The organism is Geodermatophilus marinus (genome assembly GCF_003428645.1).
Taxonomy (GTDB): domain Bacteria; phylum Actinomycetota; class Actinomycetes; order Mycobacteriales; family Geodermatophilaceae; genus Geodermatophilus.
In genome coordinates this window covers 1-53,923 of the sequence record NZ_QVQH01000024.1, presented here as the reverse complement: position 1 = coordinate 53,923, position 53,923 = coordinate 1, and the positions used below count along the sequence as shown (strand labels likewise).

Genomic DNA, 53,923 nt, shown 5'->3' with positions numbered 1-53,923 from the left:
TGGAGCAGGCGGCCCGGGACACGCTCACCAAGCTGTCGGTGCGCACCCTGAAGTCGGTGCGGCAGCTGGTGTCCAGCCTGTCCGGCGGCCAGCGGCAGACCGTGGCCATCGCCAAGGCGGTGCTCTGGGAGTCGAAGCTGGTCATCCTCGACGAGCCGACGGCCGCGCTCGGTGTCGCCCAGACCCGGCAGGTGCTCGACCTGGTGCGCCGGCTGGCCGACACCGGTCACGCCGTCATCTTCATCTCCCACAACATGGTCGACGTGTTCGAGGTCGCCGACCGGGTCGCCGCCCTGTACCTGGGGCGGATCGCCGCCGACGTCCCCGTCGACCAGGTGGACCGCGCCCAGGTGGTCGAGCTCATCACCGCCGGACGGTCGGGCGACCTGGGGATCGAGCCCACCGTCGCGGAGGCAGGGGTCTGACGATGTCCGGGAACACGATCCAGACCCCCACCAGCGCGCAGGAGCCGGGGGGCGCCTCCTCCGGCTTCGAGGGTGACCGCGCGGCGGACTCCGTCGGCGCGATCGTCCGCGGGTACGTCGACAAGGTGCGCGGCGGCGACCTGGGGGCGCTGCCGGCCGTTCTCGGCATCGTCGTCCTCGGGATCCTGTTCACCGTCCTGCGACCGGACACCTTCCTCACCCCGCTGAACCTGACCAACCTCCTGGTCCAGGCGGTCCCGATCACCCTGCTGGCCATGGGCCTGGTGTTCGTGCTCCTGCTGGGCGAGATCGACCTGTCGGCCGGTGTCGTCAGCGGCGTGTGCGCCGCCGTCCTGGCCCAGCTGCTGGCCGAGTCCGGTTCGCCCTGGTGGGTCGCGGTGCTGGCGGCGGTGGCCACCGGCATGCTGATCGGGGTGTTCACCGGCAGCCTGGTGGGCATCGTCGGCATCCCGTCGTTCGTGGTCACCCTCGCGCTGTTCCTCGGCTGGCAGGGCGTGACGCTGCGCCTCATCGGCCAGGGCGGGACCGTGCCGGTGCGCGACCCGGTCATCAACGGCATCAGCAACGACACCCTGCCGGTGTGGCTGGGGTGGCTGCTGGCGGTGCTGCTGGTGCTGCTCTACGCCGGCCTGCAGCTGGCCCGCTGGCGCAGCCAGCGGGCCAGGAAGCTGGCCTCGGAGCCGCTGGTCATCGTCGTGGCCCGCATCGTGCTCATCGCCGCCGTCGTCCTCGGCGTCACGGCCGTGCTCAGCGTCGACCGAGCGCTCTCGGCGGCGGTCGAGCTCGCCGGCATCCCGTACGCCGTGCCGCTGGTGCTGGTCCTGCTCCTGGCCCTGACCTTCCTGCTCGGCCGCACCGGCTACGGCCGGCACGTCTACGCGGTCGGGGGCAACGCCGAGGCCGCCCGCCGGGCCGGCATCGACGTCACCCGCATCCGGGTGTCGGTGTTCGTGATCGCCGGGACGATGGCCGCGATCAGCGGCATCGCCGCCGCCTCCCGGCTCGGCTCGGTGACACCCGGCTCCGGGGCGGGCAACACGCTCCTCTACGCGGTGGGCGCCGCGGTGATCGGTGGCACCAGCCTCTTCGGGGGGCGTGGCCGGGTCCGGGACGCCGTGCTCGGCGGTCTGGTCATCGCGATCATCGCCAACGGCCTCGGCCTGCTGGGCGTCCAGGCGTACCTGAACTTCATCATCACCGGCGGCGTCCTGCTGCTGGCCGCGAGCGTCGACGCCCTGGCCCGCCGCCGGGCGACCACCGCTCGACGCTGACCCCCGTCCCCCCGGCACAGGGAGCAGTTCCCCCGTCGACGGGCCGTGGACGTGGGAGGAGCTTCCTGTGCAGCGGGCGGGACAGGCTGTGCCGGGGCGGGTCAGGCGGCGGTGACGGCGTCGCTCAGCGCGTCGAGGGTCAGCGCGACCTGCCACTCCCGCGCACCGCCCGCCCGCAGCACGGCGGCGACGGCGTCGGGGTCCCGGACCTCGGGCGGGGCCCACATCAGCCGTCGGACCAGGTCGGGGGAGAGGATGTTCTCGACCGGCACGGCGTGCTGCTCCGACAGCGCGGCCAGCGCGGCCCGGGCCTTCTGCAGGCGGGTGGCCGCGGCCGGGTCCCGGTCGGCCCACCGGTTCACCGGCGGGGGCCCGTCCCCGGGGCGGCTGTGCGGGGGCAGCTCCGCCTCCGGCAGCGCCCGCCCGCGGGCGAGCGCGCCGAACCAGGTGCCCACGAGCCGGCGGTTGGCGCGCCCTCGGAAGACCGGCAGCTCCAGCAGGGCCGCCTCGTCGCGCGGGTCGGCCTGCACGGCCGAGACCATGGCGGCGTCGGGCAGCACCCGGCCGGGGGCCACGTCGCGCCGGCGGGCCAGCTCGTCGCGGGCCTGCCACAGGGCGCGCAGCATGCCGAGCTGGCGGCGGTTGCGCAGCCCGTGCACCCCCGACGTCCGGCGCCAGGGGTCGACCCGCGGGGCCGGCGGGCCGGCGGCGACGACGGCCGCGAACTCCTGGCGCGCCCACTCGGTCTTGCCCTGCTCCTCGAGCAGCGCGGCGAGCGCGTCGCGCAGCTCGACCAGCACCTCCACGTCCAGGGCGGCGTAGACCAGCCACTCCTGGGGCAGCGGGCGGGTGCTCCAGTCGGCCGCGGAGTGCCCCTTCTGCAGCGAGTAGCCCAGCAGCGACTCGACCACGGCCCCGAGGCCCACGCGGGGCAGCCCGGCCAGCCGGGCGGCGAGCTCGGTGTCGAAGATGCGGGTCGGCACCAGCCCGACCTCGGCCAGGCAGGGGAGGTCCTGGTTGGCCGCGTGCAGCACCCACTCGGCGTCGGCGATGGCCGCCTGCAGCACGGAGAGGTCGGGCAGCGGGACGGGGTCGACCAGCCCCGTGCCGGCGCCGGCGCGGCGCAGCTGCACGAGGTAGGCGCGCTGGCCGTAGCGGTAGCCGGAGGCGCGCTCGGCGTCGACGGCCACCGGCCCGGTGCCCGCGCGCAGCGCGTCGGCGTAGTCGACCAGCGCGGTGGAGGTCTCGACGACGGGGGGCAGCCCGTCGCGGGGGGCCAGGAGCGGCACCGCCGGGGCGGTCTCCTGCTCCGGGGCGGTGCTGGGCTCGGTGCTCAGGGTGGTTCCCTTCCCGCAGGTCTGGCGCTCCGGCGCCGCACGCTCCGCGTCGGGCCGCGGGGGGCTGCCGGCAGGGAACGCGCGTCGGCTCCCCCGGTTCCCCCCGATGTTAGAGAGTGCCGTCGTCCCCGCCCTGACCGGGACCCAGCAGCCGCACGCCCGGCGGGGGGAGCCCCGCGGCGTTGCCGAGGACCTGCAGCCAGGCCTCGAGGTGCCGGTCGAGGGCGGCGTCGGCGGCGGTCCAGGAGGCCCGGAGCTCCACGTCCACGCTGTGCTCGGGGCCGGCCAGCTCGCCGAAGCGGGTGGACGCGGTCCGGGTCACCGTGCCCCCGACCGCGTGGTGGGCCGCGCCGGACTCGGCGAGGGCGTCGGTGAGCCAGCTCCAGGCGACCTCGGAGAACATCGCGTCGTCGACCATGTGCTCGTCGGTGCCGGCCGACAGGTAACCGACGCAGCGGGTGGTGCCGGCCCAGGACTCGTGGCCGGCCGGGTCGTGCAGCACGATGAACCGCCCGGTGGCCACCTCGGCGTCGTCCCCGGCGTCGGGGTCGCCGTCGGGGTCGACGACGTGGAGGGCGAGCGCGGCGGCGAAGGGCGCCAGCCGCTGCGGGGCCGGGATGGGCTCGATCCTGACCTCGGGGCGGGGGGTCACGCCGGCCAGCGACTCGAGGGCAGCCCGGAACTCCGCGGGGGGCTGGTCGCCGGCGCGGGCGCCGGGACCGTGCCCGGCACCGGCCGGGCTGGTGGGCTCCACGTTCGCAGGGTAGGTCGCCGGGCGGCCCCGTGGCGCCGACGCGCCGCACCGGTTCTGGGAGGATCGGGCGTCGTGACCCCCGCTGGCAACCCGACGTCCCCGCCCGCCGACTCCGACCTGGTGCGCGCCGCCCGGGGGCTGCCGGTGGCCCGCACCCCCGTGTGGTTCATGCGGCAGGCCGGCCGGTCGCTGCCGGAGTACCGGGCGCTGCGGGCCGGCACGAAGATGCTCGAGGCCTGCCAGGACCCCGACCTGGTCACCGAGATCACCCTGCAGCCGGTCCGCCGGCACGGGGTGGACGCCGCGATCCTGTTCTCCGACATCGTGCTGCCCCTGGTCGTCGCGGGGGTGGACATCGAGATCCAGCCCGGCGTCGGGCCGGTGGTGGCCCGGCCGGTGCGCACCGTCGCCGACGTCGACGCGCTGCCGCCGCTGGAGCCCGAGCGGCTGGCCTTCCTCGAGGTCGCGGTGCGCCGGCTGGTCGCCGAGCTGGGCCCGGTCCCGCTCATCGGCTTCGCCGGGGCGCCGTTCACCCTCGCCACCTACCTCATCGAGGGCGGGCCGTCCAAGGAGCACGCCCGCACCAAGGCGTTCATGTACGCCGAACCGCAGGCCTGGCAGCGGCTCATGGAGCGGCTGGCGGTGTCGGCGACCACCTTCCTGCGCGCCCAGGTCGATGCCGGCGCCTCCGCCGTCCAGCTCTTCGACTCCTGGGCCGGCGTGCTCTCGGCCGCGGACTACGCCGAGCGGGTGCTGCCGCACTCGCGCGCGGTGTTCGACGGGCTGGGGGAGCGCGACGTGCCGCGGATCCACTTCGGCGTCGGCACCGGGGAGCTCCTCGCCCTCGTCGGTGACGCCGGGGCCGACGTGGTCGGTGTCGACTGGCGGGTGCCGCTGGACGAGGCGGCCCGCCGCGTCGGCCCGCAGCGCTCGCTGCAGGGCAACCTGGACCCCGCCGTCCTGCTGGCCGACCGCGCCACCGTCGACCGCGAGGTGCGCCGGGTGGTCGAGCAGGGCCGGGCCGCCCGCGGGCACGTGTTCAACCTCGGGCACGGCGTCCTGCCGGAGACCGACCCCGACGTGCTCACCCACGTCGTCGAGCTCGTGCACGAGCTGTCGGCGCGATGAGGCTGGCCGTCGTCGGCGCCGGCATCACCGGGCTGGCCGCGGCGTTCGAGTGGCACCGCCGGCGGCCGGACGACGAGGTCGTCGTCCTGGAGGCCGGGGACCGGGTGGGCGGCAAGCTGAACCGCGTCGAGCTGGCCGGGCACTGGTACGACACCGGCCCCGAGGCGGTGCTGGCCCGCGTGCCGGAGGCGGTCGGGCTGGTCGAGCGGCTCGGTCTGGGCGACCGGCTGGTGACCCCGGCGACCACCCGGGCGTCCGTCGTCCTCCCGGACGGGCGGCACCCGCTGCCGCCGGGGACGGTGCTCGGCGTGCCGGCCTCCGCCGACGGGCTCGACGGCGTCCTGACCCCGGCCGGCGTGGCGCGGGTCGCCGCCGAGGCCGACCTGCCGCCGCTGCGGTGGGACGGCGACACCGCGGTCGGCGGCCTGCTCCGGGCGCGGCTCGGCGACGAGGTGGTCGACCGGCTGGTCGAGCCGCTGCTCGGCGGCGTCTACGCGGGGCGGGCCGACGAGCTGTCCCTGGCGGCGACCATGCCGCAGCTGGCCGCCGCCCTCCCCGGGGCGCGGTCGGTGCTGGCCGCGGCCGCGGCCGCCCGGGACGCCGGGGCGGGCAGCCGGTTCGACCCGGGCACCCCGGTGTTCGCCACCGTCCGCGACGGGATCGGCGCGCTGCCGGCGGCCCTCGTCGCGGCCTCGCGGGCGCAGGTCCGGCTGCGCACGCCGGCGCACGGGCTGCGGCGGGTCGACGGCGGGTTCGAGCTGTCGGTGGGGGCGGCGGCGGCACCGGGCACCCTGCGGGCCGACGCGGTGCTGGTCACCGCGCCGGCGCCGAAGGCGGCCCGGCTGCTGGCCGACGTGGCGCCCGGCGCGGTCGACCCGCTGGGGGGCATCCCCTACGCGTCGATGGCCGTGGTCGCCATGGCCTTCCCCGCGCAGGACCTCGACGCCGGATCGGGCCTGCTGGTCCCCCCGGTGACCGGCCGGCTGGTCAAGGGGGTCACCGTGTCCTCGGCGAAGTGGCCGCACCTGGCCTCCGGCGAGCACCTGCTGGTGCGCTCGTCGGTGGGCCGGTTCCGCGACGAGGCGGAGCTGCAGCGCGACGACGCGGACCTCGCCGGGGCGGTCGTCGCCGACGTGGCCGACCTGCTCGGCCTGGCCCGGCCCGAGCCGGTGGCCACCCGGGTGGTCCGCTGGGGCGGCGGGCTGCCGCAGTACCTGGTGGGGCACCCGGCGCGGGTGGCGGCGGTCCGGACGGCGGTGGCCGCGGTCCCCGGCCTCGCGGTGGCCGGCGCCGCGTTCGACGGGGTGGGGGTCCCCGCCTGCATCCGGGACGCCCACCGGGCGGTCGACGCCCTGCTGTGAGCGAGGCGCCGGGCGTGCGGCCGGGCCGGGCTCCGGTTGCCGGGGCGCCCGGCGCTGCACACGCTGGCGGCATGCTCGGCTCCCTGGCACGGGGGCTGGCCGCTGGCGCGGCCGGCACCACCGTGCTCACCGCGGTCACCCACCTCGACGTGCTGCTGCGCGGCCGGCCGTCGTCGGACCTGCCGGGCCGGGTGGTCGAGGCCGCGGCGGCGGCCGCCGGCCAGGACCTGCCGGGGCAGGGGAAGCGGGAGCAGCGCCGCGACGCCCTCGGCGCGCTCGCCGGCACCGCCACCGGGCTGGGCGTCGGCGTGCTGGCCAGCGCCGCGCGCTCGGCCGGCGTGCGGCTGCCGGCGCCGCTGGGCGCGGCGGCGGCCGGGGCGGCCGCGATGGCCGCCGCCGACGTGCCCGCGGCCCTGCTCGGGGTCAGCGACCCGCGCGCCTGGAGCCGGGAGGACTGGGTGGCCGACGTCGTCCCGCACCTGGCCTACGGCGCCACGGTGCAGACGGTGCTGGCCGCGGTGCCCACGCGGCGGGAGCGGCGGCGCCCGCTCACCCGTGCCCGGGCGGGGCTGACCGCCCGGGCCGGCCTGCTGGGCGTGGCCGCCGGGATGCGCAGCTCGCTGGGGGTCGCCGGCCCGGTGCTCACCACCCCCGGCCGGGGCGTGCTGGCCCGCGCCGGCGCGCTGGCCGCGGTGGCGGGGGAGGTGGTCGCCGACAAGCAGCCGGAGACCCCGGACCGCACCGTCCCGCAGTCGGCCGCCGCCCGGCTGCTCGCCGGGGGCGTGGGCGCCACCCGCCTGGCCGCGCGGGAGCGGGCCAACGGGGCGCTGCCGCTCGTTGCCGGGGTGGCCGGCGCGGCCGCCGGCACCTGGGGCGGGTCGGCGTGGCGTCGGGCGGCCGGCCGGTGGCTCGACCCGCGGGCCGCCGCGCTGGTCGAGGACGGCGTCGCCCTGCTGCTGGCCGCGGCCGCCTGCCGGCCCGGGCGCCGGCCCCTGGTGGCGCCGCTCATCCCGCTGCCCCGCCCCTGACCGGGCCGGGCGCTCGGGCCGGGCGCTCGGGCCGGGCGCTCGGGCCGGGTACCGCGGTGCCCGGCGCCACCTCCCGGCGGGGCATCTGCGGCACCGGCCCGGGGTTGACACCGGTGTGACCGTCCAGCACCACCCCGTCCACCAGATCCCCGTCCTGTCCGCCCGACCCGCCCGCTGCCTGCGCCACCACGTGTGGATGGCGGCGTGCGACGACTGCCGCGCCGCCCGGCTGCCCCGGTCGCGCGGCGGTCCCACCGACCGCACCCCGACCGCACCCTGACCGGCGCCGGCCGGCCGGCGCCGGGTGTGACCGGCGCCGCGGCCCCGCCCGGTCGAGGCGGGCGACAATGAGGCCATGAGCGAGCAGACCGACCGGCAGGCGCCGGAGCAGCGCAGCACCGGCAAGCGGGCCAACGAGCTCAACGCCACCATCCGCTACACGATGTGGTCGGTGTTCCGGCTGGCCCGGCCGCTCGGCGAGACCTCCCGCACCGCCCTCGCCGAGGAGGTCCAGGGCCTGGTCGACGAGCTCGCCGGCAAGGACGTCGTCGTCCGCGGTGTGTACGACGTGGCCGGGCTGCGGGCCGACGCCGACCTCATGGTGTGGTGGCACGCACCCGCCGCCGAGGCCCTGCAGGAGGCCTACACGCGGCTGCGCCGCACGGCGCTCGGCCGGCACCTGGAGCCGGTGTGGTCCCAGATGGCGCTGCACCGGCCGGCGGAGTTCAACCGCAGCCACATCCCGGCCTTCCTGGCCGAGGAGGAGCCGCGCCGCTGGGTGTGCGTCTACCCGTTCGTGCGCTCCTACGAGTGGTACCTGCTGCCCGACGAGGAGCGCCGGGACATGCTCAAGGAGCACGGCATGCAGGCCCGGCCCTACCCCGACGTCCGGGCGAACACGGTCGCCTCGTTCGGCCTCGGCGACTACGAGTGGCTGCTGGCCTTCGAGGCCGACGAGCTGCACCGCATCGTCGACCTGATGCGCGACCTGCGGGCCAGCCGGGCCCGGCGGCACGTGCGTGAGGAGATCCCCTTCTACACCGGGGTGCGCAAGCCGGTCGCCGAGCTCGTCGCCGACCTGGCGTAGCACCTGGTCGGCCAGACCTGGCGTAGCACCGGGCCGCCCGCGCGATCATGGGGTCCGGGAGACGACGCACCGGTGGGGCCCGGCGTGTCGTCTCCCGGACCTCATGATCGCGAGCCGGCGGGCTCAGGCCCCGGCGGGCTCCAGGCGGATGGAGACGCTGTTGATGCAGTAGCGGTCGCCGGTGGGCGTCTGCGGTGCGTCGTCGAAGACGTGGCCGAGGTGGCTGTGGCAGGTGCCGCAGAGCACCTCGGTGCGGACCATGCCGTGGCTGCGGTCCTCGCGGAGCACGACGTTGTCCCCGGACGTCGGCTCGTAGAACGAGGGCCAGCCGCAGTGCGAGTCGAACTTGGCCTCGGAGCGGAACAGCTCGGCACCGCAGGCGCGGCACGAGTAGACGCCCTGGGCCCTGGTGTCGACGTACTCGCCGGTCCACGGCCGCTCGGTGCCGGCCTGGCGGAGCACCGCGTACTCCTCCGGCGACAGCTGCGCCCGCCACTCGGCGTCGGACTTCTGCACCCTCGGCTGGGGGGAGGAGGTCGTCATGCCCGGAGCAACGGGCGGCCCGGGGGAGCCATTCCCCGCGCTCAGCGGCCCAGCCCGGCCTCCCGGGCCCGCACGATCGCCTGCGCCCGGTCGGTGACCTGCAGCTTCGTCAGCACGTTGGAGACGTTGTTGCGGACCGTCTTCGGGGACAGGTAGAGGCTGGCGGCGATCTGCGCGTTGGACCGCCCCGCGGCGACCAGGTCGAGCACCTCCCGCTCGCGGGCGGTCAGCTGCGGGAAGGCGGTCGCGGGCCCGGCCGGCCCGGCGGCGAAGAACTCGGCGATCCGCCGGGCCAGCGCCGCCCCGAACACCGCCCCGCCGGAGGCGACTGTGGTGATCGCGCGGACCACCTCCTCCTGGTCGGCGCCCTTGAGCAGGTAGCCGCGGGCCCCGGCGCGGACCGCGGCGAACACCGTGCCGTCGTCCTCGCTCATCGTCAGGACGACGACCCCGACGGACGGCGACTCGGCGGTGATCCGCCGGGTGGCCTCGATGCCGTCCAGCACCGGCATCTGCACGTCCATGACCACGACGTCCGGCTGCTCGTCGACGGCCAGCGCGACCGCGGCCGCGCCGTCGGCCGCGGTGCCCACGACCTCCAGCCCCGGGACCGACCCGAGCAGCACCGCCAGCCCGTCGCGGTAGACGGGGTGGTCGTCGACGACGACGATCCGCAGCGGCTCGACGTCCTCGCTCGCCGGGGTCCCGGTCACCGTGCTCCTCCTCCGTCGACGGGCAGGACCGCCCGCACCACCGTCCCGCCCTCCGGCGGGCAGGTCACCGTGCACCGGCCGCCGAGCTCGGCGGCCCGCTCCCGCAGGGACACCAGGCCCACGCCGGCCGCCCGGCCCGGGGCGATGCCCACGCCGTCGTCGGCGACCGCCACGACGAGCGCGCGGTCCGCCCGCCCGAGCGTGACCCGCACCCGGGTCGCGGCGGCGTGCCGGGCGGCGTTGGCCAGCGCCTCCGAGGCGATCCGGTAGGCCGCGACCTCCACGGCCGCGGGCAGGTCGGGCAGCCCGTCCGCCGCGACGGTCACCTCGACCCGCGGGGCCAGCAGCCGCTCGGCCTGCTGGCGGACCGCACCGGCCAGGCCGAGGTCGTCGAGCGCCGGCGGGCGCAGGTCGTGCACCAGCCGGCGGACGTCGGCCAGGGCGGCGGCGACGTCGTCGCGGGCCTGCCGGAGCAGCCGGTCGGCGTCCTCGGGCCGGTGCGCGGCCAGGTTCCGGGCGGTGTCGATGCGCAGCACGACCGCGCCGAGCGACGGGCCGAGCCCGTCGTGCAGGTCGCGGCGCAGCCGGCGGCGCTCCTCCTCGCGGGCGCCGACCAGCAGCTCGCGGCTGGCCTGCAGCTGGGCGGCCAGCGAGCCGGCCCGGGCGGCCGCGGCGGCCTGGCGGACGACGTCGGCCAGCAGCCGCTCGTCCCGGGCCACCAGCTGCGCGCGCACGCCCCGCCCCGGCAGCAGCAGGCGGCCGACCTCCTCGTCCCGGTAGGCGATCGGCAGCGACCGGACCTCGGCCGGCCGGCGCCCGCTCTCGGCGACCAGCTGCGCGCCGTCGGCCGCATCGACCTCGACGCCGACGTAGGGGACGCGGAAGGCCTCGGCCACCCCGGCGGCGACGGCCAGCAGCTGCCCCTCCGGGGTCTCGGACCGCTCCAGCCGCTCGGCCAGCCCGGAGACGACCCGGTACGGGTCCTCCCGCTCGCCGAGCACCCACCGGCGGACCAGCCGCCACAGGGGGTCGCGCAGGGGCACGTAGACGAACGCGACCAGCAGCAGGGTGACCAGCGTGGCGTCCTGCTCACCGAACGCGTCCCCGAGCAGCGCGCCGGCCGCGGCGAGGACGGCGAGGTCGAGGAGCACGACGGCGACGGCCAGCCCACCGTAGACGAGGGTGCCGCCGAGCAGCCGGTCGATGTCGAGCGCCCGGGGCCGGAGGATGCCGACGGTCACCGCCGCGCCCGTGAGCGCCACGGCCACCATGAGGGCGACGGCGCTGGGCTCGCCGGGGAGCAGCAGCGTGGCGAGCATGACGAGCAGGTCGGCGACGGCGGCCCAGAGCAGCCAGCGCATCCGGCGGCGGTCCTCGGGCTCGGCCCGCCGGTAGCGGGCGATCACCGAGGCGGCCGGGACGGCGATCCCCAGCACGGCGAGCGGGAAGCCGATCCGGAGCAGCGGCAGGGCGACCGACGCGGGCAGCGGGAGCGAGGTCAGGTCCAGGTCGAGGTCCCGGTAGGCCGCCGGGACGCCGCCGGCGTCTTCGGTGAAGGCGACCTCCGCCGGGACCGTCAGCAGCACGACCGGCAGCAGCGAGGTGGAGGCGAGGCTGGCCACCGCGAGCCCCCGCCACCGCCCGCGCGGCAGGTGGCCGTCCGGGTAGAGCAGGAGCAGCAGGGGGAGGCCCAGCAGCAGCGCGGACCCGAGGCGCTCGAGCACCCAGAAGGCGAGGCTCGCGCCGGGGAGCTGCGGATCGGAGTGCAGCGCGTAGGTCAGCCACGACTCGGCGAGCCCGTCGACCGCCCAGAAGAGCCCCGTCCCGGCGAGCACCCGGGACACCGCGTTGCGCGGCGCACGCCGCAGCAGGAGGGCGCCGGGGGCGGCGACGGCCAGCCCGGTGAGCGCCGCCACGGACCCCGGCGCGCTGCCGAGGGCGGCCCGGGCGGACGCGGGCGTGAGGACGTCGAGGACGGCCGCGGCCCCGGTCAGGGCGACGGCGAGGAGCAGCACCCCCCAGGCGGCGGCGCGCGCGGGCCACCGCCGGCCGGCCGGGACCGGGGGTGGTGCGGGGGCCCGCTCCGCCGTGGCGTCCGTCCACCCGGGAGCCGGGGCCTGTGCCTGCACGCGCAGATCCTGACCCGCCGGCGTCCCGGACGTCACGAGGCGGGTGTCCCGTGTCCCCCGGGACGGCGAACGGGACCGGATCCGTGGCGCCGGGCCCTGGGTGCCCGGGACGGGCCCCGGCGACGGTACTCCCAGGCGGTGCACAGGGCACCGCACACCGACCTGGGAGCACGAGATGAGCATCAGCACCACCCCCGTCCCGGCCCGCACCGACGCCCCCGCGGCCACCCGGACCCGGCCCACCGCACCGACGTCGCTGGTCCGCCGGGCCGGCCTCGGGGTCACCGCCGGCTCCCTCGCGTGGGCGGTGCCGGTGGCGCTCCTGGGCACCACGCCCCCCGCGGGCAGCTGGCAGGCCCTCGTGGTCAACCTCGGCGCGGTCCTCTTCCAGCTCGGCCTGGTCGGCCTGGTGGCGGTGGTGCTGCGCACCGGCGCGATCGGGACCGGCCGGCTGGCCCGCAACCTGCTCCACCTGGAGCACGCGCTGCTCGGTGTGGCGATGTTCTCGTCGCTGCTGTGGGCCTTCGCCCCGGGCCTCTACGACACCGGGTTCTTCTCCGTGGTGGACCTGTTCTGGCCGATCTCGATGCTGGGCATGGCGGCCATCGGCGTCCGGATCGCCATCGCCGGCCGCTGGACGGGGATCGCCCGGTTCTGGCCGGCGGTCGCCGAGAGCTGGGCGCCGGTCGTCGTCCCGACGTCCTTCCTCCTGCCCGCGGTCACGCAGTACATCGGGGCTGCGCACCTGCTGGTGGGCTACGTGGCCCTCGGGCTGATCCTGGTCCGCCGGCCGGAGCTGACCGGCGCCCGCGACCGCTGAGGCCCCCCGGTGCCCCGCCTCCCTCCCCGGGAGGCGGGGCACCGGCGTGCCCGAGACTGGGCGGGTGGACGCACCCGACCAGCCCCTGCCCGACGTCTGGTTCACCCGCGACCTGCCGGTGCTGCGGGCGATCGCCCGGCTGGTCGACGAGCCGAGGTACGGGGGCGCCCCCTACCTCGGCCAGGTGGTGCCGGCCAGCGGGCTGCCCAGGCCGCAGGTGGTCTCCGCCGCCCGGGCGCTCGTGGCCGCGGGCTACGTGGAGGCGCTGACGAACTACGCCGGCGAGATCGTCCGGTTCACCGGGATCACGGCCGAGGCGCGCCGGCTGGCCGGGCTCTGGCCGACGCCGCAGGGGGAGTGGGACCGGCTGCTCGAGCAGCTGGCCGCGCGGGCCGCGAACGCCCCCAGCGAGGTCGAGCGGGCGCGCTGGCGGGCGATGGCCGAGGCCGCGCGGGCCGTCGGGCCGCAGGACGGCGCCCTGCTGATGTCCGCGCTCATCGGCGGGTACGTGCCCCGGGCCCGCTGAGGGCCGGGGCGCACCTGCCCGGGACGTGCAGCGCCCCCGCCCGGTGGACCCGGACGGGGGCGCTGTCGTGGCTCAGGTGGTCAGAGCGGGTTGACGTTCGCCGCCTGCGGACCCTTCTGGCCCTGCTCGATGTCGAACGAGATCCGCTGTCCCTCGTCGAGCGAGCGGTACCCGCTGGTCTGGATGGACGAGTAGTGGACGAAGACGTCCGGCCCACCACCGTCAGGGGTGGCGAAGCCGAACCCCTTCTCCGCGTTGAACCACTTGACTGTTCCTTCGGGCATTCCGCGCTCCTAGCTGAGGTGGTGCATCGGGGTCCTGCCACTGCACAGGGCCTTCCCGACATCGACGACCCTAGTGGTCCTCGACCCGCTCGTGGCAAGGCGGGTGCACAGCGGTTCTTGCGGCGATGTTGCGACGGCCGCGCGCAGGCCCTGCGGGAGCGGCGCGAGCGTGGTCGGGAGCCGGGGAGCCCGGCCGCCGCAGCCCCCGGAGGAGCCCGCCGTGAGCACCCACCCGATCGCCCTGGTCGACGTCGAGGACCTGGCCGAGGCCGACCTGGAGGACGAGCTCACCGAGCGGCTGGCCGACCTCGCCGCGGCGCTGGCCGCCGCGGACGCGGTCACCGTGGCCGGCGCCGTCCGCGCCGGTGCCGCGGCCGCGCTGCTCGCGCACGACCTCGACCGCCGCGCCGCCTCCCTCGCGCTCGGCTGACCGTCAGCCGGCCGGGTCGGCGCGAGCCGGCCGGGGTCAGAGCAGGCGGCCGGGGTGCGCCGGGAACGGGCGGCTGCCCGTGGGGTAGGCCGCCTCGGGGACGTCGGGGACGGCGTACGCCGAGTGCCCGGCCGGCAGCGCCGGCCGCGGCCGCCAGGAGCGGACGGTGATCGGGCCGGACCCCGGCGCGTCGGGCACCTGCACCCCGTCGTCCACCGCCACCGGGCACCCGTCCCGCCGCGCGCGCCGGCGCCGCAGCCCCACGTCGCCGGCGACCAGGACCGCGCTGACCACGGCCACGGCGAGGCACGCGTCGGTGATCGCGGCGGCCACGTCCAGGGCGGTCAGCCGCGGCCAGCCGACCTGCTCCAGGCGGTACCCGACCAGCTCGACGAGGACGTAGAGCAGGCCGTACACGACGAACGAGACCCGCATGACCACCCTCCCCGGTCGCCGCCGACGCACCCGACGCCCTGCCATCGACCGCGGGTGCCCGGCCCTGGAGGGCGCGCCGCGCGCTCCCCGGGGCGCGTCACCCGGACGGGTGAGCGCGGTGGGTCGGTCAGGAGGGGTGAGGCGGTCCTCCGCGGGTACCGCCTCGCCATGAGCGGGACGGACAAGGTGAAGAACAAGGCCGAGCAGCTCAGCGGGCAGGCCAAGGAGGCCACGGGCCGGGCGACCGGTGACGAGGACCTGCGTGCCGAGGGGAAGGCCGACCAGGCCAGCGGGAACCTCAAGCAGGCGGGCGAGAAGGTGAAGGACGTCTTCAAGTGATCCCACCCAGCGCCGCGGCCCCCGGCCACGGCACCGTCAGCCGACGGCCCCGGGGACGACGGCGAACATCCGCTCGCGCACGGTCTCCCGCACCTGCAGGGTCCGCTCGACCCGGAGGAGCTGCTCCTCGGACGCGGGCAGCTCGAACACGTCGCTGAGGAAGCGGGTCAGGTCCGCGCGGTAGTCGTGCTGCGTCGCGCCGAAGGGCCCCGACGTCTGCGCGTTCTTCATGTCCACGAGGCTCTGGAAGAACGTCGTCAGCGGCCGCCACCGCATGGCCGGCGGGATGCCGCGCGGGCTCCCGCCGGGGACGGGCTCCGGGCGGGGCCGGGTGGGGCCCAGCCAGTCCGGGGGGTACCACAGCAGGTCCGGGCCGAACTTCGTCACCCCGTCGTTGTCGTGGCTGAGCAGCACGAAGCGCGGCGAGCGGCCCCGCCGCCCCACGAGGGCGGTGTACTGGTCGTGGTCGTTGACGACGGCGACGGCGTCGGTGTCGACGTCGAGGCGGTCGCCGCGGGTGACCTGGCGCATCCAGCCGCTCCCGTACGGCGTCCCGATCCACAGGGCGCGGTCGATCCCCATCGCGTCGAGGCCGAGGGTGCCCCAGTGCAGGAACACGTCCTGGCTGGTGTGCGCACCGAGGCTCTCGCCGAACACCACGACGCGCGGACGGCGGCCGGGGCGCTCCCGCAGGCGCTGGAGGACCCGCAGCCACAGCAACCGGTTCTGCTCCCGGGCCGTCTTCACCATCCCGAGGGACAGCGGGGACGGGCGGCGCGAGTACTGCAGGGTCACGGTGGCGACGTCGCCGAGCGCGAGGTACTGCAGCGCGGCGACGGCGACGTAGTTGACGTAGCCGGTGCCGGTGGGCGAGACCAGGACCAGCAGCGACCGGTCGAACGCGCCGGTCCGCTCCAGCTCGGCCATCGCGAGGTCCACCCGTGCCCGCGGCGTCGGTGCGTTGTCCAGCCCGACGTACACCTGGGCCGGGGTGGCCCGGGCGGGCGTGCCCATGACGGTCCCGATCGACAGGTCGGGCACGCCGTCCGGGCGGTCCGGGAGCGGCTCCGGCCGGACCGAGGCCAGGGCGTGCAGCCGGCCGTCGCGCCCCATGCGCTCCCATGCGACGAGGCTGCCGGGGCCACCGCTGACCGTGGGCGGCACCCACCGGTCGCCCTCGTCCGGCTCGAGCACCGGGACGTCGGCCGTCGTCCTCGCCTCGATGCGCCGCATCGCCCGGTGCCAGACCGCGGAGACGCCGAGGCCCAGGCCGGCCAGGGCGCCCGTGTGCCCGGCCAGCCGCCACAGTTCCGGCGACCCGGGCAGGACCGCGGCCACCCTGCGGGCGGCGAGGTCGGTGAGGGCGTGCTCGCCGTACGCGGCGCCGGCGAGGGACCCGACGACCCCCGCCGCGACGCCGAGGGACGACAGCGGCGGCGCGACCCCCACCCCGTCGGTGCGCTCGGCGTGCTCCTCCGCGCGCAGCCGGTCGCGCACGTAGGCGACGGCCAGGCCGACGGGGACCGCCAGCGGGACCGCGGCGAGGCGCCCGTGCAGGCCCAGCCGGTCGTCGAGGGCCTGGGTGGCGATCCGGGCCCCGCCGAGGAGCGCGCTCCCGAACCCCGTGGCCCCGAGCCGCCAGGCCGCCTGGCGCACGGCGCCGCGCAGCGGGTCCTCCGCCCGCGGCGGCAGCGCCCGCAGCGACGCCAGCCCGAGGGGCACCGCCGCGCAGTCGACCGCGATCGGCCCGGCCCGCCGCAGCCACGGGGACGGCGTCCCCCTCGTGAGGGTCTGCGCCGCGGCCTCGAGCAGGTCCTGCGTCCCGGCGGAGAGCAGGTAGTGCAGGCCCGTGGCCAACCCGGTCACCAGGCCCTGGTCCACCGCACTGCGCGCGGTGAGGGACGGGGCGAAGGTGCCGGGCGCCATCGCCGCGGCCACGACCACCCCGACGTCGGGCGCGGTGCTCCGGACGGGGTGCCCCCCGCGGTCCTGCTGTCGTCCTGGCGGTCGCCGTCCGGACCGGTGTCGTGAACGTCCCATGACGCGATGGTGGGCCGGGCACGCGGGCCGCGGTTCATCCTCCCGGTAGGAGTGGGAGCACCGCGGCGGGCTCCTAGCGTCGGTGCTCCGAGGGAGCGGGGCGGTCCGCGGGGAGGCAGCCCCATGGCGGCGGTCGTCCCCCTGACCGCAGGAGGCGGAGGTGGGCAGGGGTGACCAGGTCCGCCTCCCGCCGGGCGCGCTCCCGGGCGGTCTCCGGCGGGGTCGTGGTCGTGCTCGCGGCGATCCACGTGGCCGACCAGGTGCTCCACCCGCCCTGGTGGGTCCGCGCGCTCGAAGGGGCCGGCCTCCTCGCCTGGGCCCGCTGGGAGGGGCTGACCTGGTCGCAGCTCGGGCTGGGCCGGGACCGCCTGGGGGCCGGGGCCCGGTGGGGTCTCGGCACGGTCGCCGTCGTCGCCGGCGTCTACGTGGTGGGCCTGCTCCTGCCGGCCACCCGACCGGCGTTCCAGGACGTGCGCTACGACCTGCCCGTCGCGGCGGCGCTCGAGAAGGCCCTCGTCGTCATCCCCCTGGGCACCGTGGCGCTCGAGGAGCTCGCGTTCCGGTCGGTCCTCTGGGCAGTGCTCGCGCGGCACATGCGGCAGTGGCAGGTCCTGGTCACGACCTCGGTCCTGTTCGGGCTGTGGCACATCCTGCCCTCGCTGGACCTGGGCGAGACCAACCGCGGTGTGTCCGGCGCGGTCGGTGGAGCGGGGGACGCCACCGTCGTCGCGGCGACGGTCGCGTTCACCGCGGTCGGCGGGCTGGTCTTCGGCGAGCTGCGCCGGCGCAGCGGCAGCGTGCTCGCCAGCATCGCCGCGCACTGGGCGACGAACGCCCTCGGCGTGCTGTTCGGTCTGGTGGCCTGGCGCCTGGACCGGCAGGGCTGACGGGCCCGCTCACCCCGGCGGGGTGCCGCTCCCCGACCCGTCGCGGGCCGCCCGCCGCCAGGCCGTGGGGCTCATGCCGAACTGGCGGCGGAACCACCGGGAGAAGGCGCTGGGCGCGCTGAAGCCCAGCAGCTGCGACACCTCGGTCAGCGAGTGGTGGTCGTTGGCCAGGTATCGCTCGGCGAGGCGCGCCCGGGTCGTGTCGAGGACCGAGGAGAAGGTCTCGCCCTGCTCGGCCAGGTGCCGTTGGAGCTCTCCCGGGCGGACATCGAGCAGCCGGCTCGCCCGCGTCATCGACTGGCGCCCGAGCGGCAGCAGGAACTCCACCACGTCCGCCACGTCCGCCGGGCGCAGGTCCGCCGGGGCCGCGGTCGTGGCGGGCACCCCGGAGGCCAGCAACGTGCGGAGGAAGAGCTGGGTGTACGGCCGCAGCGACGGGTCGGCCGTGATCACCCGCGTGTCGAGGTCCGGGGCCGGGAAGGCCAGGCCGGTGTACTGGCGGGCGAAGACCACACCGGGGCCGAAGAGCCGGCGCCAGGGTTCGACCTCGGGGGGAGGGGGACGGGCGAAGGCGGCGGCCTGGGGTCGCCAGTCGCTGCCGACCAGGGTCCGGACGACGCCCACGAGCGCCGCCATGGCCAGGTCGAGCGCCTGGTCGTGCGGTGCCGGGCCACCGAACTCGAGCCAGGCCTCGACCACCGCGAGGTCGCCGTCCTCCCACTGCCGCAGGTGCAGCGCCTCGTTGTAGACGTGCGCGTGCGTGGCCAGGAGGTGCAGGACGCCGCGCAGGTCGGGCTCGTCGCGGACCACGACGCTCACGGGTCCGAGGGTGCCGAGGGAGCGGGCCGCGGCCAGGCGCAGCCCGAAGTCCGGGCAGCCGGACTGCCGCGCGGACAGGTCGAGGAGCCGGGCCGCGGGCGCGGCCGGGATCCAGCGGTCGCGCACGGCGAGGTCGGCGAGATCGAGCCCCACCTGCGCCATCAGGGCCGCCGGGTCGAGCCCGAGCGACCGGGCCAGCTCGGGGTAGCCGGTGAGGGTGGCCGTGCGGATGCGAGGCAGCATCGGGGATCTCCTCCGCGCCGGTCGAAAGGGTAAGGGCTGTGATGCCGCCGGTACAGCCGGGTGGACCCGCTGCCCCTAGCGTGGTGCCACGTCGGTCCTGGACCACGGGCTACGGCGGCCCGGGCCGTGACCGCACGCGCACGAGGCCGCGGAGGTGGGGATGTCCGGCGAGCACCTGTCCCTCCCCGCCGTCCCGCTGCCGGTGCCCCGCCGCCCGGCGCCACCGGCCGTCCGGGGGGACGCCCCCGCCGGTGCGGTCCCCGCGTCGGCGCTGAACCGCCGCGACCTCGAGGTGCTCCGCTGCCTGGTCGAGGGGCGCTCGACCGCCCAGATCGCGGCGAGCCTCTCGGTGTCGACGAACACCGCCCGCACGAGGATCCGGCGGGTACAGGCCAAGCTCGGCGTCGCGGGCCGGGAGGCCGCGGTCCAGGCGGCCCGGGACCTCGGGGTCCTCGCCGTCCCGCCCCGGCGCAGCGCCGCCCGCTGAGCCCCGACCGGCGCCCGGTGGCACACTCGTCTGACCCCCGCCAGGCGGACGACGGAGGGCCCCGCAGGTCCGTGGTGCGGTCGCCTGGCGGGGCACCCCTCCCCGGGTCCGCCGGCGCGCCGGTCCCCGGGTCCCGCGCGGGGTCACCGGGGGCGGTCGCGACGGCGGCCGGGCTCCGCCGCCACGCCGGCGGCGGGCGGGGAGGCCCGGTGCACCACGGCGTGGCGGTACTCGAGCAGCGCGTCCAGGTGCTCCTCGGCCCGCGTCAGGACGTCGAGGTTCCGGCGGTTGCCGGTCCGCGCCGCGGCGGCCCGCGCCGACCGGAGATCGGCGAAGGCCTCCACGATGAGCCGGTCGAGGACGGCGAGACCGTCGAGGGGCGGCGCGGGCGCTGTCATGGTGGTCCCCCCGCTGGTCGTGTCGGGGCCTTCCCGGGCCGAGCGGGCCGCCTCGGCCGTCGCCCGGCGACCCGAGCGTGCCGCCACCGCGGGCACCCGGCATCGTCCCCGGCGGACGACCGGCGCCGCGCCCGTCCGCCGGTCGGCGTGGCACGGTCCACGACTCCCGCGGGCCGCCGGGACCCGAACGGCTCCGGCGGCCTCGCCGTCCGTGCCGCGCGGCAGCCTCCGGCACCGGGAGCGCGGTTCCCTCACCCGGTGCGGATGAGATCTCACCCGGTACGGGTGAGACCGCACGGCAGGGGTGCGGGGGCACCCTCGTACGGCAGCCGGTCCGGGGTCCCGAGGCGCGTCCTCCCGGGGCCCGACCTCCGTGCGGAGGAGTGCCCTCACGGGACACGACTTCGGACCCTGACCGGCGGGACGGCAGGCGCCGAGGGGGGTCGTGCGGACTCTCGGGGGACCCGCCGGCCGTGGCCGGGGCGCCACGGGCGTGGACCACTCGGAAGGCACGGGAGTGACGCATGACGAGACCGTCGACGGCGAGTGCCCCCGCGGCGCTGACGAGGCCCGCCGGTGCGGCCGGCCGGCAGGGCACGGCCCTGCTGGGGTCGAAGCTCGCGCCGCCCGAGCCGGCCCACGCCACCGTGCTCCGCCGGCGCCTGGTCGACCTCCTGGCGGGGCACGTGCAGCGGTCCCCGGTCACCCTCGTCAGCGGTCCCGCGGGGTCGGGCAAGACCGTCCTGGCATCCTCCTGGCGGCAGAGCCAGGGTGCGGGACGGCCGATCGCCTGGCTGAGCCTGGACGAGTACGACGACGACCCGGCCCGGTTCTGGGGCTACGTGGTCGAGGCCCTGACCCGCGTCGGCGTGCAGTGGTCCGAGGTGCCCGCGCTGGCCCCCGGGGAGCCGCCGGGCGCCTCCTTCATCCCGCGCCTGGTGGCGGACGTCGCCTCCTCCGCCCGCCCCGTCGTGCTCGTCCTGGACGAGGCCGACCACCTGACCGACCGGTCCGTCACCGCCGGTCTCGACCTGCTCGTGCGGCAGGCCGGCAACCGGCTCCGGCTGGTGCTGTGCGCCCGGTCCGACCCGCTGCTGCCCCTGCACCGGTACCGGCTCGACGGCTCCTTGTCGGAGATCCGCGGCGACCAGCTCGGCTTCACCGCGGACGAGACCCGCGAGCTGCTGGCCGCGATGGGCGTCCCGGTGACGGCGGAGGTCGCCCGGGCCCTGTGCGCGGAGGCGGAGGGCTGGGCCGTCGGGCTCCGGCTCGCCGCCGCGCCGCTCAAGCGGGGGGTGTCACCCGAGCGGCTGGTCACGTCGCTGGCGCACGACGACGGCAGCGTGGCCCAGTACCTGTTCGCGGAGGTCCTGGAGGGTCAGCCGGCCACCGTCCGCCGCGTCCTGCTCCGCACGAGCGTGACCTCGGAGCTGTGGCCCGACCTGGCGGACCGGCTCTGCGGCCGCCGCAACAGCCGGCGCGTCCTCGTGGGGCTGGCGCACGCCAACGCGTTCGTCGAGGAGTCCCCGGGCGCGCCGGGCGGCCTGCGCGTCCACCCGCTCTTCCGGGAGATGCTGCAGGCGCAGCTGGCCTACGAGCACCCGGGGGAGGTCGCCGGGCTGCACCGGACCTGCGCGGAGTGGTACGCCGCCGCCGGCCGCGCCCAGGACGCGGTCGTGCACGCCGTGGCCGCCGAGGACTGGGGTTTCGTCAGCCGTCTGCTCGTCGACGACCTGCTCGTCCCGCGCCTGCTGGTGCACGGGACGGACACGGCCGTGCGCGGTCTGCAGTCGCTCCCGCCGGGACTCCGCGGTGCCGAGGCCGCGGTCGTCCGGACGGTCGTCGCCCTCGCCGCGGGCAGCTCCCCGGCACCGGCCGACCTGGCGGCATCGGTGCGGGCCCAGGAGGAGGGCGACCGGCTCCCGCTGCGCGTCTCGGCGACCCTCGCCTGCCTGACCGCGAGCGCGGGGACGGACGCCGCACCTGCGGCGCTGCTCCCGCGTCTCGACGCCGCGACCGCGCTCGTCGCCGAGCTCCCGGAGCACGAGCACCAGGCGCGCAGCGAGGCCGTGGCGTTGCTGGGCCACCTCCGCGCGCAGGCGGTCCTCGGGACCAGCGCTCCGCCACGGCAGCTGCTCGCCGCGGTGCGGTCAGCGGCGACCGCGGCGCAGGCGGCGGGCTCCCGCAGGCTCCGGTGCTGGGCGCTCGGCCGGCTCGCGCTCCTCGAGGCGCTCGAGGGGCACCTGACCCGGGCCGTCCAGCTCGCCCTGGACGCCGAGGCGCTCGCCACCGAGGAGGGCAGGGACGAGTCGGCCCGCGACCCCGCCGCCGCGACGGCCCTGGCGTGGGCCCACCTCCGCCGCTACTCGCTGGTCGAGGCGCGGGAGTGGCTCGGGCGGGCCAGGAACCGGGAGCGGTCCGCCGGCCCGGGCGCGATCGGGCCCGGCCCCCTGCAGGCCGTGCTGCAGGGCCAGCACTTCCGCATGCGGCACGAGTACGAGCTCGCGGAGCAGGTGCTGCGCCCCCACCTGGAGGGCCCGTCCCTCCCGCGGTGGGTCGCGGAGCAGGTCGTCACCGAGGTGGTGCGGCTGGCGGTGGCCCGGGGGCACGTGGCCGACGGGCTCGCCATGCTCCGGGACAGGGGCGGCGGCGAGCCGTGGAGCCGGCGCCTGCAGGCGTCGGTCGGCCTCCTCGGCGGCGACGAGGCGGTGGAGGTGCCACCGGACGAGCAGTTCCGGGGATCCCCGGCGCAGATCGTCGAGTCGACGGTCGTCCGGGCCTGCCAGCTGGTCGAGAGCGGCGACCTGTCCGCCGCGGCCGAGGAGCTCGCGGCGGCGCTCGAGCTCGCCCGACCCGAGCTGCTCCGCTGGCCGTTCGTCGACACGCCGCCGCAGGCCCGCCGGCTGCTGCGCACGCACCCCCGGCTGCAGGGCCCGGGTGCGTGGCTCAACCCCTCGAGCGGGGCCCGGCCGACCGGTGCCGGGAACGCCGCGGCGCCCCCGGCGACCGAGGTGGTCCAGGAGCTCAGCGACCGCGAGATGGAGGTCCTCCGCCACCTGGCGGAGATGCTCTCCACCGCCGAGATCGCGGCGACGATGTTCATCTCGGTGAACACCGTGCGGACGCACATCCGGAGCATCCTGCGCAAGCTGTCGGTGAGCCGCCGCAGCCAGGCGGTGCGGAGAGCGCGGGAGCGCGGGCTCCTCTGAGGGCGGTCGGCAGCCTCGTGCGGTGCGGGTGAGGCGCCGTCCCGTCGTCTCCCGCACCGTCGGTCCCATCGGTTCGGACGTCGTGGGGGTCGGTGGACATGGAAGCGGCACGGTCCCGGTACGAACTCCGCGTGGGGAGCCACCTGAGCAGCGCCACGCTCGCCACCTTCCGCGTCCCGGTGCGACCGACGGTCGTGCCGCGGCACACGCTGTACCGGCTCCGGATCCCGGCCGACCGTGACCTGACCGAGGTGCTGGACCGGCTGATCGAGAGCGACGTGCAGGTCCTGGAGATCCGCCGGTGCCCGGCCCCGCCGCGCTCGGCCACCGGTGGGGCACCGGCCGGACCGGCGCAGGCCGCCCCACCCGCCGGGGGGTGCACCGCGGGAGGGGACGGCGTCGTCGTCCCCTTCCCGGCGGCCTCCGGGACCGGCCGGTCGGCGGACGCCCCCTCGGCCGGTTGAGCCGGTCCCCGCGGGCACCCCGGCAGGTGCTCCCCGCGTCTCACTCACGGCGGACGATGCCGGCCCACCGCCGGCGTCCCACAGTGTCAGCGCACGCCACCAGAACCCCGCTCACAGCCTCCCGTCAGGGCGGACGCGGCGGGAGCGGACCCGGAGGACAGTGACATGACCGACACCTCGCACCGCGGCTCCACCGAGACCGGCCGCCCGTACGGTGAACCGCCCACCGCCTGGGCGGGATGGGTCGTCTTCGCCGGCGTCATGCTGATCACGCTGGGTGCCTTCCAGGTCATCCAGGCGCTGGTCGCCCTCTTCGACGACGGCTTCTACGCGGTGACGTCCGAAGGCCTCGTGGTGGACGTGGACTACAACACCTGGGGCTGGATCCACCTCGTCATCGGCATCGTCGCGGTCCTCACCGGCGTGGGACTGCTGGCGGGCAACACGGTGGCCCGTGTGGTCGGCGTCGGGATCGCCGTGCTGAGCGCACTGGCGAACCTGGTGTTCATCGCGGCCTACCCGGTGTGGTCGACCATCGTGATCGCCCTCGACGTCATCGTGATCTACGCGATCATCGTCCACGGCCGGGAGGTCAGGGCACTCCGCTGACCGCCGGGAGCGCCTCCGGCCGGCCGGCCGGACGGTGACGGCAGCCGCACCCGCCCGGGCCGCGCCCGGGCGGGTGACGTGCGCCCGCACGCCCCCGGGTCAGCGCGGCCGGGAACTCCACCCCGGTTCCACCGCGGCCCACTCCGCCTCCCAGGCCCGCTCCCGGCGGGCGTCCAGGACGGAGGTGAGGAGGGCGTGGAGGGCCCAGGTCGCCAGGGGGAGCGCCAGCAGCGGCAACGCCCCGGCGGCAGCCGCCCGGTCCGGGATGCTCGACCGGTCGAGCGGCGCCGGGGCGAGGTCGCCGTCCCGGTCGACCCACAGCCGCACGGCGGTGCCGACCGGCGTGCCGCGCTGCACCGGCACGAAACCCTCCCGGGGCCGGCCGTCGGGGGCGGTCCAGGCGACCCGTACCGGCACCACCGTCCCGGGAGGGGTGCCGTAGGCCCCGTCACGGGGGTGCGCCGGTCCCGGCGCCTCCTCGAGCACGACGGCGCGGGCGCGAAAGCGCTCCGCGGCCTCGGCGGCCGCGACCGCGTGGAGGTGCGCCGCCGTGGCGGTCGAGGCGGCCACCGCGGCCACCGGGGCCACGAGGAACGACAGGACGACGACGAGCCGGCCGACCACCTGCACCCGGTCCGAGCGGCGCCTGAGCGGTCCGCTGCCGAGCGTGCAGCGCCGCAGCGACCGGCGGGCGAACGACTCGTGCTGTGCGGCCATCGTGCGGACCCTCCCCTCCGGGGGCGCGGCCCGCGGCACGGGGCGTCGGCCCGGACGGGGCGGTCCTCCCCGGCCGGCGACCCGGGGCAGCCGCCGGAGCCGCTCATCCGGGCGGGAGGATGCCGCCGGCGCCCGTGTTCACGAGGCTCCCGGACGTCGGACCGGACCCGCAGGCCCGGGTGCCCGGGCTCCCCGGGTCGGATCCGGCCGGCCGGGTGCTCCGGGGGAGGGCTCCTGCGGAACGGAGCCCGCACCGGGAGCGGTGCCCCCGTCGATCGCGAGGGAGCGCGCAGACATGGGACGTCGGGTGTACGAACTCCGGGTGCGCGGGCCGGTCCCCGCCGAGCTCATCGAGGAGATCGGCGCGGAGGACCTCGGCCAGGAGCCGCCGCTGACCGTCCTCCGGACGGGGCCGACGGACCAACCGGGCCTGCACGGCGTGCTGCAGCGGTTGCGCAGCCAGGGACTGGACCTGCTGGAGGTCCGCGCCGCCCACCCGGACCCGTCCGACACCGGCACCGCGTGAGCCGCGGTACCGGTGCCGGACGGGGTGCGGAGCGCTGTCGCGGTCCCGGAGGACGGGGCGGCGCCGGGGCGGCCTGCCGGCCTACGGGGTGCGCTGCTCGGGGACGACCTGGTCGACGAGCGCGGCGGCGCCCAGCACCCCCCGCACGATGGCGCCCGCCGCCGCGGTGACCCGTGCGCTGCCGACGATGGGGGCGATCGCGACCAGGACGGCCTGTGCCTTCTCGGCGGTCAGGCCGCCCTCCTCGGCCATCCCGAGCGTGATCAGGTAGGAGGCCGGGGCGGCGTCCATGGCGACGAGGGCGGCCAGCCGGACGAGCAGGTAGGTCTCGGCGTCGAGACCCGACCGCTCCAGCGCGTCGAGGTTCATCTGCAGCAGCGTCTCGAGGACCGGGGTGTCCCCCTCGGCGATGCGGCCGAGTGCGTTGTCCGGGGCGGTCTGGGTCATGGCTCCTCCTGACGGGCGGGGATCTACGGCGGCCAGCCTCGTGAGGGGGACGACGCCGGTCCTCACCCCGTGCGGACGACGCAGCACGCCCGCGGGACGCCGCCGGCGCGCGCCGCGCCGGTGCCCGCCCTCATCCGCCGTGGGTGATGAGCGCCGTTCCCCGCGGGACCACGCTGACCCCGGTCGGCCGGGCGCCGCGCCCGCCAGTTTGCGGGAGGGACGAGCCATGCGTCGTCTGATCACCGGTCTGCTGGTCCTGGCCAGCGCGCTCACGCTGGTGCTGGCCTCCGTGTCGCTGTGGACGCGCCAGAACGTGGTCGACACCGAGGCGTTCGTGTCCACCGTCGAGACGATCGTCGACCTGCCGGAGGTCGAGTCCCGCATCACGGAGCGGGTGACGGAGACCGTCATGACCCAGCCGGCGGTAGAGGACGCCGTCGACGAGGCCGTGGCGGTTCTCCCGGAGCGGCTGCAGCAGTTCGAGCCCACCGTGGAGAGCGGGGTCCGCTCCGTGGTCGCCGCCGGGGTGCAGCGGCTGCTGACCAACGACCCGTTCCGGCCGCTGACGACCGCCGCGCTCACCTCGGCGCACGGCCAGCTCGTCGCCGGGGAGCCGGTGGAGTACACCCTCGGGCAGGCCAAGGGGCTCGTGCCCGACGCGGCGCAGGACGGGGTCGCCGGCCAGGTGCTGGACCTGCTGCCCGACGACGTGGGCGTCACCCTCCTCACCCCGGCCGGGTCCCCGGAGGTCTACTCGGCCATCGACCTGCTCGAGTCGGTGTGGTGGTGGCTCGGCCTCATCGCCCTGGGCGCGCTCGCCGGCGCCCTCGGCATCTCGCGCCGCCGCCGCGGCACGCTGCGGGCCTGGGCGGTGACCGCGACGGTGCTGGTCCTGCTCGTGCTCGCGGCCCTGCGGGTGGCCCGGGGGCTGCTGCTCCCACGGGTGCGCGAGGAGAACCGGGACGCCGTGGGCGCGGTGTACGACGTCCTCGCCGGGAGCCTGCGGTCCTGGACGCTGTGGCTGCTGGCCGCCGTCCTGCTGGTCCTCGTGCTGACGCTGGTGTGGGGCCGGCTCGGCCTCGTGGCCGGCGTGCGGCGCGGGCTCGCCTCGGCGCGGGCCCAGGTGCGCCGCCGGCAGGAGGCCCGGGCCCAGGCCGCTGCGGGTGCCGCGCCGGGCCAGGCCGTCGCGCCGGGCGAGGCGGCCGCTCCGGCGGCCGGGGAGCCCTGGGCGCGGCGCGTCGCCGCCTGGTGGCGGGGCTTCGCCGAGGGGCTGGAGCTCCCGGAGCGGAGCGCTCGCCTCGGCGCCTCGGTGCGGGCCCACCTGGGACCGGCCCGGTGGGCGGGGATCACCGTCGGCGCGGTGGTCCTGCTGTTCTGGCCGGAGCCGACGCTGTCGGTGCTCGTCTGGGTCGCCGCTCTGGTCGCCCTCTACCTCGGTGCCCTGGAGTGGCTGCAGAACCGGGCGGCGGAGCCGGCCGCCGACGGGCAGCGTCCGGCCGCCGCGGGGGCGCCGGCGGGCACGCCCGGCCCGGCGGCGCCCGAGCCGTCGGCGGGGCCCCCGGCCGCGGTCCCGGCCCCGCGGTGGACGGCAGGACCGGCCCCCGATGGCGGCGCACCCGGCGGCGCGCCGGTCGCCACCCTGGTCGACACGGCCCCGGCGCCCGAGCCGCTGCTGCCGGCCGCGTTGACGCCGGAGACGCTCTCGACCCTCAGCGGCCGGCTCGACCTGCTCGTGCGCCTGGGGGAGGCGCGCGACGCCGGCGTCCTGAGCGAGGAGGAGTTCAGCCGCGAGAAGGCCCGGCTCCTCGGCGGGTGACCGGTCGGTTCACGACGCGGAGGCCCGGGCGGTCGTCCGCCACGCCGTGGGCGTCATCCCGAACTCCTGCCGGAACCACCGGGAGAACGCGCTCGGCGCGGTGAAGCCGAGCCGTTCCGAGACGTCGGTCAGCGTCCAGCGGTCTGCCGTCAGGTAGCGCTCCGCGAGCGCCGCCCGGGTCTCGTGGACGATGGACGAGAAGGACGTCCCCTCCGCGGCGAGCCGGCGGTGCAGCGTCCGCTGGGTCGTCCCCAGGCTGCGGGCCACCTGCTGCGTCGAGTACCGCCCGACGGGCAGGAGCATCTCGACCAGGTGCCGCACCTGCCCCGTGACGGTCTCGGCGGGCGGGGCGCCGAGCGCCCGGCGCAGCTGGTCGGTGTACGGCCGCAGCAGCGGGTCGGACATCGTGTTCGCGGCGTCCAGCTCCGCGGCGTGGAACACCAGCCCGGTGAACTCGTGCCCGAACCGCAGCCGGGGGCCGAACACCGCCAGGTGGGTGGCGGTCGACGCCGGAGCGGGGTGGGTGAAGCACAGGGAGAGCGGCTCCCACTGCCGGCCGAGGAGCTCCCGGATGATCCCGAGCAGCGTCGCGGTGGCCAGCTCCAGGGCCTGCCGGGTCGGTGCCGGTTCCCCGAACTCGAACCACAGCCGCATGGTCGCCAGATCCCCGGCCTCGTCCAGCCGGAGCCGCAGCGCCTCGTTGTAGCTGTGCTCGTACCGGCAGAGCAGCCCCAGCGCGCTGCGCAGGTCCGGCTCCTGGCGCAGCACGACGCTGAGCGGCCCCAGCGTCGCCAGCCGGCGCAGCCCGGCCAGCCGCAGGCCCACGTCCTCGATGCCGGCCTCCTCGGCCGACCGGTCCAGCAGCCGGGCGACCGCGGCCGCCGGCACCCACGTGTCGGGCACGGCCAGGTCGGCGACGGCCAGACCCTCGTCGGCCAGCAGCCGTGCCGGGTCGAGCCCGCAGGACCGCGCCAGGCCGACGTAGCCGTCGAGCGTCGCGCAGCGGACACCGGGACGCATGCCGTGCTCCCTCCGCCGGCCGGGCAGGCCGTGTCCGACAAGGGTAAGGCATGTGTCCGGATCCGTACAGCCTCCGGCTGGCGCCGCTGCCACAGTGAGAGCCGTCCGGGAGAGCCGATCCACGTCCCGGCCGGTCGGCGGACAGATCGCCACCGCACCCCCACCACCCCCCGCGTGCCCGGCACGCGCCGTCGACGTACCAGGAGGACCGATCACATGGCCGAGGGCATCCGCTTCCACGAGACCGGCGGACCGGAGGTGCTGCGCCGGGAACGCCTCGACGTCGGGGAGCCGGGCCCCGGGCAGGTGCGCATCCGGCACGCGGCGGTCGGGCTGAACTTCGCCGACACGTACTTCCGCACCGGGCTCTACCCGGCGCCCCTCCCGGCCGGCATGGGGGTGGAGGCGGCCGGTGTCGTCGAGGCGATCGGCCCCGGGGTGACCGGCTTCGGCGCGGGCGACCGCGTCACCTACACCGGCAGCCCGCTCGGTGCGTACAGCACCGAGCGCGTGATGGACGCCGCGCACCTGATCCCGCTGCCGGCCGGGATCCCGTTCGAGACCGGCGCCGCCATGACGATGCGCGGCCTCACCTGCGCCTACCTGCTGCGCCGGATCGCCCGGCTCGACCCCGGCGACACCGTCCTGCTGCACGCGGCGGCCGGCGGGGTCGGCCTGCTCTTCACCCAGTGGGCCCGCCTGCTCGGCCTCACCGTCATCGGCACCGTCTCCACCGACGAGAAGGCCGAGGTCGCCCGGGCGCACGGGTGCGCGCACACCATCGTCCACACGCGCGAGGACGTCGCAGCCCGGGTCCGCGAGCTCACCGACGGCGCCGGCGTCCCCGTCGTCTACGACAGCGTCGGGCGGAGCACGTTCGCCTCGTCGCTGGACTCGCTCGCCCGGCGGGGACTGCTGGTCTGCTTCGGCACCGCGTCGGGGCCCGTCCCGCCGATCGACGCGATGCAGCTGGCCCTGAAGGGCTCGCTGTTCGTGACCCGTCCCGCCCTGGCCGACTACATCGCCGACCCGGCGGAGCGCGCCGCCCTGGCCGGTGAGCTCTTCGACCACGTGGCCGCCGGCCGCATCGCCGTCCGGATCGACCGGCGCTACGCGCTGGACGAGGCCGTCCAGGCGCACCGCGACCTCGAGTCCGGCCGCGGGGTCGGCTCCTCCGTCTTCGTCCTCGACTCCTGAACCCCCGTCCCACCGATGAGCACGTCCCACCCCCGAGCAAGGAGAACCACCGTGACCACCGTCATCGACCACACCGTGCCGCGGCGAGCCTGGCCGTCGGTCCACGTCGGCGCGACCGCCATCGAGGTCGTCCCGCTCACCGCGACGATCGGCGCGGAGCTGCGCAACGTCAGCCTGGCCGCCGCCTCGCGGGACGACGGCCTCTTCGCCGAGCTGAGGGCCCTGCTGCTGCAGTACAAGGTGCTGTTCGTCCGCGACCAGGACATCACCCGCGCCGAGCACGTCGCCCTGGCCGAGCGGTTCGGCCCGCTCGAGGACCACCCGGTCGCCGGCAGCGACCCCGACCACCCGGGCCTGGTCCGCATCTACAAGGACCTCGACAGCAAGCCGGAGCACTACGAGAACGCCTTCCACTGCGACGCCACCTGGCGCGTGGCCCCGCCCTTCGGGTCGGTGCTCCGCTGCGTCGAGGGCCCGGCCGTCGGCGGCGACACCATCTGGGTGAACATGGCCGAGGCCTACCGGCGGCTGCCCGAGCACGTGAAGCAGCGGATCGACGGCCTCAAGGCCCGGCACAGCATCGAGGCCAGCTTCGGCGCCGCCATGCCCGAGGAGCAGCGGCACGCGCTGCACGAGCGGTTCCCCGACGCCGAGCACCCGGTCGTGCGGACCCACCCGGAGACCGGCGAGAAGGTGCTGTTCGTGAACGCGTTCACGACGCACTTCACGAACTACCACACGCCGGAGAACGTGCGCTTCGGCCACGACTACTCGCCGGGTGCGAGCGAGCTGCTCAACTACCTGATCCGGCAGGCGTCGGTCCCCGAGTACCAGGTGCGCTGGCGCTGGACGAACGACAGCTTCGCCATCTGGGACAACCGCAACACCCAGCACTACGCCGTCCAGGACTACTGGCCCGCCGTCCGCCGCATGGAGCGCGCCGGGATCGTCGGCAGCCCCACGTTCTGACCCCTCGTCCCGGCCGACCCTGCGTGTCCGAAAGGGTCGCCGATCCTGTCCGGATCCGTACAGCCATGACGGGCCGCTGCTCGGACACTTCATGCATCGCCCGGCAAGCCCGTTCCTGAACCCTCCCGCACCGATCGACTGGAGCAACTTCCATGCACTTCCTCGACGACTCCCTGTTCCCCGAGAACCAGGAGAAGCTGGTCATCACCGCGGCCCCCTACGGCCCCGAGTGGGAGCCGGCCGACTTCCCCGAGGACATCCCGCTGACCATGGACCAGCACGTCCAGCAGGCCGTGGACTGCTGGGAGGCCGGCGCCACCGTGCTGCACATCCACGTGCGCGAACTCGACGGCAAGGGCTCCAAGCGGCTCTCGCAGTTCAACGAGCTGCTCCGCCGGCTGCGCGAGGCCGTGCCGGAGATGATCCTGCAGGTCGGCGGCTCGATCTCCTTCGCCCCTGAGGGCGACGGGGCCGACGCCAAGTGGCTGTCCGACGACACGCGGCACATGCTCGCCGAGCTCGACCCGAAGCCCGACCAGGTGACCATCGCGATCAACACCTCGCAGATGAACATCGTCGAGCTGATGACCGACTCGGACATCGCCGGCACGTCGTTCCAGCGCCCCGAGCTGTACGAGACCTACCGCAACATGGAGGTCCCGGCCTCCCCGGAGTGGGTCGAGGAGCACCTGCGGCGGCTGGTCGCCAACGGCATCCAGCCGCACTTCCAGCTGGCGCACAGCGCGCAGCTGGAGACGGTGGAGCGGCTGGTCCGCCGCGGCGTCTACACCGGGCCGCTGAACATCACCTGGGTGGCGATCGGCGGCGGCTTCGACGGCCCGAACCCCTACACGATGATGGAGTTCGTCCGCCGGGTGCCCGACGGCGCGTCGCTGACGCTCGAGAGCATCATGCGCAACGTCCTGCCGATCAACACGATGGCGATCGCCCTGGGCCTGCACACCCGGTGCGGCAACGAGGACACCCTCTGGGGCCGGCTGGGCGAGAAGTGCACTTCCGCCGACGCCGTCCGTCAGCTGGTGCGCATCGCCGGCGAGCTCGGCCGCGAGGTCGCGACCGGCAAGGAATCCCGCGAGATCTACCGGCTCGACGAGTACTGGGGCAGCGCCGACGAGGCGCTGGCCAAGCTCGGCTACCCGCCGAACCGCAAGCCCGGCCAGGTGGGCTTCCTCCACCACGCCTGAGCGGGCCCGCACCACGCGCGGGGCGGGCCCGGGCATTCCCCCCGGGCCCGCCCCTGCGCCACCATGTCGACTGCGAACACGGTTCGAGGTCGACGCCCCGGTCCCGTCACCGGACGGCACCGGATCCGACTTCGAATCGTCGCACCCTGGAGCGTCGTCATGGCATCGCTGCTCACCGAGAGCCGAGGCGCCGGCACCGCCGTCGCGCCGGCCCCGTCCGCCCGGGCCCGCAAGGTCTTCCCCTGGCTCGTCTTCACCCTCACGTTCGCCCTGCTCCTGTCGGACTACATGTCCCGCCAGGTGCTCTCGGCCGTCTTCCCGTTCCTCAAGCTGGAGTGGGCGCTCACCGACACGCAGCTCGGGGGGCTCACCAGCGTCGTCGCGCTGACCGTCGGCCTGCTGGCCGTTCCGCTGTCCCTGCTCGGCGACCGGTGGGGCCGGGTCCGCTCGATCGTGCTCATGGCCGTCATCTGGAGCCTGGCCACCGCCGGCTGCGCGGTCGCGGCCAACTACGAGCAGCTCATGCTGGCCCGCGTCTTCATCGGCGTCGGGGAGGCCGCCTACGGCAGCGTGGGCCTGGCCGTCGTCCTCGCCGTGTTCCCCGCCCACCGGCGGGCGTCCTTCACCGGCGCGTTCATGGCCGGCGGCTCGTTCGGTTCCGTGCTCGGGGTCGCGCTCGGCGGCGCGCTCGCCGTGCAGCTGGGCTGGCGCTGGTCGTTCGGCGTCATGGCGATCCTCGGCCTGGTCCTGGTCGCGCTGTACCGCCTGTTCATCAGCGACGAGAAGCTCGACCGGTTCCGCGTCGACGACGTCGCCGAGGGCGAGCCGGTGGCCCCGAAGGGGGAGCGCGCGAAGCTGCGCACCCTGTTCAGCACCCCGTCGGTCATCTGCGCCTACATCGGCAGCGGCCTGCAGCTGTTCATCGCCGGCTCGCTGTTCGCCTGGCTGCCCAGCTACCTCAACCGCGCCTACGACCTGGCACCCGACCGGGCGGCCGGCATCGCGGCCGTCGCCATCCTGTTCATGGGCGCCGGCATGATCATCTGCGGCTGGGTCACCGACCGGCTGAGCCGGCACGTGGCCATCCGGAAGTGGACGACCGCGATCGTCTACTCGCTCGTGTCGCTGGTGTTCCTGGGCAGCGCGTTCCTGCTCGGCCCGGGCGGGCTGCAGCTCCTGCTGCTCGCGGTCGGCATCTTCTTCGCCGCCGGGGTCACCGGCCCGGCCGGGGCCATGGTGTCCAACCTGACCCACGAGTCGATCCGGGCCACGGCGTTCGGCAGCCTCACCCTCGCCAACAACCTGCTCGGGCTGGCCGCGGGACCGCTGCTGACGGGCATCCTCGCCGACCGGCTGGGTCTGGAGACGGCGATGCAGGTGGTCCCCCTGGCCGCGGTCGGCGCGCTGATCGCCCTGGTGCTCGGCCGGCGGGCCTACCCGGCCAGCCTGGTCCGTGCCCGCAGGACGGCGGTGACCCGGTGACCGCGGCGACCGTCGTCCTGGTGCCCGGCCTGCGCGGGCACGTCGAGGACCACTGGCAGACGCGGCTGGCCGCGACGCTGCCGGGGGCCCGGACCGTTCCTCCGCTGGGCCGGACGGACCCCGACCTGCGGGCCCGCGTCGACCTGCTGGACCGCGTCGTCGCCGAGGCGGACGGCCCGGTGGTCGTCGTCGCCCACAGCGCCGGCGTCCTGACCACCGTGCACTGGGCGGCGACGTACGAGGGGACGGCGGTCGTCGGGGCGCTGCTGGTGACCCCGCCGGCCCTCGCCGACCCGCTGCCGGCGGGCTACCCGTCCATCGCGCAGCTCCGGGCCTCCGGCTGGCTCCCGGTCCCGCGGCGGCGGCTGCCGTTCCCGAGCATCCTCGCGGTCAGCTCCGACGACCCGCTGGGCAACCCGGTACGGCTGCGGGCGCTGGCCGCCGCGTGGGGCAGCCGGGTGCACCCGCTGGGTGCCGTCGGGCACCTGAACCCGGCCTCGGGGTTCGGGAACTGGCCCGAGGCGCTCCCGCTCGTCGACGAGCTCGGGGACGGCGCCGGATCACCCGGCGCGGACCCCGTCCGCGGGCCGCGGCCGGCCCTCGTGCCGGCATGACCGCGGTCCAGGACGCCGGCGTGCGCGCCGCCGCGACCGCCGCGGCCGCGCCGCCCCGGCGCTGGCCGGGGCTCGTGGCCGCCGCGGTCGGCTTCGGCGGCGCACTGCTGGCCCACCGCTTCGTGCCGGCGATCGGGGTGCTCACCTGGGCGGTGGCCCTGGGCATGCTCGCCGGGAACACCGGCCTCCTGCGCGGAGATGCGCGGTCGTCCCTCGGTCGCCTGACCCGCCGCCTGCTGCGCATCGGGATCGTGCTGCTCGGCTTCTCCGTGTCCTTCGGCGCGATCGCGGCGCTCGGCGCGGGCACGGTCGCCCTGGTGGCCGGGACGCTGGTGGCGACGCTGGTCGCCACCACCTGGCTGGGCAACCGGGTGGGCCTGGGGCGCGCGCGCAGCCTGCTGATCGGCACGGGCTTCGCCATCTGCGGCGCCTCGGCGATCGCCGCGATGGAGGAGACCGCCGGCGCGGACGAGGAGGACGTCGCGGTCGGGATCGCGATGGTCACGCTGCTCGGGACCATCACGATGGTGCTGCTGCCCCTCCTGTGGCACCCGCTCGGGCTCAGCGACCAGCAGTACGGCATCTGGGCCGGCGCGAGCGTCCAGGAGGTCGGCCAGGTCGTCGCGGCGGCGGGCGCCGGGGGCGCGGCGGTCGTGGGCGTGGCCGTCGTGGTCAAGCTGACCCGGGTGCTGCTGCTCGCCCCGGTCGTCGCGACGGTGAGCGCCGGGCGACGGCTCGCCTCCGGGGGCGGGGACGCGGCGGCGACGCGTCCCCCGGTCGTGCCGCTGTTCGTGCTGGGCTTCGTGGGGTGCGTGGCCCTGCGCAGCACGGGGGTCGTGCCGTCCGGCGCACTGGAGGTCATCTCGCAGCTGCAGGTCGCCGCGCTGGCCGCGGCGCTGTTCGGGATGGGCGCCGGCGTCCGGCTGCGCTCGCTGCTCAGGGGCGGCGGGCCGGCGCTGGCCGTGGCCACGGCGTCGACGGTGTTCATCGTCGGGATCGCGCTGGCCGGCGTCCTGCTGCTCGGCGCCGGGTGACCCGTCGCCGGCCGGCGGGTCGCTCACGGCGCGGCACCGCGGTCGGGGGCGCTCATGTCCCCCGTCCCGGGCGTGCCGGCGGCCAGCCCGTAGCGCAGGTACACGGTGCCCTTCGGGCTGGCCGCCGGTGGTTCGAGGAGGGTGACGTTCGTGGGCACCGCGCCCCCGTCGAACACCTTCTTGCCGACGCCGAGCACGACCGGGTGCACCCAGAGGTCGAGCCGGTCGAAGAGCTTCTCGCGCAGCAGGGTCTGCACCAGGTCCAGGCTCCCGACGACCTTCACCTGCTCGTGCCGGTCCCGGATCCCGCGCACCGCGCCCGCGAGATCCGGGCCCAGCTGCGCGGACCCGGCCCACGAGAGGTCAGGCCGGCCGCGGGAGGCCACGTACTTGGGGACGCGGTTGAACAGCCGGGCGATCCCGTCGTCCGGGCCGCCCTCCTGGTGCGGCCAGTAGGCGGCGAAGATGTCGTACGTCCGCCGGCCGAGCAGGAGGGCGTCGGTGCCCTCGTACGCGGCCCCGACCTGCGCCTCGGCGACCTCGTCCAGCAGCGGCGCCTGCCAGCCGCCGAACGGGAACCCCTCCGGGTCCTCGTCGGGGCCGCCGGGCGCCTGCCCGACGAGGTCGAGGGTCGCGAACAGCTCGATGTGGATGAGGCCCATGCCCTGCTCCCGGTGAGGTGGCGGTCTCCTGCGAGGGTTGGACCGGCGGGTGCCGGCGAACTCAGCGGTGCGCCGGCGGACCGGGGGCGTCGAGGGCCAGGACCGGAGCAGGGGTCCCGAGGGAGCAGCGGTGACGGTCGTGACGGTCCGGTGACGCAGGACGTGCTCACATCGGGGCGTGCCCGGATCTGCAGACATGCCCCCGCAGGCGTCGGTCGACATCGCCGACCAGGAGTCCTCGGGCGAGCCGGACAGGGCGGCACCGCGCGGCGGTGCAGCGACCGCCGGCCCGCCGGGCGACTCCATCGAGGACGTGCTGACGGAGGTCCGCCGACTGCGCCTCGACGTCGAACGCGTGGACCGAGCAGTTGCCGCGTTGGCGCCGGCAGCGGGATCACCGTCCCCCGATGCGCCGGGTGAGCCGCCGCGGACGGGGGTCGCGGTCCTGGCTGACCGCTACCGCCGGGTGGAGCACCTGCTCGCAGCGGCGGAGGAGCGCGCACCCGGCGACTTCGCGGCTGCTGTCGAGATGCGGGCCACCGCGGCCCGGTTGGCCTGCGAGGGGCTCGGCGCGCTGCTCGCGGACCGGACCGTGCTCTCCGACCTGCGCGAGCACGTCGGGAACGTCACCGGAACGCCGGATCACTGGGACAGCGAGCCGTACCGCCGGGCAGAGGTGCGTCTTCTCGTGCTGGCCGGGCTGCCGCAGGAGAGCGCGCAGGCGCTCATCGACGAGGCATGGGCCATCCAGCGCCTCGCGCCGGCCCCCTCGACGGAGATCACGCCCGACTCGATCCTGGACCGCGTCCGGGCGGTCCGGGCCGTGCTGTGCGGCGGCTCTGCTGCCGCCCTGGCTCACCTGGACCAACCCGACCCGGTGGTCACCCGGCAGGACCCGGGCACACCGGTCGGGCGTCGTGGTTGGTGGAGGTCGCTCCGGGGTCGGCGGCTGCTGTACACCGTGGGTGGGGTCCTGATCACCGCTGCGAACGTCACGGTGGCGGGGACGGTCGAGGTGGCTGCGGCCGGGGGTGCCGGCGGCGCCCTCGTCGGCGTCTCGGCGAACGTCGGCACGTCCCTGCTGTTCCACGGTCAGACGGTTCCGCCCGCGTGATCCGGCCCGGCCGGCCCCGCCGTCGAGCCGGCCGTCCATCGTTCGGTGGGGGAGTGGAGAGGGGACACCGGCCCCTGGCCTCCCTGCCGTGTCCGAGGAGAGTGCAGCGCTTCTGCACGAGCCGGTGCCGGCACGGAGCTACCGGTCAGCCGTAGACGTCGGCGCGGTGCGAGATGCGCACGACCCTGACGAGAACCTCGTCGTCGTGGATCGAGTAGATGACGCGGTACTGGCCCCGCCGCGCAGCGCAGCCCAGTAGCCCTCGAGATCGGAGCGCAGCGGCCTCCCGACGCGGTACGGGTCCGCAGCCGGCGGCCCGAAGAGGAAGTCGACGACCGCGACGGCCACCGGCTCGGGGAGGTCTCGCTCGATGGCACGCTTCGCCGCTGCCGAGAGGACGACGGTGTGGCGACGAGGGCCGCTCACCGCCGACGGGCCGCGAGGGCGGCGCGCACCTCGACCTCGCCGTAGACGTCACCGGCGGCCATCGTCTCCTCGGCCTGCCTGATGTTCGAGCGGGCTCGAGGATCGGGGAGGACCTCCAGGGTCTCCACCAGGGACTCGTAGTCCTCGACGGCGAGGATGACCGCGACCGGGCTGACGTTCCTCGTGACGGTGACGCGCTCGTGGGTGCCGGCGACCTCGTCGATCACCTCGCTGAAGTGCGCCTTGACCGCTGCCAGCGACTGCGTCGCCATGACCTCGATCCTGGTCAGCCGGCCGGGCTGGGGTCGAGGAGCGCGCCGGGGGTTGCTGCGGGATGCGGGTGGGGGGGCCTCGCAGTCATCGCTGCGTCGTCGTGCGGAGCGCTGTCGACCGTGCACCCCGGCGATGGACTTCGGCGCCCGCCGCATGTGGCAAGACGCTGTTCCGTGGGCGCGGCGGGCTGTGATCAGTGCAGTGCGATGGTCTGGTCGTCGAACTCGGCGACGACGCGGAGCCTGCCGCCGAGAGCCTCGACGTAGGACTCGAGCGTGCCGAGTTCGGTGTGGATGAGTGCCCCGTGCTCGATCTTGCTGATGCGCGCCTGGCTCACGTTCATCCGGTCGGCGAGGGCTCGCTGGTTGAGGGCGTGTGCCTTGCGGATGTCGGCCAATCGCTGGGCCTGGACGGCGTCGGCGAGCTTCCGCCGCTCCTGCTCGACGCGCTGCTCGTCCACTAGGCCGCTGTTCACGCCGTCCGTGCGGACGTCCCTCCACTGCCGTGCCACGTCAGGTCTCCTCCGCTCGTTCGCCACGGAGCCACTCGTCGTAGCGAGCTTCCGCGACGGGGATGTTGCTGCGGTACCAGTCGCTCCACCGACCGGCTTTGTCTCCGGCGACGAGGAGGACTGCCTGTCGCCCCGGGTCGAAGACGAACAGGATCCGTACTTCGCTCCGTCCACGTGAGCCCGGCCGCAGTTCCTTCATGTTGTGGCGAGAGCTGCCCTTCACCCGGTCGACGAGGGGCCGGCCGAGCGACGGTCCCTCGTCGGCCAGGAGATCGATGGCCGCGGCGACGAGGTTGGCGGTGGGCCTGTCCAGGGCCAGGAACCAGTCGCTGACCTCGTCGAGGAGCACCACCTCCCACACGAGCCCACCATATAACGCTCACGTTGTTTCCCGGTGTTCCTGCTCCCTCGGCCGTGGGAGTACGGTACGGCCCGGGCTTCCGGCGTCCGCGCCCCACCGACGGTCGGCGGGCCGGTGAGCCGGCCTTCTCACTGGGTCAGCCGGCGTGGGTCAGCGAATCCGAGGCTGGTGCAGCCGGGAGCGCGCTTGGCCAGGGACGAGGCGAGGACGCCGGTGGCGACGTCGTGGTAGTCGTGCACCTCGGCGGTGGTCTTGCCGGGGTGGGGGCGCAGGATCCGTCCGGCGTACTGGACCACACGACCCTTGAAGGCGACCGGGGCCGCGAGGAAGAGGGTGCCCAACGCAGGGCAGTCGAAGCCCTCGCCGATGTAGGGACCCGAGGCGACGGCCAGCAGGGAGGGCCCGCCGGGGCGGGGCTCGAGCCGGGCGAGGGCCGCGGCGCGGGCGCCTGCACCCATGCCGCCGCGGACCCGGCTGACTCGGCGCGGACCGAGGAGCACCCGCAGAGACCGGGGCCCAGCCACCGGCCGCCCCCGACGCCTGCCGCGTAGCCGTGTGCCGACGGTGAGTGCTCAGTGGCTCCGGCCGGCTCGGCCGGTGACGTGGCGATCGCGCGCCGGGGGAGCTCGTCGGGCACCGGCTCGCGGCGGTGCCAGCCTGCCAGCGGAGGAGCGGACGCTCCGGCTGTAGAGCTCGATCAGCCGCGATGCCTCGTGAGCGGCCCCGGGTAGCAGGAAGGGCGACTGGAGGAGTACGCGAGAACTACTGAAGTACGCGGGTTGTCCGTCGAGTGTGCGCCGTGCTCTCCTGTTGTGGAGCGGCCGGATCACCCGTCCGCGCTGGTAGGACGCTTGTGTCGACGGCGCCTGAAAACTGACCCCCTCGCGACACTCGAAAACTGACCCCCTCCCGAGACCCTGGCTCGAGCCGAGCCGGGGAGGGACGAGGTGTTGTCCGTGGAGGACTGGGCGGAGATCCGCCGGCTGCATCGGGCCGAGGGCATCCCGATCAAGCAGATCGCCCGGGTGCTGGGCGTCTCGCGGAACACCGTGCGGTCCGCGTTGCGGGCCGACCGGCCACCGAAGTACGAGCGGGTCGGGCAGACCTCGATCGTCGACGAGGTCGAGCCGCGGATCCGGGAGCTGCTGCAGGCGTTCCCGACGATGCCGGCCACGGTGATCGCCGAGCGGATCGGCTGGACCCGGTCGATGACGGTGCTGAAGAAGCGGGTCGCCGAGCTACGGCCGGTGTATCTGCCCCCGGATCCGGCGTCTCGCACCGCCTATGTGGCCGGCGAGATCGCCCAGTGCGACCTGTGGTTCCCGCCGATCACGCTGCCGGTCGGCTCCGGTCAGCACCGCACCGCCAAGCAGCTGCCGGTGCTGACGATGGTCTGCGGCTACTCCCGCTGGGCCGCCGGGGTCCTGATCCCCTCGCGCACCGCCGAGGACCTGTTCGCCGGCTGGTGGCAGCTGCTCGCCGCGCTCGGAGCGGTGCCGCGGGCGCTGGTCTGGGACGGCGAGGGCGCGGTCGGCCGCTGGCGCGGCGGGCGCAGCGAGCTCACCGCCGACTGCCAGGCCTTCCGCGGCACGCTGGCGGCGAAGGTGCTGATCTGCCGGCCGGCCGATCCCGAGGCCAAGGGTCTGGTCGAGCGGCTGCACGACTACCTGGAGCGCTCGTTCCTGCCCGGGAGGACGTTCACCGGCCCGGCGGACTTCAACGCCCAACTGGCCGCCTGGCTGGCGCTGGTGAACACCCGTCCCCGGCGGGCGCTGGGATGCGCGCCGACCGAGCGGATCGCCGCCGATCTGGAGCGGATGCTCACCCTGCCGCCGGTCGCCCCGGCCACCGGCTGGCGCAGCAGCACGCGGCTGGCCCGGGACCACTACGTGCGCCTGGACGGCAACGACTACTCGGTCCATCCGGCGGTGATCGGCCGCCGGGTCGAGGTGCTCGCCGACCTGCACCGGGTGCGGGTGCTCTGCGACGGGCGGGTCGTGGCCGACCACGAGCGGATCTGGGCCCGGCACCAGACGATCTCGGCCGCCGAGCACATCACCGCCGCCAAGGCGTTGCGCGCCGCCCGGATCGGGCTGCTCCGCCCGGCCCCGGCCACCGAGGAAGTCGAGATCCGGCCGCTGAGCGACTACGACGCCGCGCTCGGGCTCACCGACGGAGGCGTGGCATGAGCCGGGACCTGGCCGCCGAGGTGGCGTTCCTGACCCGGGCGCTGAAGGCACCGACCCTGCGGGAGGCGGTGCCGCGGCTGGCCGAACGGGCTCGCGAGCAGTCCTGGTCGCACGAGGAGTTCCTCATCGCCTGCCTGCAGCGGGAGGTCGCCGCGCGGGAGTCCCACGGCGGCGAGGGCCGCATCCGCGCCGCCCGGTTCCCGGCCCGCAAGAGCCTGGAGGAGTTCGACTTCGACCACGCCCGCGGCCTCAAACGGGACCTGATCGCGCACCTGGGCACCCTGGACTTCGTCACCGCGAAGGAGAACGTGCTGCTCCTCGGCCCGCCCGGCACCGGCAAGACCCACCTGGCCACCGGCCTGGCCATCCGGGCCTGCCAGGCCGGGCACCGGGTGCTGTTCGCCACCGCCACCGAGTGGGTCACCCGCCTGGCCGAGGCCCACCACGCCGGAGTCCTGCAGCAGGAACTGCGCCGGCTGGGCCGCTACCCGCTGCTGGTCGTCGACGAGGTCGGCTACGTGCCCTTCGAGCCCGAGGCCGCCAACCTGTTCTTCCAGCTCGTCTCCAGCCGCTACGAGCGGGCCTCCCTGATCGTGACCAGCAACAAGCCCTTCGGCCGCTGGGGCGAGGTCTTCGGCGACGAGGTCGTCGCCGCCGCCATGATCGACCGGCTGGTCCACCACGCCGAGGTCATCTCCCTCAAGGGCGACAGCTACCGGCTCAAAGACCGAGACCTCGGCCGCTCCGCGGCCGCCACCGAAGACGCATGACCAGCAGGGGGTCAACTTTCGGCCGTCGCTAGGGGGTCAACTTTCGAGCGTCGTTGACACGCTTGGCCCTGCTCGGTTGGACCCGCATGGGTTCTCCCGGCATCTTCGGGGTGTGACACACGAAACCGCTGTTCAGAGCGGCAGAACTGCAGGTCGGGGATGAGCGAAAGCGGGTGGGTTATCGGGCGAGTTCTCTCGCCCGGAGTCCGCGCAGATGCCCGTCCCGTGCCTTCCCGGCCCCGATCCTCGCCCGGCCGTCGAGCCGGCCACCCACCCGTATGGTTCGGGGCACGGAGAGAGGGGCACCGGCCACGGGTCTCGCTGCTGCGTCCGAGGAGGGACACAGTGCTTCCGCGCATGCCCGGTGCTGGCACGGAGATGCCGGTCAGCTGTAGACGTCGGCGCGGTGCGAGATGCGCACGACCCTGACCAGGACCTCGTCGTCGTGGATCGAGTAGATGACGCGGTACTGGCCCCGTCGCGCGGACCAGTAGCCCTCGAGATCGAAGCGCAGCGGCTTCCCGACGCGGTACGGGTCCGCAGCCAGCGGCCCGTAGAGGAAGTCGACGACCGCGACGGCCACCCGCTCGGGGAGGTCTCGCTCGATCGCCCGCTTGGCCGCCGCCGAGAGGACGACGGTGTACCGATGAGGGCCGCTCACCGCCGACGGGCCGCGAGTGCGGCACGCACCTCGACCTCGCCGTAGACCTCACCGGCGGCCATCGATTCCTCTGCCTGCCTGATGTCCGAGCGCGCTCGGGGATCGGACAGAGTTTCCAGGGTCTCCATCAGGGACTCGTAGTCCTCGACGGCGAGGATGACCGCGACCGGGCTGCCGTTCCTCGTGACGGTGACGCGCTCGTGCGTGCCGGCGACCTCGTCGATCACCTGGCTGAAGTGCGCCTTGACCGCTGCCAGCGACTGCGTCGTCATGACCTTAATTTTGGTCAGACCGCTGGCTGGGGTCAAGGAGCGCGGCCGAGGGTTGCCGTGGGATGCGGGTGGAGGGGCCTCGCAGCAGGGGGGCGACGACAGTTGCGATCCGGCCACCTCTGCTGCGACCCGGGAGCTCCATCTCCCCAGGCAGTCCTCGCCGGGGCGGCCTGCAGCGCTCGGGCCCACACCTCGCCGTCATCGTCGATCGAGCATGCGCCGCGAGAGGCGACCGGAGGAGTACGCGAGATCTACTGAAGAACGCGGGTTGTCCGTCGAGGGTGCGCCGTGCTTCCCTGTCGCGGAGCGCCGGTTCAGTCGTCCGCGCTGGTCGGACGCCTGGCCCTGCTCGGTTGGACCCGCATGGGTTCTCCCGGCATTTTCGGGGAGCAGAACCCGAAAGCGCTGTTCAGAGCGGCGAAACCGCAGGTCGTGCATGAGCGTAAGCGGGTGGGTTATCGGGCGAGTTCCCGGGCCTTGGAGCCGGGCGAGAGTCCCACTGCCGTGCCACCACGACCGCCGTCACGGTAATGGTGCTCGCTGCCGCACGAGACCCGATCGGGCCGTCTTCGGCAAGCCGCGGGGGAGGGCTCGGGCGCTCCGACCTCCGTGCGGTCGGATACTCCTCGGCGATCATCGGTGCGTTCCGACGGACCGCTCGTCCGAGTCGATGAGGGCGGCCTGGCTACTCCGGCTGGTTCTCGTCCGGTCTGCTCGACCGCCCGGCTTCGTCGCTGGCGCCGGGCGCTTTCCGCCGTGCCTGGGCCGACCGCAGCGCGAGGCGAACGAAGTAGGCCTTGCGCGCGTGCCCGGCCCGGCGCGCCCGCTCTTCCGGTGACAGCACGCCGTCGGGGTCGACCTGACGCTCGAAGCGATCCAGCAGCGCGCGACGTGCCGGCGCCGTCCGCGCACTGGGGTCGGCCGTGTTGGCCCACGACTCGTGCGCAGCCAAGCGCGCGATCAGGGAGCGGTCGGCCGTCATGGAGGCCAGGCTGCGGTTGCTTCTCCGGTTTATCTCCGGCAAGGCAGTCCCTGTACGGACCCTCGTGATCGAGGGCGCTTGAAGTCTCCTGTTCATCCGCAGTCCCAGCGACGCGGGCTCCCGACCTCTGGCGGCCGCGGTGACTGGTGCTCCGGTCCTTCCCGTGTCGTCTCCACTGCAGAACAACTGGAGACTCCGGCTTGCGCTCAGGGTTCAAGGCATGCCGCGCAGGCCGAAGGCTCCAGAGCTAAACCCGGCCCGGGGCGCTCATCGCAGATGGGGGAAGCCTCTTGTGCGGCTCCGGTCCCGGACGTAGGGGCGTCGGCTGTAGGCATCGAGGACGGTGTTCAGCGCCATGGCGAGTGCAACGAGGTCACGGTCATAGACGCGGCCGTCCTCCAGTTGGCGGGCCAGCTCGATGAGGAGCGGTCCCCAGTCCCGACGCGTCGGCGCGAGCGGGGTCGGAATCTCGACTCGGCGCTCGACCACTTCCACAGCTGAGCGCCCGGAGGCCGCCGCACGGCCCTGCTCCCATGCGCGCCGTCGGCAGCTGTCCGAGCACCACTTCGGGATGGGCCCTCGAGACCGTGGCGTGATGGCACCGCCGCACCAGGCGCAGGACTCAGCGGCTGCCCGCCGCGCACCGCCATCAGAGGCTGTGCGCGCCGGCACGTCGGCCCCCGCGGACTGGTCGGAGCTTCCTCGCCGCGCGGTCCGTTCCCGACGTTGTCGTTCGGCTTCCCGCCGGCGAGCTCGGTAGTCGGCGCTTCCTCCAACTGCCATGCCCTCAGCGTCCGGGGCAACCTCCTGAAACCCGTCCGACGAGTTGACGGACCCGGAGTGCAAGAGGTGTGATGCCTCGCGATCTTGGTCTTCGCCAGTAGCGATCGAGGGGTCGGTCGGCGCGGCGGTGCCAGGGCGAGAAGAGGGTCGTCGAGCGGTGGAAGGGCTTGGCTGAGAGCCCGCTGACGGCGCGAGCGAGAGGGCTCATGTCCTGCGCCTAGGCCCTGTTTGATAAGTCGCGCAGATAGATGTTGATGTTGGTGATCTCGACGGTGGCGTCATAGCGGACGGCGAGCTTGTCGTATCGCGTGGCGAACGCGCGGTTCTGCTTGTGCCGGTTGATGCCGCACTCCACGGCGTGCCGCTCCCGGTCGAACGCCGGCGGCCGGCCACCGGCCGAGCCCTTCGCGCGGCGGTGGGCAAGCTGGTCGACCTTGTTCGGAATGGTCGCCGGGATACCGCGTCGACGCAGGTAGGCGCGGTTGCCGCGGCCGGAGTAGGCGCGATCGGCCAGCACCCGGTCTGTCTCGCCCCGGGTCTGATGGAGGCTCTCAATCCACGGAGGATGAGATTCATGGCGGCACCCAGGAAGTACCCCGACGAGCTGCGGGAGCGGGCGACCCGGATGGCGGTCGACGCCCGGCGTGACCCGGCCACCCGGGCCGGGGCGTTGAAGCGGATCGGCGAGCAGCTGGGCATCAACCCCGAGACGCTGCGCAACTGGGTCATCCAGGCCGAGATCGACGAGGGCCACCGGCCAGGCACCACGACCGATGACGCCACCCGGCTGGCCGAGCTGGAGCGGGAGAACCGGGAGCTGCGCCGGGCGAACGCGATCCTGAAGAGCGCGTCGGCTTTCTTCGCGGCGGAGCTCGACCGCCCGTCTCGCTGATCGTCGCCTTCATCGATCAGCACAAGCTCGTGCACGGGGTCGAGCCGATCTGCCGTGTCCTCACCGAGGCCGGCGTCAAGATCGCCCCGAGCACCTACTACGCGCACCGCACGCGGCCGCCCTCGGCGCGGTCGCTCACCGACGCGGCGACCACGGCGGCGATCGAGCAGGTGCACGAGGAGAACTTCGGTGTCTACGGCGCCCGCAAGGTGCACGCCCAGTTGCGCCGGCAGGGTCACGCGGTGGCCCGGTGCACGGTCGAGCGGCTGATGCGCGCCGCCGGCCTGCGCGGGATCACGCGGGCGAAGGGCCCGCGGACCACGGTGCCCGGAACGGGCCCGGACACCCGCCCGGACCTGGTGGAGCGGGCGTTCACCGCAACCGGACCGGACCAGCTGTGGGTTGCCGACATCACCTACTGCCGGACCTTCTCCGGCTGGGTGTACGCCGCCTTCGTCATCGACGTGTTCTCCCGCCGGGTGGTGGGCTGGCAGCTGTCCAAGAGCCTGCGCACCGACCTCGCGCTGGACGCGCTGGAGATGGGCATCTGGACCCGCCGCCGGGCCGGCCGCGACGTGACAGGGCTGGTGCACCACTCGGACAAGGGCGGGCAGGGCGGATTCCACCGGTCGTCGCAACACCTCATGATCACGGAGGTGTGCGATGGCACGACGTCAGCAGCAAGCCGATCGGGCGCTGCGTCCGGCGATGCGCTCGCCGGGGCGGCCGATGCCGGCCCGGCATGTCGAGCGCGCCTTCTGGCGGCTGATCGCGCTGGGCCGGCGCACCGAGGACGCCGCGCTCGAGGTGGGCGTGTCCACGCCGGTCGGCTCCCGCTGGTTTCGCCGCGCTGGCGGCATGCCGCCGCTGAGCCTGGCCGAGCCCACCGGCCGGTACCTGTCGTTCCACGAGCGCGAGGAGCTCGCGCTGCTCACGTCTCGGGGCGTCGGGGTGCGGGCGATCGCGCGTGCGCTCCGGCGTGATCCCGGCACGATCTCGCGCGAGCTGCGGCGCAACGCCGCCACCCGCAGCGGCAAGCTTGAGTACCGGGCCAGCGTCGCGCAGTGGAAGGCCCAGACCGCCGCCCGGCGGCCCAAGCCGGCCAAGCTCGCGACCAACCCGCGGCTGCAGCACTACGTCCAGGAGCGGCTGTCCGGGCAGCTGCAGCGCCCCGATGGCAGCCCGGCCGCCGGGCCGGCGACGACGTGGAAGGGCCTGAACAAGCCGCATCGCGCCGACCGGCGCTGGGCGAGGGCGTGGAGCCCGGAGCAGATCGCGCGGCGGTTGGTGGTCGACTTCCCCGACGATGCCGACATGCGCATCAGCCACGAGGCGATCTACCAGGCGCTCTACATCCAGGGTCGCGGCGCGCTCGAGCGCGAGCTGGTGGCCTGCCTGCGCACCGGCCGGGCGTTGCGCAAGCCCCGGGAACGCGCCCGCAACAGGCCGCAGGGGCATGTCACCGCCGACGTGGTGCTCAGCCAGCGGCCGGCCGAGGCCGCCGACCGCGCGGTTCCCGGGCACTGGGAGGGCGACCTCATCATCGGCCTGAACCGGTCGGCGATCGGCACCGTGGTGGAGCGCACCAGCCGCTACACGCTGCTGGTCCACCTGCCGCGCCTGCCCGGGCACGGCCTCGTCCCACCGGTCAAGAACGGGCCTCCGCTGGGCGGCTACGGCGCGATTGCCATGAAGGACGCCCTCAGCACGACGATGGGCACGATGCCCGCCGAGCTGCTGCGGTCGCTGACCTGGGACCGCGGCAAGGAGCTGTCCGCGCACGCGCAGTTCAAGGTCGACACCGGCATCGCCGTCTACTTCGCCGACCCGCACTCCCCCTGGCAGCGCGGCACGAACGAGAACACCAACGGGTTGCTGCGCCAGTACTTCCCCAAGGGCACCGACCTGTCCCGCTGGAGCCTGCCCGACCTGCTCGCCGTCCAGGCCGCGATCAACAGCAGACCTCGCAAGGTCCTGGGCTGGAAGACCCCCGCGGAGGTCCTGGACGAGCACCTACGATCACTGCACCAGGCAGGTGTTGCTACCACCGGTTGAGCCCAGGCAGTACCTCGCGGTGCGCTACACCCAGCGCCTCGCCGAGGCCGGCGCGGTCGCCTCGGTCGGTTCCACCGGCGACTCCTACGACAACGCGCTGGCCGAGGCGTTCAACTCGCTGTTCAAGGCCGAGCTGGTGCGCAACCGGGGCCCCTGGAAGGGCATCGACGACCTCGAGTTCGCCACCGCCGAGTACATCGACTGGTTCAACCACCGACGCCTGCATGGCGAGATCGGTCTGATCCCACCGGCCGAGCACGAGGACACCTTCTACCGGCACCACCCCGCGGCGACTACCGTCGCCGCGTCAGTTCCGAGCCTCCACTGAACTCGGGGCGAGACAACTGCCGCCGGCAGAAAGCGGCCATCCGCTGCGCGCCGATGCGGGCGGCGGCCTGCGGGGTCGGATAGTCGGCGATGAAGGCCAGCGTGATGTCCCGGTCGATCGAGGAGAGCAACTGCGCCGGCGCCGGGTGATAAGTGTCCAGGATGGCGTGCAGTTGCGCCTCGACGCGCTGCTGCAACTCCAGCAATCGATCCCGGTCGCGGGAAACCGCGCGCCGCTCGGCCAGCGCCGGCGAGGCAACGGGCAGGGGTCGCCAGTGCGCGTGTTCATGGCGCAGGGTGTCGGCCAGAGTGAAGGCGTCGAAGACGTCGTCTTTGCTGCTGGCCACCCGGTAGCGCTCGCGAGCGCGGACGGCGATCCGCGGATTGACCGGGAAGACGCGGTGCCCGCCGGCCTGCAGCCGCTCGACCAGCAGGCCCTCGGCGCGTTCCACGCGGATCGGCAGGCCGGTTCCCAGCCGGGCGAACTCGGCATCGAGCTGGTAGGGGCCGGCGACGTCGTGGCCCACGCGGACCTGCCGTAGCCGCGCTCCGGTGGCGTTGACCGCGCAGAGTTGATTGTGGCTGGCGCCCCAGTCGATGCCGATGAAGACCTCCTCGACGCTGAGATCGATCGTGTTGCTGTTCCCCATGCACCTGGCCCTTCGAGTCCGGTCACCCCGTGGCCGGCGCGGCTGGACGCTCATCTCGGTGCTTGAGGCACGACTCCAACTGGCCAGTACCAAGCCCGCCGCCGCCGGGAGGGACGGGTCTGCCGCTGGACCTCGAAGGCCACGCTGCCAAGGTCCTCTCCCGGCGGCGGAGGTGACCGGCGGGAACCTCTCGCCAAAGCTGATGTCAGCAGATGAGCGCTGCTAACCGGCGCCGAGCAGCACCGCGCCGATCGCGGCGTGCAGTCCGGTGTGCGCGTCGGAGACGCCCAGCTGGGTGCCGGCCAGGCCGCGGGCCGTCGAGCACCACCTGCGCAGCGCGCTGCTGGAACTCCTCAGGGTACTTGGTTCCTCGGTCCACCCGGGCTCTCCTCCCTGGCTTGCGCCAAGTCTGGAGGTGTTCAGCCGACGGGGATGCTCCAGTGCAGCCGATCCCGAGCTGCTTCGCGACCGACCGCCTCACCTCCGCCCGGCCGCGCAATCCGACCTGGACGTAGGGACCGCGCCCGACCCGACCCCGAGGCTGCCGCGAATAGAACGTGTTCCGACCGGCGACCACTCAATCCTCCTCAAGACTGGAGCCTCTCGACTCGCCGGGTCGCCTCAGCGAGTCTCGGCATCGTGCGACGGTGACGCATCGGTGACGCATCGGTGACGGTGGACTGCCACAATCCTCGTACGAGCGGAGGAGAGACGATGAACGAGAGTGCGTACCGCGAGTCGGTCCTGAAGCTGGTCGTCGCGTACAGAGAATCGAACCGAGCACTGCTCGAGGCCGACCCGGCCTTTGCCTCATGGTTGGACGACGAGTACGTACCCATGGTGGGGGCCTGGCAATATTGAATGGCCGTTAACCGGGCTTCAGTTGAAGGCCCAGAGTTCGTCCGCCTGGTTCGCGAGACCGAGGACCGCGTCAGAGCGTTAGAAGCTGCCAAGTTCGACTTCAGCGAGGTACCCGAGGTCTTCGCGCAGAGGGCGGCTGCTGATGTCGTCGCCAAGGAGCTCATTCACATCCACGATGGCCGGACCATGACCCGTTTGGGTCGTTTGGTCATGGGAGGCGTCGGCAGTCACTTCAATCTGATGGGTCCCTTCCCAGCAGACACCGAGTTCTCGGTGCTCCCAGCCGATGCCCTCGATCGGCTGACAAGACAGCTTGGGGACGGCCTCGCGGCTCTCCCCCAGTGGGCGGCACTAGGAGAGATCCAGCCGGTCGAACTGTACAACTACAACTTCTTCTACTCGACGCGGGACCTTGTCTTCTGGCTCCTGCTCCACGACGCAGGCTGCTTCCCGAGCACCCTGGAACACATGGTCCGACGCCTAGCCCAAGGCGAAGTTGTACAAAGCAACATGTACGCCCCGGGGCGTCCGTCAGCCAACGGGGAGCCAGTCTTCATGCAGGCCGCATGCTTGCGCATGACATTTCCCTCATCGCAGATCGAGTGGATGGACAAACCGCTCTTCGGTGGGCTCTACCGCACTACGTCCCACGTCGAGCACTTGCTCACCCTCGAACCCACCGACGTCTCCCATCCCTATCTGCCGCTCTCGTCGGAGGGATGGGTCCGGCTGGACCACCAAGCGTACTACCGGAGGACCTTCATCGGCGAGACGCCGAAGGAAGGCCTACGCGCCGAAGACGTACCGCCTGAGAGGGCCAGCGGCTGATGAGCAGTGGAGAACGCGTCACAGCCGCAGGACCACGCGTCTCCCGCAAGAAGGGGCTATCGATGACGACCGCCACGTGCCTCGAGGGGATCGAGCTCATGGTGCGAGGTGAGATACCTGCCGAGTTTGACGGGTCTCTCTTCGTTCCCATGAGTCGGAGACATAAGGACCAGAAGAAGTTCGCGCGCTGGCATGACTCGCAAGCGGACCTGCTCAGACTCGACCTAACGCCGGGTCGTCCGGGGCGGGTTCTCGCTCACATCATGCCCGTAGATCCACGGGCTGCAGACCTTCCTGGAGGAGGAGGATGCGGCCCCTTCTACGCCACTCAACCCAATCACGGTGTCACCATCGTCGGTTCCACAGGCTGGTTCACCAATCTCATGTATGGCGCACCGCTCGAGGTAGATCTTAAGCGGTGGGATCCTACCCGTGTGCTGCGTTACGTGGACCTGGACGAACAGGCGCCACAGGTTACGACAACGGCACACTTTGCCATAAGCCTCGACCGACGCTACGCCTACTTCCACCAGTCGCTCTTAACGCGGGAGCGGCGCGAATCCCCCGTTCAGACAGCGGAATTGAAGCTGATACAGCTAGACACCAGGACGAGTGACGCTCGGACGTGGTCGATCGTTCCGCCGCAGGACGATGACGCGCTGGAGGGAGCGAACTTTCATTCCGCGTTCTACTACGAGGAAGCGGGCAGACGCTTCGTGGGCCTGTTGAAGACAGGAGCAGTGATCGAGCATCTTTCCCCGTACAGACGCACGGAAGAAGACCGAACGCTCGAGCCGATGAAGCCGTCCACGATCTGGTCTCTCGAGATTGATGAAACGGCACACACTATCCAAGCCCAGCTCCTTCCTGGCGTACGGGAGATGAACGGCTTGGCCCTCTCGCACCTTGACTGTGATGCCCGCTCCGGTGATGGCTTCGTCCTGTATGCAAACTTTAAGGAAGCCGACGTTGCCGAGGAGACGCAGGGCGTCAATTGTTACGGGGAGTCTCCAGACAATGTCCTGGAGCACTACGCCGGAATGCTCATCGAGCCCCTCAACACAGGGATGGTAATGCGGTACGAGCGTAGAGGCGGGAAGAGTTCCATTGGCCGCCTGCAGCGCGCGTACGACTTCCGACGCACCTCGCACGGCCACACCTGGCTTCCGATCAACCTCGACATCGATCCCTCGGGAGAGTTCGTCTTCGCGAGTTTCAGCGGCTTTCACCCTCGGTTGTTGCCTGATTTTGTGGCAACTGCATATCCCGACCGTGTTGCAAACATGGCCAGGATGCGCTACGTGCCTCCCCTACTGATGAGGTTGCGCGCCGATACGTTGGAGCCGGATTATGACGATAGACGCTCGTACCTCAGTTATGCCGAACCAGTTGCCATGGCAGTGGTTGGCGACACAGCTCGGTCGTTCGTGTGCACCTTCTCGCCTGAGATCGGACTGCGCATATACCGAGCGGACGACCTCCAGTGCGTGGTGGCTCATGCCGTTAGTGCGCGGCTGCACACCTGGGGGGACACCCACTTCCGTCCAGATCCACCGCACATGGTATTCGCTCAGTTGTGATGATGAGGCCACGGCAACTCCAACTGCCTCAGTCGGTTCTTTCGCATGTTGTTCAGCATGCGGAGCGCCAAGGGGCTGGGGAAGTGGTCGGATTGCTCGGCGGAAATGAGGAGGGTGGCCGTTTGGTGGCGCGGTGCGCCGTCCCCCTGACGAATCTCGCGAAGGGAAGGGTCTTCATTGCCGACCCCTACGAGCAATTCGTCGGCATCCAGAGACTGAAGCGCCGAGGTCTAGAACTCGTGGGCATATACCACTCCCACCCCGGCGGAACTCCCATCTTGTCGCCGGCCGATCGCGTCTTCGCCATGGACTGGAATTGCGTCCATCTCGTCGTGGCGTCACAGGAGGTCGGTAGGCGACTGTGGCGGACTGGCGCTTGGCTGACCGATAGCGGCGCGCTACACCCGATTTCGGTCGAGGTGATGGCCGACCGGTAGAACGCCAATTGCCCGTGGCCGGCTAGTACTCGCAGGAGGCAAGTCACCTCATGCATTGGGCCAGAGGTTCGCTTAGGACTACAGGTGAGCTGCACCGCGAGATGTCGAATCACACCCCCATCTGGCGGACGTTGCGCCGCGGAGACAGGGTACTGCCCGCGAGGCTGAAGTGGCATCACTGTGGCGCACCTCGGCAGCCCCGCGCGCTCAAGTTTTTCTCGGCTCTTGCGAGCGACGACACGCTCGTCCGTCTCGTCCAGCTGGAGAGCTGCACATGGCGGTACGGCGGCTGACCCTGTCGCCTCGGGGGTGCGCCATTCACATGCGGCCGACTCCTAACCCTTCCGCGACCCGATTGATGTAATTGAACCACGAACAAATAAGATTGAGCTGCAGGACGCCGCGGTCGTCAAGTCCCATCCCGCGGAGAGCGTCGACATCATCGCGCCCTACCTTGGAAGGTGCAAGGGTGAGCTTTTCAACATAGGCGAGCATCGCTCGCTCGCGGCCAGAGAGTGGCGCGGCCCGCCAGTCACGCTTGACCGCCTCGGCTAATCCCTCATCCATCGTGACAAGACGCAGAAACTCTGCGTGTGACTCCATTCAATAGAAGCACCGGTTCAGGGTCGACGTCGTCGCGGCGACAAGTTCGTGCTCCCGACGCGTCAACGGCAAGTCGGGTGACATCAAGGCTCCAAACCCGGCGATCATGTGCTGGAGAGCGGCTGGTATGAGCGAGTGCGCCATGATGATGCTGTCATTGGCCACTACAGAAGGAAGGCGACGCTCGCCACGTCGGCTTGGGTCGTATCCAGGTGGGTACGCGCCAGTGGCACGGTCGATCGCGTCGGCGACTCCCGGGTGCTCGTCTGGCGACTCCACCTTTATCCATGTCATGTCTGGAGTCTACCGGATAGCGCCACAGTAGAGAACACGTCCGTCGGGATCGAGGCATGTCTAGGGTGGCGCCCTGAAGCCGGTCACTGTTGGACGACGTAGAACATACCAACGGAGCTTCACTGATCCGGGATTCTCGGTCCTTCAGCGCCGGAGGAGCTCGTCAGGGCGATACCGTGTCGGATCTTCGATAGTCGTCTCGGCGTGGCCCGTCTCACTGGTATGGTCCTGAGGCTGATGTGTCACTGCCGTCGGCTCGGCGTAGGGGCGCCAACATGCTTTAAAGCGTGCTTGCATTCTGCTATGATCTAGCGTGGAGGTGTACCCGACCTGGTGGTCGGCCTGGTCTTCAAAACCAGTGAGGCAAGTTCATCCTGCCTGGCGGGTTCGATTCCCGTCCGCCTCCGCCAACTCGGTTCTGGGCATTCTTTCGTAGCGCGTTATGGCCTGTAGAGACGGCCGGGGCTAGATGAAAGCCTCATGAGCGCCCGCCGGCGATTGCCGGAGGCTGGTGCGGGACGCCGGAGCCTTGGGGGGATGTCCACCATGACCGGGAAGGCCATCGGCATGTCAGTGGTGCCGGCGTCGAGGTGGGCCTGGGCCCAGGGGGTCGGCAAAGTCGTGTTGACCCACGGTGACCTGCGTCGATGAGGAACTGATCTTGGAGTGAGGACGGGTACGGGCCGGCTGGTCGCAGGATGAGGGTGTCGAAGCCTTCCCCGACCGTGAGAGCCCGTACCCGCGATGGCATCTTCCCCTGCCCGCGCGGTGAGCGACCAGGCGCCCGCACGGGCGCCGGTGACGCTGCCCGCTGAGCTGCCCGCGCACCTGGCCGCCAGTCTGGTCACCGAGCTCGGCGCCGGTGATGCGGCGTCGATGTCGTCGCTGGCCACCGCGTTGGCGGCGGTGCCCGACGCCCGTCATCGCCGGGGTCGGCGGCATGAGCTGATCGGAATGCTGGCGATCGCGGCGTGCGCCTGCCTGACCGGGGCGTCGTCGTACGTGGCGATCGGCGAGTGGGCCGCTGCGCAGGGCGGCGGTCGCCGGCTGGGCCGTCGGCCGGTTGACCGCCCAGCAGGCGCTGGCCGCCTGCGCGACCGTCGATCTGGTGCCGGCCGACCTCGGCCGGCGGGTGATCGCTATCGACGGCAAGACGCTGCGCGGATCGGCGCCCCGCGCCACGCCCGAGCAGCGTGCCGCCGCGGCCCAGGGTGGCGGGCGCACCCATCTGGTCGCCGGCTACGACCACGCCAGCGGGGTCACCCTCGGCCAGGTCGCCTGCTCAGCCGAGGCCGGCAGGGGCGGTGAGGTCGCCGCCGCCACAGAGCTGGCCGCCATCCTCGATGACCGCGGCCTGCTGGCCGACTCGGTGATCACGGTCGATGCCGGGTTCACCGCCCGGGAGCTGGCCGCCGACCTGCGCTCCCGCGGCGCGCACTGGATGCTGCGGATCAAGGGCAACCAGAAGACGCTGCACACCCGGCTCAAGGCGCTGCCGTGGGCGCAGGTGCCCGAGGCCGCCCGGGTCCGTTCGGTCGGCCACGGCCGGGTCGAGACCCGCACCATTGGGGTGATCGA

The 53,923-nt window shown here is 74.1% G+C and carries 57 protein-coding genes, 1 tRNA gene, 3 pseudogenes and 1 other annotated feature (1 of these 62 cut by a window edge); of the genes and pseudogenes, 37 read left to right on the top strand and 24 right to left on the bottom strand.

The features are described from left to right. Positions 1–425, top strand: partial view of an ATP-binding cassette domain-containing protein gene (locus D0Z06_RS20250; protein WP_117379355.1) — the 3' portion only. The gene continues 394 nt to the left of window position 1, outside the view; the window shows 425 of its 819 coding nt (coding positions 395–819); the start codon falls outside the window, past its left edge; the stop codon is at positions 423–425. Between the two features lie 2 nt (positions 426–427). Beyond that, on the top strand, positions 428–1,717 hold the full coding sequence (locus D0Z06_RS20245; protein WP_117379354.1) for a sugar ABC transporter permease: 1,290 nt from the start codon (positions 428–430) through the stop codon (positions 1,715–1,717). Positions 1,718–1,818: 101 nt separating this feature from the next. On the opposite strand, the gene D0Z06_RS20240 is transcribed toward D0Z06_RS20245, so the two are convergent. Together D0Z06_RS20240 and D0Z06_RS20235 are read right to left on the bottom strand one after the other, a co-directional pair. Then, complete coding sequence (locus tag D0Z06_RS20240) at positions 1,819–3,006, bottom strand: HRDC domain-containing protein (protein WP_233517835.1); 1,188 nt, start codon at positions 3,004–3,006, stop codon at positions 1,819–1,821. A 157-nt stretch (positions 3,007–3,163) separates the two neighbouring features. After that, the gene (locus tag D0Z06_RS20235) at positions 3,164–3,808 is read right to left on the bottom strand and encodes a DUF3000 domain-containing protein (RefSeq protein WP_117379352.1); all 645 of its coding nucleotides are present in this window, start codon (positions 3,806–3,808) and stop codon (positions 3,164–3,166) included. Between the two features lie 72 nt (positions 3,809–3,880). Between D0Z06_RS20235 and hemE the strand changes: the two genes are divergently transcribed. The 4 genes from hemE (at position 3,881) to hemQ (ending at position 8,412) form a co-directional block, all read left to right on the top strand. Next, the gene (gene hemE / locus D0Z06_RS20230; RefSeq protein ID WP_117379351.1) at positions 3,881–4,936 is read left to right on the top strand and encodes a uroporphyrinogen decarboxylase; all 1,056 of its coding nucleotides are present in this window, start codon (positions 3,881–3,883) and stop codon (positions 4,934–4,936) included. After that, positions 4,933–6,297 (top strand): protoporphyrinogen oxidase, encoded by a 1,365-nt coding sequence (gene hemG / locus D0Z06_RS20225; RefSeq protein WP_117379350.1) that lies wholly within the window; start codon positions 4,933–4,935, stop codon positions 6,295–6,297. The genes hemE and hemG overlap by 4 nt, the downstream gene beginning before the upstream one ends. A gap of 71 nt (positions 6,298–6,368) precedes the next feature. Beyond that, positions 6,369–7,325 (top strand): hypothetical protein, encoded by a 957-nt coding sequence (locus D0Z06_RS20220; RefSeq protein ID WP_117379349.1) that lies wholly within the window; start codon positions 6,369–6,371, stop codon positions 7,323–7,325. Between the two features lie 355 nt (positions 7,326–7,680). Continuing rightward, positions 7,681–8,412, top strand: coding sequence for a hydrogen peroxide-dependent heme synthase (hemQ, locus tag D0Z06_RS20215; RefSeq protein WP_117379348.1), 732 nt, complete (start codon positions 7,681–7,683; stop codon positions 8,410–8,412). A 123-nt stretch (positions 8,413–8,535) separates the two neighbouring features. Here the strand turns inward: hemQ and msrB are convergent, their stop codons facing one another. The 3 genes from msrB to D0Z06_RS20200 are packed head-to-tail and all read right to left on the bottom strand — an operon-like array spanning position 8,536 to position 11,797. Continuing rightward, a complete protein-coding gene (gene msrB / locus D0Z06_RS20210) occupies positions 8,536–8,955 on the bottom strand; it encodes a peptide-methionine (R)-S-oxide reductase MsrB (protein WP_117379347.1) in 420 nt (139 codons plus the stop codon). A 41-nt stretch (positions 8,956–8,996) separates the two neighbouring features. Further along, the gene (locus tag D0Z06_RS20205; protein WP_117379346.1) at positions 8,997–9,668 is read right to left on the bottom strand and encodes a response regulator; all 672 of its coding nucleotides are present in this window, start codon (positions 9,666–9,668) and stop codon (positions 8,997–8,999) included. Next, positions 9,665–11,797: a histidine kinase gene (locus D0Z06_RS20200; protein WP_117379345.1), complete on the bottom strand. Its 2,133-nt coding sequence runs from the start codon at positions 11,795–11,797 to the stop codon at positions 9,665–9,667. Before D0Z06_RS20200 ends, D0Z06_RS20205 begins: the two co-directional genes overlap by 4 nt. Positions 11,798–11,972: 175 nt before the next feature. On the opposite strand from D0Z06_RS20200, the gene D0Z06_RS20195 reads away from it, so the two are divergent. Beyond that, positions 11,973–12,617 (top strand): hypothetical protein, encoded by a 645-nt coding sequence (locus D0Z06_RS20195; protein WP_117379344.1) that lies wholly within the window; start codon positions 11,973–11,975, stop codon positions 12,615–12,617. A gap of 64 nt (positions 12,618–12,681) precedes the next feature. After that, a complete protein-coding gene (locus tag D0Z06_RS20190) occupies positions 12,682–13,143 on the top strand; it encodes a hypothetical protein (protein ID WP_117379343.1) in 462 nt (153 codons plus the stop codon). 80 nt (positions 13,144–13,223) lie between these two features. Here the strand turns inward: D0Z06_RS20190 and D0Z06_RS20185 are convergent, their stop codons facing one another. Further along, positions 13,224–13,427, bottom strand: coding sequence for a cold-shock protein (locus tag D0Z06_RS20185; RefSeq protein ID WP_117379342.1), 204 nt, complete (start codon positions 13,425–13,427; stop codon positions 13,224–13,226). 220 nt (positions 13,428–13,647) lie between these two features. On the opposite strand from D0Z06_RS20185, the gene D0Z06_RS20180 reads away from it, so the two are divergent. Then, on the top strand, positions 13,648–13,857 hold the full coding sequence (locus tag D0Z06_RS20180) for a hypothetical protein (protein ID WP_117379341.1): 210 nt from the start codon (positions 13,648–13,650) through the stop codon (positions 13,855–13,857). A gap of 36 nt (positions 13,858–13,893) precedes the next feature. On the opposite strand, the gene D0Z06_RS20175 is transcribed toward D0Z06_RS20180, so the two are convergent. Continuing rightward, positions 13,894–14,292 (bottom strand): hypothetical protein, encoded by a 399-nt coding sequence (locus D0Z06_RS20175; protein WP_117379340.1) that lies wholly within the window; start codon positions 14,290–14,292, stop codon positions 13,894–13,896. Between the two features lie 168 nt (positions 14,293–14,460). Here D0Z06_RS20175 and D0Z06_RS20170 point away from each other — a divergent pair, with 168 nt between their 5' ends. Beyond that, on the top strand, positions 14,461–14,631 hold the full coding sequence (locus tag D0Z06_RS20170) for a CsbD family protein (protein ID WP_117379339.1): 171 nt from the start codon (positions 14,461–14,463) through the stop codon (positions 14,629–14,631). Positions 14,632–14,667: 36 nt separating this feature from the next. Here the strand turns inward: D0Z06_RS20170 and D0Z06_RS20165 are convergent, their stop codons facing one another. Continuing rightward, entirely contained in the window at positions 14,668–16,569 is a 1,902-nt protein-coding gene (locus tag D0Z06_RS20165; RefSeq protein ID WP_147332096.1) for an alpha/beta-hydrolase family protein, read from the bottom strand. A 272-nt stretch (positions 16,570–16,841) separates the two neighbouring features. On the opposite strand from D0Z06_RS20165, the gene D0Z06_RS26980 reads away from it, so the two are divergent. After that, entirely contained in the window at positions 16,842–17,558 is a 717-nt protein-coding gene (locus D0Z06_RS26980; RefSeq protein ID WP_117379337.1) for a CPBP family intramembrane glutamic endopeptidase, read from the top strand. A gap of 9 nt (positions 17,559–17,567) precedes the next feature. On the opposite strand, the gene D0Z06_RS20155 is transcribed toward D0Z06_RS26980, so the two are convergent. Beyond that, positions 17,568–18,620 carry an AraC family transcriptional regulator gene (locus D0Z06_RS20155; RefSeq protein WP_117379336.1) on the bottom strand — a complete coding sequence of 351 codons (1,053 nt, stop codon included), beginning with the start codon at positions 18,618–18,620 and terminating at the stop codon, positions 17,568–17,570. Positions 18,621–18,780: 160 nt separating this feature from the next. Here D0Z06_RS20155 and D0Z06_RS20150 point away from each other — a divergent pair, with 160 nt between their 5' ends. After that, complete coding sequence (locus D0Z06_RS20150) at positions 18,781–19,107, top strand: helix-turn-helix domain-containing protein (protein ID WP_117379335.1); 327 nt, start codon at positions 18,781–18,783, stop codon at positions 19,105–19,107. Between the two features lie 143 nt (positions 19,108–19,250). Here D0Z06_RS20150 and D0Z06_RS20145 read toward each other — a convergent pair whose 3' ends face one another. Continuing rightward, positions 19,251–19,505: a hypothetical protein gene (locus D0Z06_RS20145; protein ID WP_147332095.1), complete on the bottom strand. Its 255-nt coding sequence runs from the start codon at positions 19,503–19,505 to the stop codon at positions 19,251–19,253. A gap of 524 nt (positions 19,506–20,029) precedes the next feature. Between D0Z06_RS20145 and D0Z06_RS20140 the strand changes: the two genes are divergently transcribed. The 3 genes from D0Z06_RS20140 to D0Z06_RS20130 all read left to right on the top strand — a co-directional run bounded on the left by D0Z06_RS20140 (position 20,030) and on the right by D0Z06_RS20130 (position 23,787). Then, entirely contained in the window at positions 20,030–22,714 is a 2,685-nt protein-coding gene (locus tag D0Z06_RS20140) for a LuxR C-terminal-related transcriptional regulator (RefSeq protein WP_117379333.1), read from the top strand. 131 nt (positions 22,715–22,845) lie between these two features. Then, positions 22,846–23,178 carry a hypothetical protein gene (locus D0Z06_RS20135; RefSeq protein ID WP_117379332.1) on the top strand — a complete coding sequence of 111 codons (333 nt, stop codon included), beginning with the start codon at positions 22,846–22,848 and terminating at the stop codon, positions 23,176–23,178. Between the two features lie 165 nt (positions 23,179–23,343). Continuing rightward, positions 23,344–23,787 (top strand): DUF7144 family membrane protein, encoded by a 444-nt coding sequence (locus tag D0Z06_RS20130; RefSeq protein WP_117379331.1) that lies wholly within the window; start codon positions 23,344–23,346, stop codon positions 23,785–23,787. Between the two features lie 99 nt (positions 23,788–23,886). Here D0Z06_RS20130 and D0Z06_RS20125 read toward each other — a convergent pair whose 3' ends face one another. Further along, positions 23,887–24,504 (bottom strand): Rv1733c family protein, encoded by a 618-nt coding sequence (locus D0Z06_RS20125; protein ID WP_117379330.1) that lies wholly within the window; start codon positions 24,502–24,504, stop codon positions 23,887–23,889. 295 nt (positions 24,505–24,799) lie between these two features. Here D0Z06_RS20125 and D0Z06_RS20120 point away from each other — a divergent pair, with 295 nt between their 5' ends. Continuing rightward, positions 24,800–25,030: a hypothetical protein gene (locus tag D0Z06_RS20120; RefSeq protein WP_147332094.1), complete on the top strand. Its 231-nt coding sequence runs from the start codon at positions 24,800–24,802 to the stop codon at positions 25,028–25,030. Positions 25,031–25,111: 81 nt separating this feature from the next. Here D0Z06_RS20120 and D0Z06_RS20115 read toward each other — a convergent pair whose 3' ends face one another. Next, a complete protein-coding gene (locus D0Z06_RS20115; RefSeq protein ID WP_117379328.1) occupies positions 25,112–25,477 on the bottom strand; it encodes a carboxymuconolactone decarboxylase family protein in 366 nt (121 codons plus the stop codon). Positions 25,478–25,703: 226 nt separating this feature from the next. On the opposite strand from D0Z06_RS20115, the gene D0Z06_RS20110 reads away from it, so the two are divergent. Continuing rightward, positions 25,704–27,293 carry an SHOCT domain-containing protein gene (locus tag D0Z06_RS20110; RefSeq protein ID WP_117379327.1) on the top strand — a complete coding sequence of 530 codons (1,590 nt, stop codon included), beginning with the start codon at positions 25,704–25,706 and terminating at the stop codon, positions 27,291–27,293. A gap of 9 nt (positions 27,294–27,302) precedes the next feature. On the opposite strand, the gene D0Z06_RS20105 is transcribed toward D0Z06_RS20110, so the two are convergent. Further along, positions 27,303–28,313, bottom strand: coding sequence for an AraC family transcriptional regulator (locus D0Z06_RS20105; RefSeq protein ID WP_117379326.1), 1,011 nt, complete (start codon positions 28,311–28,313; stop codon positions 27,303–27,305). Between the two features lie 216 nt (positions 28,314–28,529). Between D0Z06_RS20105 and D0Z06_RS20100 the strand changes: the two genes are divergently transcribed. The 6 genes from D0Z06_RS20100 (at position 28,530) to D0Z06_RS20075 (ending at position 34,814) form a co-directional block, all read left to right on the top strand. Further along, complete coding sequence (locus D0Z06_RS20100) at positions 28,530–29,510, top strand: quinone oxidoreductase family protein (RefSeq protein WP_117379325.1); 981 nt, start codon at positions 28,530–28,532, stop codon at positions 29,508–29,510. Between the two features lie 51 nt (positions 29,511–29,561). Next, positions 29,562–30,479, top strand: coding sequence for a TauD/TfdA dioxygenase family protein (locus D0Z06_RS20095; RefSeq protein WP_199522438.1), 918 nt, complete (start codon positions 29,562–29,564; stop codon positions 30,477–30,479). 152 nt (positions 30,480–30,631) lie between these two features. Further along, positions 30,632–31,684: a beta-keto acid cleavage family enzyme gene (locus D0Z06_RS20090; protein WP_117379323.1), complete on the top strand. Its 1,053-nt coding sequence runs from the start codon at positions 30,632–30,634 to the stop codon at positions 31,682–31,684. Between the two features lie 159 nt (positions 31,685–31,843). After that, the gene (locus D0Z06_RS20085) at positions 31,844–33,166 is read left to right on the top strand and encodes an MFS transporter (protein WP_117379322.1); all 1,323 of its coding nucleotides are present in this window, start codon (positions 31,844–31,846) and stop codon (positions 33,164–33,166) included. Beyond that, complete coding sequence (locus tag D0Z06_RS20080) at positions 33,163–33,780, top strand: RBBP9/YdeN family alpha/beta hydrolase (protein WP_117379321.1); 618 nt, start codon at positions 33,163–33,165, stop codon at positions 33,778–33,780. The genes D0Z06_RS20085 and D0Z06_RS20080 overlap by 4 nt, the downstream gene beginning before the upstream one ends. Next, positions 33,777–34,814, top strand: coding sequence for a YeiH family protein (locus D0Z06_RS20075; protein ID WP_117379320.1), 1,038 nt, complete (start codon positions 33,777–33,779; stop codon positions 34,812–34,814). Before D0Z06_RS20080 ends, D0Z06_RS20075 begins: the two co-directional genes overlap by 4 nt. A gap of 23 nt (positions 34,815–34,837) precedes the next feature. On the opposite strand, the gene D0Z06_RS20070 is transcribed toward D0Z06_RS20075, so the two are convergent. Next, on the bottom strand, positions 34,838–35,476 hold the full coding sequence (locus D0Z06_RS20070; RefSeq protein ID WP_117379319.1) for a dihydrofolate reductase family protein: 639 nt from the start codon (positions 35,474–35,476) through the stop codon (positions 34,838–34,840). Positions 35,477–35,654: 178 nt separating this feature from the next. Here D0Z06_RS20070 and D0Z06_RS20065 point away from each other — a divergent pair, with 178 nt between their 5' ends. Continuing rightward, on the top strand, positions 35,655–36,590 hold the full coding sequence (locus D0Z06_RS20065; protein ID WP_147332093.1) for a hypothetical protein: 936 nt from the start codon (positions 35,655–35,657) through the stop codon (positions 36,588–36,590). A gap of 422 nt (positions 36,591–37,012) precedes the next feature. Here D0Z06_RS20065 and D0Z06_RS20055 read toward each other — a convergent pair whose 3' ends face one another. The 4 genes from D0Z06_RS20055 to D0Z06_RS20040 form a co-directional block, all read right to left on the bottom strand. Then, positions 37,013–37,288 (bottom strand): type II toxin-antitoxin system Phd/YefM family antitoxin, encoded by a 276-nt coding sequence (locus D0Z06_RS20055; RefSeq protein ID WP_117379317.1) that lies wholly within the window; start codon positions 37,286–37,288, stop codon positions 37,013–37,015. 194 nt (positions 37,289–37,482) lie between these two features. Continuing rightward, positions 37,483–37,764: a helix-turn-helix domain-containing protein gene (locus D0Z06_RS20050; RefSeq protein ID WP_199522437.1), complete on the bottom strand. Its 282-nt coding sequence runs from the start codon at positions 37,762–37,764 to the stop codon at positions 37,483–37,485. Between the two features lie 37 nt (positions 37,765–37,801). After that, positions 37,802–38,161 (bottom strand): type II toxin-antitoxin system RelE/ParE family toxin, encoded by a 360-nt coding sequence (locus D0Z06_RS20045; protein ID WP_117379315.1) that lies wholly within the window; start codon positions 38,159–38,161, stop codon positions 37,802–37,804. A gap of 128 nt (positions 38,162–38,289) precedes the next feature. Next, positions 38,290–38,619, bottom strand: coding sequence for a helicase (end) (locus D0Z06_RS20040; protein ID WP_117379370.1), 330 nt, complete (start codon positions 38,617–38,619; stop codon positions 38,290–38,292). 489 nt (positions 38,620–39,108) lie between these two features. Between D0Z06_RS20040 and istA the strand changes: the two genes are divergently transcribed. Further along, positions 39,109–40,350 (top strand): IS21 family transposase, encoded by a 1,242-nt coding sequence (istA, locus tag D0Z06_RS20035; RefSeq protein ID WP_117379314.1) that lies wholly within the window; start codon positions 39,109–39,111, stop codon positions 40,348–40,350. Then, complete coding sequence (gene istB / locus D0Z06_RS20030) at positions 40,347–41,120, top strand: IS21-like element helper ATPase IstB (RefSeq protein ID WP_117379313.1); 774 nt, start codon at positions 40,347–40,349, stop codon at positions 41,118–41,120. The genes istA and istB overlap by 4 nt, the downstream gene beginning before the upstream one ends. 385 nt (positions 41,121–41,505) lie before the next feature. Here istB and D0Z06_RS20025 read toward each other — a convergent pair whose 3' ends face one another. The 4 genes from D0Z06_RS20025 to D0Z06_RS20005 all read right to left on the bottom strand — a co-directional run bounded on the left by D0Z06_RS20025 (position 41,506) and on the right by D0Z06_RS20005 (position 44,335). Then, the gene (locus tag D0Z06_RS20025; RefSeq protein WP_117379312.1) at positions 41,506–41,781 is read right to left on the bottom strand and encodes a type II toxin-antitoxin system RelE family toxin; all 276 of its coding nucleotides are present in this window, start codon (positions 41,779–41,781) and stop codon (positions 41,506–41,508) included. Further along, positions 41,778–42,053, bottom strand: coding sequence for a type II toxin-antitoxin system Phd/YefM family antitoxin (locus D0Z06_RS20020; protein ID WP_117379311.1), 276 nt, complete (start codon positions 42,051–42,053; stop codon positions 41,778–41,780). Before D0Z06_RS20020 ends, D0Z06_RS20025 begins: the two co-directional genes overlap by 4 nt. A 685-nt stretch (positions 42,054–42,738) precedes the next feature. After that, positions 42,739–43,035 (bottom strand): hypothetical protein, encoded by a 297-nt coding sequence (locus D0Z06_RS20015; RefSeq protein ID WP_117379310.1) that lies wholly within the window; start codon positions 43,033–43,035, stop codon positions 42,739–42,741. Positions 43,036–44,035: 1,000 nt separating this feature from the next. Then, on the bottom strand, positions 44,036–44,335 hold the full coding sequence (locus D0Z06_RS20005) for a transposase (protein WP_199522436.1): 300 nt from the start codon (positions 44,333–44,335) through the stop codon (positions 44,036–44,038). Between the two features lie 57 nt (positions 44,336–44,392). Here D0Z06_RS20005 and D0Z06_RS20000 point away from each other — a divergent pair, with 57 nt between their 5' ends. The 4 genes and pseudogenes from D0Z06_RS20000 to D0Z06_RS19985 all read left to right on the top strand — a co-directional run. Then, the gene (locus tag D0Z06_RS20000) at positions 44,393–44,710 is read left to right on the top strand and encodes a transposase (protein ID WP_158580050.1); all 318 of its coding nucleotides are present in this window, start codon (positions 44,393–44,395) and stop codon (positions 44,708–44,710) included. Then, positions 44,671–44,799 (top strand) — a sequence feature (AL1L pseudoknot). (Overlaps the previous gene by 40 nt.) Next, positions 44,740–45,315: pseudogene (locus tag D0Z06_RS27285) on the top strand (IS3 family transposase); the annotation flags it as partial. (Overlaps the previous feature by 60 nt.) A 58-nt stretch (positions 45,316–45,373) precedes the next feature. Beyond that, positions 45,374–46,765, top strand: coding sequence for an IS30 family transposase (locus D0Z06_RS19990; RefSeq protein ID WP_117379307.1), 1,392 nt, complete (start codon positions 45,374–45,376; stop codon positions 46,763–46,765). 7 nt (positions 46,766–46,772) lie between these two features. After that, positions 46,773–47,093, top strand: a pseudogene (locus D0Z06_RS19985) (integrase core domain-containing protein); the annotation flags it as partial. Here the strand turns inward: D0Z06_RS19985 and D0Z06_RS19980 are convergent. Beyond that, on the bottom strand, positions 47,059–47,742 hold the full coding sequence (locus D0Z06_RS19980) for an IS110 family transposase (RefSeq protein WP_158580048.1): 684 nt from the start codon (positions 47,740–47,742) through the stop codon (positions 47,059–47,061). The pseudogene D0Z06_RS19985 and the gene D0Z06_RS19980 sit on opposite strands and share 35 nt — an antisense overlap. A gap of 714 nt (positions 47,743–48,456) precedes the next feature. On the opposite strand from D0Z06_RS19980, the gene D0Z06_RS25525 reads away from it, so the two are divergent. From D0Z06_RS25525 to D0Z06_RS27215, 4 genes are all read left to right on the top strand, one after another. Continuing rightward, on the top strand, positions 48,457–48,603 hold the full coding sequence (locus D0Z06_RS25525) for a hypothetical protein (RefSeq protein WP_158580047.1): 147 nt from the start codon (positions 48,457–48,459) through the stop codon (positions 48,601–48,603). Beyond that, positions 48,604–49,431: a hypothetical protein gene (locus D0Z06_RS19970; RefSeq protein ID WP_117379304.1), complete on the top strand. Its 828-nt coding sequence runs from the start codon at positions 48,604–48,606 to the stop codon at positions 49,429–49,431. It begins immediately after the preceding gene. A 62-nt stretch (positions 49,432–49,493) separates the two neighbouring features. After that, positions 49,494–51,011: a hypothetical protein gene (locus D0Z06_RS19965; RefSeq protein WP_147332092.1), complete on the top strand. Its 1,518-nt coding sequence runs from the start codon at positions 49,494–49,496 to the stop codon at positions 51,009–51,011. Continuing rightward, on the top strand, positions 51,011–51,448 hold the full coding sequence (locus tag D0Z06_RS27215) for a M67 family metallopeptidase (protein WP_147332091.1): 438 nt from the start codon (positions 51,011–51,013) through the stop codon (positions 51,446–51,448). Before D0Z06_RS19965 ends, D0Z06_RS27215 begins: the two co-directional genes overlap by 1 nt. Positions 51,449–51,766: 318 nt before the next feature. Here D0Z06_RS27215 and D0Z06_RS25130 read toward each other — a convergent pair whose 3' ends face one another. Then, positions 51,767–52,051, bottom strand: coding sequence for a carboxymuconolactone decarboxylase family protein (locus D0Z06_RS25130; protein ID WP_147332090.1), 285 nt, complete (start codon positions 52,049–52,051; stop codon positions 51,767–51,769). Between the two features lie 609 nt (positions 52,052–52,660). Here D0Z06_RS25130 and D0Z06_RS19955 point away from each other — a divergent pair. From D0Z06_RS19955 to D0Z06_RS26490, 3 genes and pseudogenes are all read left to right on the top strand, one after another. Next, positions 52,661–52,755 (top strand) — tRNA-Sec (locus D0Z06_RS19955). Between the two features lie 334 nt (positions 52,756–53,089). Beyond that, a pseudogene (locus D0Z06_RS27210) lies at positions 53,090–53,365 on the top strand (transposase family protein); the annotation flags it as partial. A gap of 43 nt (positions 53,366–53,408) precedes the next feature. Then, on the top strand, positions 53,409–53,923 hold a 515-nt coding region (locus tag D0Z06_RS26490; RefSeq protein ID WP_233517833.1), incomplete at its 3' end, for an ISAs1 family transposase.

Coding starts and splice junctions, on each gene's coding strand:
- D0Z06_RS19965 (WP_147332092.1), top strand. CDS start 49,494: ATGACGACCGCCACGTGCCTCGAGGGGATCGAGCTCATGGTGCGAGGT.
- D0Z06_RS20000 (WP_158580050.1), top strand. CDS start 44,393: ATGGCGGCACCCAGGAAGTACCCCGACGAGCTGCGGGAGCGGGCGACC.
- hemQ (WP_117379348.1), top strand. CDS start 7,681: ATGAGCGAGCAGACCGACCGGCAGGCGCCGGAGCAGCGCAGCACCGGC.
- D0Z06_RS19970 (WP_117379304.1), top strand. CDS start 48,604: ATGGCCGTTAACCGGGCTTCAGTTGAAGGCCCAGAGTTCGTCCGCCTG.
- D0Z06_RS20125 (WP_117379330.1), bottom strand. CDS start 24,504: ATGGCCGCACAGCACGAGTCGTTCGCCCGCCGGTCGCTGCGGCGCTGC.
- istB (WP_117379313.1), top strand. CDS start 40,347: ATGAGCCGGGACCTGGCCGCCGAGGTGGCGTTCCTGACCCGGGCGCTG.
- D0Z06_RS20150 (WP_117379335.1), top strand. CDS start 18,781: ATGTCCGGCGAGCACCTGTCCCTCCCCGCCGTCCCGCTGCCGGTGCCC.
- msrB (WP_117379347.1), bottom strand. CDS start 8,955: ATGACGACCTCCTCCCCCCAGCCGAGGGTGCAGAAGTCCGACGCCGAG.
- D0Z06_RS20170 (WP_117379339.1), top strand. CDS start 14,461: ATGAGCGGGACGGACAAGGTGAAGAACAAGGCCGAGCAGCTCAGCGGG.
- D0Z06_RS20105 (WP_117379326.1), bottom strand. CDS start 28,313: ATGCGTCCCGGTGTCCGCTGCGCGACGCTCGACGGCTACGTCGGCCTG.
- D0Z06_RS20185 (WP_117379342.1), bottom strand. CDS start 13,427: ATGCCCGAAGGAACAGTCAAGTGGTTCAACGCGGAGAAGGGGTTCGGC.
- D0Z06_RS20140 (WP_117379333.1), top strand. CDS start 20,030: ATGACGAGACCGTCGACGGCGAGTGCCCCCGCGGCGCTGACGAGGCCC.
- D0Z06_RS20040 (WP_117379370.1), bottom strand. CDS start 38,619: ATGGGTGCAGGCGCCCGCGCCGCGGCCCTCGCCCGGCTCGAGCCCCGC.
- D0Z06_RS20120 (WP_147332094.1), top strand. CDS start 24,800: ATGGGACGTCGGGTGTACGAACTCCGGGTGCGCGGGCCGGTCCCCGCC.
- D0Z06_RS20100 (WP_117379325.1), top strand. CDS start 28,530: ATGGCCGAGGGCATCCGCTTCCACGAGACCGGCGGACCGGAGGTGCTG.
- D0Z06_RS20155 (WP_117379336.1), bottom strand. CDS start 18,620: ATGCTGCCTCGCATCCGCACGGCCACCCTCACCGGCTACCCCGAGCTG.
- D0Z06_RS20070 (WP_117379319.1), bottom strand. CDS start 35,476: ATGGGCCTCATCCACATCGAGCTGTTCGCGACCCTCGACCTCGTCGGG.
- D0Z06_RS20075 (WP_117379320.1), top strand. CDS start 33,777: ATGACCGCGGTCCAGGACGCCGGCGTGCGCGCCGCCGCGACCGCCGCG.
- D0Z06_RS20110 (WP_117379327.1), top strand. CDS start 25,704: ATGCGTCGTCTGATCACCGGTCTGCTGGTCCTGGCCAGCGCGCTCACG.
- D0Z06_RS20090 (WP_117379323.1), top strand. CDS start 30,632: ATGCACTTCCTCGACGACTCCCTGTTCCCCGAGAACCAGGAGAAGCTG.
- D0Z06_RS19980 (WP_158580048.1), bottom strand. CDS start 47,742: ATGGGGAACAGCAACACGATCGATCTCAGCGTCGAGGAGGTCTTCATC.
- D0Z06_RS19990 (WP_117379307.1), top strand. CDS start 45,374: ATGGCACGACGTCAGCAGCAAGCCGATCGGGCGCTGCGTCCGGCGATG.
- D0Z06_RS20085 (WP_117379322.1), top strand. CDS start 31,844: ATGGCATCGCTGCTCACCGAGAGCCGAGGCGCCGGCACCGCCGTCGCG.
- hemG (WP_117379350.1), top strand. CDS start 4,933: ATGAGGCTGGCCGTCGTCGGCGCCGGCATCACCGGGCTGGCCGCGGCG.
- D0Z06_RS27215 (WP_147332091.1), top strand. CDS start 51,011: ATGATGAGGCCACGGCAACTCCAACTGCCTCAGTCGGTTCTTTCGCAT.
- D0Z06_RS25130 (WP_147332090.1), bottom strand. CDS start 52,051: ATGGAGTCACACGCAGAGTTTCTGCGTCTTGTCACGATGGATGAGGGA.
- D0Z06_RS20020 (WP_117379311.1), bottom strand. CDS start 42,053: ATGACGACGCAGTCGCTGGCAGCGGTCAAGGCGCACTTCAGCCAGGTG.
- D0Z06_RS20115 (WP_117379328.1), bottom strand. CDS start 25,477: ATGACCCAGACCGCCCCGGACAACGCACTCGGCCGCATCGCCGAGGGG.
- D0Z06_RS20145 (WP_147332095.1), bottom strand. CDS start 19,505: ATGACAGCGCCCGCGCCGCCCCTCGACGGTCTCGCCGTCCTCGACCGG.
- D0Z06_RS20220 (WP_117379349.1), top strand. CDS start 6,369: ATGCTCGGCTCCCTGGCACGGGGGCTGGCCGCTGGCGCGGCCGGCACC.
- D0Z06_RS20055 (WP_117379317.1), bottom strand. CDS start 37,288: ATGGCGACGCAGTCGCTGGCAGCGGTCAAGGCGCACTTCAGCGAGGTG.
- D0Z06_RS25525 (WP_158580047.1), top strand. CDS start 48,457: ATGAACGAGAGTGCGTACCGCGAGTCGGTCCTGAAGCTGGTCGTCGCG.
- D0Z06_RS20195 (WP_117379344.1), top strand. CDS start 11,973: ATGAGCATCAGCACCACCCCCGTCCCGGCCCGCACCGACGCCCCCGCG.
- D0Z06_RS20245 (WP_117379354.1), top strand. CDS start 428: ATGTCCGGGAACACGATCCAGACCCCCACCAGCGCGCAGGAGCCGGGG.
- D0Z06_RS20015 (WP_117379310.1), bottom strand. CDS start 43,035: ATGACGGCCGACCGCTCCCTGATCGCGCGCTTGGCTGCGCACGAGTCG.
- D0Z06_RS20130 (WP_117379331.1), top strand. CDS start 23,344: ATGACCGACACCTCGCACCGCGGCTCCACCGAGACCGGCCGCCCGTAC.
- D0Z06_RS20175 (WP_117379340.1), bottom strand. CDS start 14,292: ATGCGGGTCTCGTTCGTCGTGTACGGCCTGCTCTACGTCCTCGTCGAG.